This window comes from Desulfopila sp. IMCC35006 (genome assembly GCF_005116645.1).
Taxonomy (GTDB): domain Bacteria; phylum Desulfobacterota; class Desulfobulbia; order Desulfobulbales; family Desulfocapsaceae; genus Desulforhopalus_A.
Genome location: NZ_SWCM01000004.1, coordinates 173,015 through 230,685 on the forward strand (window position 1 = coordinate 173,015; position 57,671 = coordinate 230,685).

50 protein-coding genes and 1 pseudogene (2 of these 51 running past the window's edge) are annotated in these 57,671 nt (G+C 51.5%); 35 read left to right on the forward strand and 16 right to left on the reverse strand.

Going from position 1 to position 57,671, the window contains the following annotated elements:
* Window positions 1–1,099, reverse strand: the 5' portion of a protein-coding gene (locus FCL47_RS09110) for an acyl--CoA ligase family protein (protein ID WP_136813189.1). It extends 503 nt beyond the left edge of the window; 1,099 of the gene's 1,602 nt are visible here — the first part of the coding sequence; it begins with the start codon at window positions 1,097–1,099; its stop codon lies off the left edge, out of view.
* A 128-nt stretch (window positions 1,100–1,227) separates the two neighbouring features.
* The gene (locus tag FCL47_RS09115) at window positions 1,228–2,463 is read right to left on the reverse strand and encodes a hypothetical protein (RefSeq protein ID WP_136813190.1); all 1,236 of its coding nucleotides are present in this window, start codon (window positions 2,461–2,463) and stop codon (window positions 1,228–1,230) included.
* 422 nt (window positions 2,464–2,885) lie between these two features.
* On the opposite strand from FCL47_RS09115, the gene FCL47_RS09120 reads away from it, so the two are divergent.
* From FCL47_RS09120 to FCL47_RS09145, 6 genes are all read left to right on the forward strand, one after another.
* Window positions 2,886–3,428 carry an XRE family transcriptional regulator gene (locus FCL47_RS09120; protein WP_136813191.1) on the forward strand — a complete coding sequence of 181 codons (543 nt, stop codon included), beginning with the start codon at window positions 2,886–2,888 and terminating at the stop codon, window positions 3,426–3,428.
* Between the two features lie 42 nt (window positions 3,429–3,470).
* Window positions 3,471–4,907, forward strand: coding sequence for a thiolase domain-containing protein (locus FCL47_RS09125; RefSeq protein ID WP_136813192.1), 1,437 nt, complete (start codon window positions 3,471–3,473; stop codon window positions 4,905–4,907).
* 26 nt (window positions 4,908–4,933) lie between these two features.
* Complete coding sequence (locus FCL47_RS09130; protein ID WP_136813193.1) at window positions 4,934–5,524, forward strand: Zn-ribbon domain-containing OB-fold protein; 591 nt, start codon at window positions 4,934–4,936, stop codon at window positions 5,522–5,524.
* Window positions 5,525–5,592: 68 nt separating this feature from the next.
* Window positions 5,593–7,242: an AMP-binding protein gene (locus tag FCL47_RS09135; RefSeq protein WP_136813194.1), complete on the forward strand. Its 1,650-nt coding sequence runs from the start codon at window positions 5,593–5,595 to the stop codon at window positions 7,240–7,242.
* 22 nt (window positions 7,243–7,264) lie between these two features.
* The gene (locus tag FCL47_RS09140) at window positions 7,265–9,217 is read left to right on the forward strand and encodes an acetoacetate--CoA ligase (RefSeq protein ID WP_136813195.1); all 1,953 of its coding nucleotides are present in this window, start codon (window positions 7,265–7,267) and stop codon (window positions 9,215–9,217) included.
* A gap of 12 nt (window positions 9,218–9,229) precedes the next feature.
* Entirely contained in the window at window positions 9,230–10,399 is a 1,170-nt protein-coding gene (locus tag FCL47_RS09145) for an isovaleryl-CoA dehydrogenase (protein WP_136813196.1), read from the forward strand.
* 220 nt (window positions 10,400–10,619) lie between these two features.
* Here the strand turns inward: FCL47_RS09145 and FCL47_RS09150 are convergent, their stop codons facing one another.
* Complete coding sequence (locus FCL47_RS09150) at window positions 10,620–12,140, reverse strand: AMP-binding protein (protein WP_136813197.1); 1,521 nt, start codon at window positions 12,138–12,140, stop codon at window positions 10,620–10,622.
* 439 nt (window positions 12,141–12,579) lie between these two features.
* On the opposite strand from FCL47_RS09150, the gene FCL47_RS09155 reads away from it, so the two are divergent.
* The 4 genes from FCL47_RS09155 (at window position 12,580) to FCL47_RS09170 (ending at window position 15,365) form a co-directional block, all read left to right on the forward strand.
* Window positions 12,580–12,855, forward strand: a complete 276-nt coding sequence (locus FCL47_RS09155) for a DUF4242 domain-containing protein (protein ID WP_136813198.1) — start codon at window positions 12,580–12,582, stop codon at window positions 12,853–12,855.
* Window positions 12,856–13,181: 326 nt separating this feature from the next.
* Window positions 13,182–13,589 carry a bacteriohemerythrin gene (locus tag FCL47_RS09160; RefSeq protein WP_136813199.1) on the forward strand — a complete coding sequence of 136 codons (408 nt, stop codon included), beginning with the start codon at window positions 13,182–13,184 and terminating at the stop codon, window positions 13,587–13,589.
* Window positions 13,590–13,768: 179 nt separating this feature from the next.
* Window positions 13,769–14,782 (forward strand): HDOD domain-containing protein, encoded by a 1,014-nt coding sequence (locus tag FCL47_RS09165; protein ID WP_136813200.1) that lies wholly within the window; start codon window positions 13,769–13,771, stop codon window positions 14,780–14,782.
* A 142-nt stretch (window positions 14,783–14,924) separates the two neighbouring features.
* Complete coding sequence (locus tag FCL47_RS09170) at window positions 14,925–15,365, forward strand: YHS domain-containing (seleno)protein (protein ID WP_136813201.1); 441 nt, start codon at window positions 14,925–14,927, stop codon at window positions 15,363–15,365.
* A gap of 165 nt (window positions 15,366–15,530) precedes the next feature.
* On the opposite strand, the gene FCL47_RS09175 is transcribed toward FCL47_RS09170, so the two are convergent.
* Both FCL47_RS09175 and cobO read right to left on the reverse strand, forming a co-directional pair.
* Entirely contained in the window at window positions 15,531–16,679 is a 1,149-nt protein-coding gene (locus FCL47_RS09175; RefSeq protein ID WP_136813202.1) for a CaiB/BaiF CoA-transferase family protein, read from the reverse strand.
* 29 nt (window positions 16,680–16,708) lie between these two features.
* Window positions 16,709–17,230: a cob(I)yrinic acid a,c-diamide adenosyltransferase gene (gene cobO, locus FCL47_RS09180; RefSeq protein WP_240744182.1), complete on the reverse strand. Its 522-nt coding sequence runs from the start codon at window positions 17,228–17,230 to the stop codon at window positions 16,709–16,711.
* 507 nt (window positions 17,231–17,737) lie between these two features.
* On the opposite strand from cobO, the gene FCL47_RS09185 reads away from it, so the two are divergent.
* The 10 genes from FCL47_RS09185 (at window position 17,738) to FCL47_RS09230 (ending at window position 28,628) form a co-directional block, all read left to right on the forward strand.
* Window positions 17,738–18,754 carry a glyceraldehyde 3-phosphate dehydrogenase NAD-binding domain-containing protein gene (locus FCL47_RS09185; RefSeq protein ID WP_136813204.1) on the forward strand — a complete coding sequence of 339 codons (1,017 nt, stop codon included), beginning with the start codon at window positions 17,738–17,740 and terminating at the stop codon, window positions 18,752–18,754.
* Window positions 18,755–18,777: 23 nt separating this feature from the next.
* The gene (locus tag FCL47_RS09190; RefSeq protein ID WP_136813205.1) at window positions 18,778–19,404 is read left to right on the forward strand and encodes a hypothetical protein; all 627 of its coding nucleotides are present in this window, start codon (window positions 18,778–18,780) and stop codon (window positions 19,402–19,404) included.
* 604 nt (window positions 19,405–20,008) lie between these two features.
* Window positions 20,009–20,722, forward strand: coding sequence for a VWA domain-containing protein (locus FCL47_RS09195; protein ID WP_136813206.1), 714 nt, complete (start codon window positions 20,009–20,011; stop codon window positions 20,720–20,722).
* A gap of 32 nt (window positions 20,723–20,754) precedes the next feature.
* The gene (locus FCL47_RS09200; RefSeq protein WP_136813207.1) at window positions 20,755–21,435 is read left to right on the forward strand and encodes a DnaJ domain-containing protein; all 681 of its coding nucleotides are present in this window, start codon (window positions 20,755–20,757) and stop codon (window positions 21,433–21,435) included.
* Between the two features lie 613 nt (window positions 21,436–22,048).
* Window positions 22,049–24,304, forward strand: a complete 2,256-nt coding sequence (locus FCL47_RS09205) for a hypothetical protein (RefSeq protein WP_136813208.1) — start codon at window positions 22,049–22,051, stop codon at window positions 24,302–24,304.
* Between the two features lie 92 nt (window positions 24,305–24,396).
* Complete coding sequence (locus FCL47_RS09210) at window positions 24,397–25,554, forward strand: ABC transporter permease (protein ID WP_136813209.1); 1,158 nt, start codon at window positions 24,397–24,399, stop codon at window positions 25,552–25,554.
* Window positions 25,551–26,318 (forward strand): ABC transporter ATP-binding protein, encoded by a 768-nt coding sequence (locus tag FCL47_RS09215; RefSeq protein ID WP_136813210.1) that lies wholly within the window; start codon window positions 25,551–25,553, stop codon window positions 26,316–26,318. The genes FCL47_RS09210 and FCL47_RS09215 overlap by 4 nt, the downstream gene beginning before the upstream one ends.
* Window positions 26,308–27,204, forward strand: a complete 897-nt coding sequence (locus FCL47_RS09220) for an MlaD family protein (protein WP_167496435.1) — start codon at window positions 26,308–26,310, stop codon at window positions 27,202–27,204. The genes FCL47_RS09215 and FCL47_RS09220 overlap by 11 nt, the downstream gene beginning before the upstream one ends.
* A complete protein-coding gene (locus FCL47_RS09225) occupies window positions 27,194–27,802 on the forward strand; it encodes an ABC-type transport auxiliary lipoprotein family protein (protein WP_136813212.1) in 609 nt (202 codons plus the stop codon). Before FCL47_RS09220 ends, FCL47_RS09225 begins: the two co-directional genes overlap by 11 nt.
* A gap of 37 nt (window positions 27,803–27,839) precedes the next feature.
* Window positions 27,840–28,628, forward strand: a complete 789-nt coding sequence (locus FCL47_RS09230; protein ID WP_136813213.1) for a hypothetical protein — start codon at window positions 27,840–27,842, stop codon at window positions 28,626–28,628.
* An 11-nt stretch (window positions 28,629–28,639) separates the two neighbouring features.
* Here FCL47_RS09230 and FCL47_RS09235 read toward each other — a convergent pair whose 3' ends face one another.
* The 3 genes from FCL47_RS09235 to FCL47_RS09245 are packed head-to-tail and all read right to left on the reverse strand — an operon-like array spanning window position 28,640 to window position 30,547.
* Window positions 28,640–29,104, reverse strand: coding sequence for a YbaK/EbsC family protein (locus tag FCL47_RS09235; protein WP_136813214.1), 465 nt, complete (start codon window positions 29,102–29,104; stop codon window positions 28,640–28,642).
* Window positions 29,105–29,117: 13 nt separating this feature from the next.
* Window positions 29,118–30,164 carry a carboxy terminal-processing peptidase gene (locus FCL47_RS09240; protein ID WP_370459547.1) on the reverse strand — a complete coding sequence of 349 codons (1,047 nt, stop codon included), beginning with the start codon at window positions 30,162–30,164 and terminating at the stop codon, window positions 29,118–29,120.
* Window positions 30,083–30,547: a hypothetical protein gene (locus FCL47_RS09245; protein WP_136813216.1), complete on the reverse strand. Its 465-nt coding sequence runs from the start codon at window positions 30,545–30,547 to the stop codon at window positions 30,083–30,085. Before FCL47_RS09245 ends, FCL47_RS09240 begins: the two co-directional genes overlap by 82 nt.
* A 378-nt stretch (window positions 30,548–30,925) precedes the next feature.
* Here FCL47_RS09245 and FCL47_RS09250 point away from each other — a divergent pair, with 378 nt between their 5' ends.
* The 7 genes from FCL47_RS09250 to FCL47_RS09280 all read left to right on the forward strand — a co-directional run bounded on the left by FCL47_RS09250 (window position 30,926) and on the right by FCL47_RS09280 (window position 39,527).
* Complete coding sequence (locus FCL47_RS09250) at window positions 30,926–31,531, forward strand: TetR/AcrR family transcriptional regulator (protein ID WP_136813217.1); 606 nt, start codon at window positions 30,926–30,928, stop codon at window positions 31,529–31,531.
* A 19-nt stretch (window positions 31,532–31,550) separates the two neighbouring features.
* Window positions 31,551–32,663 (forward strand): efflux RND transporter periplasmic adaptor subunit, encoded by a 1,113-nt coding sequence (locus tag FCL47_RS09255; RefSeq protein WP_136813218.1) that lies wholly within the window; start codon window positions 31,551–31,553, stop codon window positions 32,661–32,663.
* The gene (locus FCL47_RS09260) at window positions 32,650–35,721 is read left to right on the forward strand and encodes an efflux RND transporter permease subunit (RefSeq protein WP_136813219.1); all 3,072 of its coding nucleotides are present in this window, start codon (window positions 32,650–32,652) and stop codon (window positions 35,719–35,721) included. Before FCL47_RS09255 ends, FCL47_RS09260 begins: the two co-directional genes overlap by 14 nt.
* Window positions 35,718–37,142, forward strand: a complete 1,425-nt coding sequence (locus FCL47_RS09265; RefSeq protein WP_167496436.1) for an efflux transporter outer membrane subunit — start codon at window positions 35,718–35,720, stop codon at window positions 37,140–37,142. The genes FCL47_RS09260 and FCL47_RS09265 overlap by 4 nt, the downstream gene beginning before the upstream one ends.
* Before the next feature lie 126 nt (window positions 37,143–37,268).
* Entirely contained in the window at window positions 37,269–38,501 is a 1,233-nt protein-coding gene (locus FCL47_RS09270; RefSeq protein WP_205747266.1) for a sensor domain-containing diguanylate cyclase, read from the forward strand.
* Window positions 38,502–38,725: 224 nt separating this feature from the next.
* The gene (locus FCL47_RS09275; protein ID WP_136813222.1) at window positions 38,726–38,989 is read left to right on the forward strand and encodes a hypothetical protein; all 264 of its coding nucleotides are present in this window, start codon (window positions 38,726–38,728) and stop codon (window positions 38,987–38,989) included.
* Window positions 38,990–39,146: 157 nt separating this feature from the next.
* A complete protein-coding gene (locus FCL47_RS09280) occupies window positions 39,147–39,527 on the forward strand; it encodes a VOC family protein (RefSeq protein ID WP_136813223.1) in 381 nt (126 codons plus the stop codon).
* Between the two features lie 40 nt (window positions 39,528–39,567).
* Here FCL47_RS09280 and FCL47_RS25605 read toward each other — a convergent pair.
* The 3 genes and pseudogenes from FCL47_RS25605 to FCL47_RS09300 form a co-directional block, all read right to left on the reverse strand.
* Window positions 39,568–40,019, reverse strand: a pseudogene (locus FCL47_RS25605) (GGDEF domain-containing protein).
* A 23-nt stretch (window positions 40,020–40,042) separates the two neighbouring features.
* Window positions 40,043–40,306: a hypothetical protein gene (locus FCL47_RS09295; protein WP_136813226.1), complete on the reverse strand. Its 264-nt coding sequence runs from the start codon at window positions 40,304–40,306 to the stop codon at window positions 40,043–40,045.
* Window positions 40,307–40,358: 52 nt separating this feature from the next.
* Window positions 40,359–41,960, reverse strand: a complete 1,602-nt coding sequence (locus tag FCL47_RS09300) for a R3H domain-containing nucleic acid-binding protein (RefSeq protein ID WP_136813227.1) — start codon at window positions 41,958–41,960, stop codon at window positions 40,359–40,361.
* 618 nt (window positions 41,961–42,578) lie between these two features.
* On the opposite strand from FCL47_RS09300, the gene FCL47_RS25305 reads away from it, so the two are divergent.
* From FCL47_RS25305 to FCL47_RS09310, 3 genes are all read left to right on the forward strand, one after another.
* Window positions 42,579–42,707 carry a hypothetical protein gene (locus FCL47_RS25305; protein WP_255580664.1) on the forward strand — a complete coding sequence of 43 codons (129 nt, stop codon included), beginning with the start codon at window positions 42,579–42,581 and terminating at the stop codon, window positions 42,705–42,707.
* A 552-nt stretch (window positions 42,708–43,259) separates the two neighbouring features.
* Window positions 43,260–43,868 carry a TerC family protein gene (locus FCL47_RS09305; RefSeq protein ID WP_136813228.1) on the forward strand — a complete coding sequence of 203 codons (609 nt, stop codon included), beginning with the start codon at window positions 43,260–43,262 and terminating at the stop codon, window positions 43,866–43,868.
* A 91-nt stretch (window positions 43,869–43,959) separates the two neighbouring features.
* A complete protein-coding gene (locus tag FCL47_RS09310; protein ID WP_136813229.1) occupies window positions 43,960–44,256 on the forward strand; it encodes a hypothetical protein in 297 nt (98 codons plus the stop codon).
* Between the two features lie 231 nt (window positions 44,257–44,487).
* Here the strand turns inward: FCL47_RS09310 and FCL47_RS09315 are convergent, their stop codons facing one another.
* Window positions 44,488–45,105 (reverse strand): LysE/ArgO family amino acid transporter, encoded by a 618-nt coding sequence (locus FCL47_RS09315; protein ID WP_167496437.1) that lies wholly within the window; start codon window positions 45,103–45,105, stop codon window positions 44,488–44,490.
* Window positions 45,106–45,213: 108 nt separating this feature from the next.
* Between FCL47_RS09315 and FCL47_RS09320 the strand changes: the two genes are divergently transcribed.
* Both FCL47_RS09320 and FCL47_RS09325 read left to right on the forward strand, forming a co-directional pair.
* Window positions 45,214–46,104: a LysR family transcriptional regulator ArgP gene (locus FCL47_RS09320; protein WP_136813230.1), complete on the forward strand. Its 891-nt coding sequence runs from the start codon at window positions 45,214–45,216 to the stop codon at window positions 46,102–46,104.
* Window positions 46,105–46,803: 699 nt separating this feature from the next.
* The gene (locus tag FCL47_RS09325; RefSeq protein WP_240744183.1) at window positions 46,804–48,807 is read left to right on the forward strand and encodes an acyl CoA:acetate/3-ketoacid CoA transferase; all 2,004 of its coding nucleotides are present in this window, start codon (window positions 46,804–46,806) and stop codon (window positions 48,805–48,807) included.
* Between the two features lie 366 nt (window positions 48,808–49,173).
* Here the strand turns inward: FCL47_RS09325 and FCL47_RS09330 are convergent, their stop codons facing one another.
* Window positions 49,174–50,313, reverse strand: coding sequence for a PQQ-dependent sugar dehydrogenase (locus FCL47_RS09330; protein WP_136813231.1), 1,140 nt, complete (start codon window positions 50,311–50,313; stop codon window positions 49,174–49,176).
* Between the two features lie 266 nt (window positions 50,314–50,579).
* Window positions 50,580–52,421 (reverse strand): glutamine--fructose-6-phosphate transaminase (isomerizing), encoded by a 1,842-nt coding sequence (gene glmS / locus FCL47_RS09335; protein ID WP_136813232.1) that lies wholly within the window; start codon window positions 52,419–52,421, stop codon window positions 50,580–50,582.
* Window positions 52,422–52,927: 506 nt separating this feature from the next.
* On the opposite strand from glmS, the gene pyrE reads away from it, so the two are divergent.
* The 3 genes from pyrE (at window position 52,928) to FCL47_RS09345 (ending at window position 54,307) form a co-directional block, all read left to right on the forward strand.
* Window positions 52,928–53,479, forward strand: coding sequence for an orotate phosphoribosyltransferase (gene pyrE / locus FCL47_RS09340; protein ID WP_136813233.1), 552 nt, complete (start codon window positions 52,928–52,930; stop codon window positions 53,477–53,479).
* Between the two features lie 42 nt (window positions 53,480–53,521).
* Window positions 53,522–53,692, forward strand: coding sequence for a dual CXXC motif small (seleno)protein (locus FCL47_RS25420; protein WP_304992072.1), 171 nt, complete (start codon window positions 53,522–53,524; stop codon window positions 53,690–53,692).
* 135 nt (window positions 53,693–53,827) lie between these two features.
* On the forward strand, window positions 53,828–54,307 hold the full coding sequence (locus FCL47_RS09345; protein ID WP_136813234.1) for a PilZ domain-containing protein: 480 nt from the start codon (window positions 53,828–53,830) through the stop codon (window positions 54,305–54,307).
* Between the two features lie 144 nt (window positions 54,308–54,451).
* On the opposite strand, the gene hflX is transcribed toward FCL47_RS09345, so the two are convergent.
* Both hflX and FCL47_RS09355 read right to left on the reverse strand, forming a co-directional pair.
* Window positions 54,452–55,999 (reverse strand): GTPase HflX, encoded by a 1,548-nt coding sequence (hflX, locus tag FCL47_RS09350; protein WP_240744184.1) that lies wholly within the window; start codon window positions 55,997–55,999, stop codon window positions 54,452–54,454.
* Window positions 56,000–56,103: 104 nt separating this feature from the next.
* Window positions 56,104–57,671, reverse strand: partial view of an amino acid ABC transporter substrate-binding protein gene (locus FCL47_RS09355; RefSeq protein WP_136813236.1) — the 3' portion only. Its footprint extends 256 nt past the window's final position; 1,568 of the gene's 1,824 nt are visible here — the last part of the coding sequence; the start codon falls outside the window, past its right edge — the gene reads right to left on this strand; the stop codon is at window positions 56,104–56,106.

Below are 57,671 nucleotides of genomic sequence, written 5' to 3' on the forward strand. Positions count from 1 at the left end.
CCATGGTAACGGGATCGACCACATCCATAAAATGGGTCAGAACGTAGGGGACGCCCTGCCGGGATTTGACAACTGCCATCTGGTCGGCAGATAGATTTTCCCAGGATGGTTGCCAGGCACAGACACTGTGGGGACCGTACACCTCGGTCAGGCCGTAGGTATGGGTAATATGCGCACCGATCGCTTCCATATTCCGGATCACAGCCGGTGGCGGCGGGGCCCCGGCAGTCATGATCTGCAGTTTACGCTTCATTTTCACATCGGCTGCCCCCGGCCAGGTGGACATGGTAATAAGTATCGTCGGCGCTGCACAGAGGTGGGTAACATTTTCTTTTTCGATCAAACGGTAAATATCAGCTGCAACCACCGCCCGGAGGCAGACATGGGTCGCACCGACGGCGGTAACGCCCCAGGTGAAACACCAGCCGTTGCAATGGAACATGGGCAGGGTCCAGAGATACGCCGACGACGCAGTCAGGCCGGACTCAACCACCTCGCCAATGGCATTCAGGTATGCCCCCCGATGCGTGTACATGACCCCTTTGGGACGGCCAGTCGTACCGCTGGTATAATTGAGGGCCAGCAGCTGATCTTCAGAATCGATATTGGCCGGCACCGGCTCGGGGGAACCGGTCGCCAGAAAGGCCTCATACTCAAGACCATCAAGGGTGATGGTGTCATTTGCATCGCAGACGGTAACATAGGTTTTTACTTTTGGTAAATCCCCAGGCTGGACCAGGTGGGCAAATTCGCTGTCAGCAACAACCACTTTGGCATCCGAGTGATCAATGATGTAGGAGACCTCGCCGGGGGAAAGACGAATATTGACACTGACGAGGACGGCCCCGAGCAGAGGCACCGCATAATGTGCTTCGAGCATTGCCGGGATATTCGGACAAATAAAAGCGACCTTGTCATCTTTGCCGATACCCTTTTGCTGCAAGGCACTGGCCAGACGATAAATTCTGTCGGAAAACTGCTGGTATGTATAACGTTTTTCACCATGGATAACGGCGACCTTATCCGGGTAGACAAGGACACTTCTTGTCAGGAATTCAATGGGTGTCAGGATGCTTTTATTTACACTTGGTGGATACATGCAATCACTCCTTTCAGGCAAGTTGGCAAAAACGTCCGTGCGTACGGAGGCTGTCTTAAAAGGTAACGGTGGTTGCTGCTTGAAAAAGCAGCAACCACCGTTACTTACACAATCAACTTAAGGTCAAATCAGTCTTCATGGACGTAGAACGGCCATTTATGGAAGAACCACTCATTCCACAACAGAGGTATTATCCACCAGAAATTCCAGACAAGCGATTCTCCGTGCGGGAACCGGTGTGCCAGTTCATCCATATGATGATTCCCCAGTGCCCAGTGGCCAAAATTGGCATAATAAAACACCCAGTAGCTGCAGGCAGCAAACACGCACACCCCAATGGTCCTGAGCAGGAACGCCGACCAGCCATCCTTGTCCAAACCAAAGGCGATATCGTCAAAGTAATGATGCCAGATCAAAAACGGGATCAAGGTGAAACCGGCAATTTCTGCTGAATGCAGCCAGAGAAAACGTTGCACTTCAGCAAGACCCTTTTCTTCTTCAAGGAGATGAAATGTTTCCACCGGCACCCACATAGGGATAATTTTCCTGCAGAGGATGGCCAAACCATAGGCTATAACAAACGAGAGAATAACGGAAATAAGACCTTTCCAGGGCTGCGGAAGGGTAATGACAGACCAGGGCTTCATCCGCCAGACATTAACCGTCATAAACAGAACAATAATTGCCCATTCCCACCAACCAAAAACCCAGTGTACATGGCCAGTTCCGCCAATACCTGCCCACCAGGACGAGTTAAGCGCGGCGACCACGGGCGGGTCGACGACAGGGACTTTGAACAGTATTCCAAAAAATGGAACTATCAGAATGACATAGGCAAATAATGTTATGAGAGATCCCCAACCAAATTCGGCAAACCCGGCGGCAGGCTGCTGAATGTTACTTGGCTGCACAGGCCACTTACCAAAGAAAATTGTCGCAACCGGATAGGTATAAAAACCAATCAAGACAAAACAGACTACGGCGACCTGCGCGTATATCGGTTTTCCGCCTGCGGCCTCAAGACCATAGTAGCTTAAGAAATTGAAGCCTAACCCCAGGATTCGATAAAAGACGACATCTATCACAAACCAGACCAACAGGAGGTTGGCGATAGTCATAATGATTCCCCGCAACGGCTGTCCGATTTTCTGAAACGGCCAGTCTGCAAGGAACATATGTTGCCAGATTCCCACCAGAATCATCATTGCCAGATACATGACGAAGGGATAAGGAAACCACTTTATCGGCCCTCTCGGATCACTGAAAATGAACCAGGTCACCAAAGCAATAGCCAAAAACACGAAGAACGAGATAATTCCCGTGAGAGGCTGTCCCCATCGCGGTTTTAATGCTCCTGCTGACATACGATCCTCCTTAAAAAATAATTGGTAAGTACCACTTATATAGACCGGAGGAATAATCGAGGGATCATCTTCCCGATCAATCTTCCAGACTGCCAACTTTAGGAATCTTTTAATAGGCCAACACCAGCTTGATGGAGCGACCGCTCGCCGAACTGACCAAGCGCTCAATCGCAATGACGATCATTATGCAGTACAGGATTTTTGTCAATATTTTTCGTGCTCCTATTCATTATATTTGAACTATTTGCCTCGTTTCCTCCTCTCAACCACGGATTTTTCGCTGACAATAAAAAAACTTTCCGGCATTTTCTCTCTTGACAAACACCCACGTATCAATATAGCTTAACATTAACTAAAGCAAAATATTAATATGCAGCCTGTTCAATGATGCCTCTTCCCCTTCAACCCTGAGTGGAGGCTGTATGAATATTGGTACCTTGATCAGAAGGGCTCGAAAAGAACAGAGATTGACCCTGAAAGTCGTCGCCGAAAAAGCTTCCATCTCCGAAGGCTTTCTCAGTCAGGTTGAAAATGATGTCAACTCTCCTTCGGTGGATACCCTTATCCGCATCTGCAACGCTCTGGCCATCGATGCCGGTGATCTTCTTACCCAGGCCGGCAACCGGGACAAAATAATCATCATCCGCAAATCGGAATGGAATGACATCGATCTCTCCCATACCGGTTTCGTCACCCGCCGTTTTTTCGCTCCGGAAGACCGGATTGTCATTGACTCGTCTATCCTGGCCATCGAACCCGGGAAATCTATTCCGGTACGAAAAAACATCAAAAACGGCCAGGAAGTGCTCTGCGTTCTGAAAGGGGCGGTCCAGCTGATGCTCAGTGACGAGATACATGCTCTTGTTCAAGGGGATTCCGTCCATTTCTGGTCGAATCCCGTCAGTCAGAAGATCAGCAATACCAGCGACAACATCAGTTTTGTTTTATGGGTGGGAACACTTTAAACGCTCATGGCACGAAACCATAACCGACAAGGAGACTGAGGTATGATCACTTTCAGCAGACAACAGTTGAAAATTCCCAGATTGCAGCGACCGGTGTACCTGGTGACGGCAGGCCAGTCCAAGTTTGATCGTGCCTTTCCGGACAAACGGACGGAAGAACTGTGCATTGACGCCTTCACCATGGCCGCGGGGCTCCTCGACATCTCCCCGGCAGAGCTGAAGCAATATATCCACAGCTGTTACTACGGGCATTTTGCCGATCATTTCGGCGACCAGCTTTTAGGCGAGTCGGTTATCCATGATCGGCTGGGCCTGGATCCGCTCGGCAACGTCGGTGTGAAAACAGGCGGTGCCACGGGAGGGTCAACTCTGTGGGAAGGTATGAAGGCCGTAGCCTCAGGCTACTCCGATTGCGTGCTGGTCATGGGCTGGGAACGGATGGACGAAGTCCCCACCGATGAAGGCAACTTCCTTATCTCATGCGCCGCCGACAAAGACTGGGAATCGCCTCTCGGTCATATCTATACCGGCTATTATGCGGTTATGGCCCAGCGCTACTGGCAGATCTTCGGCAAATCGGAGGAGTCCTTCCGAAGGACTCTGGCGGAAATATCGGTAAAACATCATGGCTACGCCCGGTTCAACCCGTTTGCCCAGTCGCCGATGAAGATCACCGTCGACGATGTCTTGAATTCACCGGTGGTCGCCTATCCACTGCGGGCCCTCGACTGCTGTCTGATGAGTGTGGGCGCCGCCTGCGCTATTCTCTGCGATGAAGATACCGCCACGCAACTGACCAAAAACTCAAAAAACAAACCCTTGCGCATCTATGTTGCCGCCGGGTCTCATACCCTTCGCCCGGCCGACCGGCTGGATATGGCGATTCCGCTTTTGCCGAACGAGACCGCCGACCAGTATAAAGACCTGGGCGAGCGTTTTCCCGGGGGTGACAGATATCCCGGATTCACCGGTTTTCTCGCCGCGAGGATAGCCGCCTACTACGGATACGGCATGGCCGGGATCACCGATCCGACCACGGATCTCGATCTGGTCGAACTCCATGACGCCTTCACCATCAGCGATGTCCAGACCTATGAGGACATCGGCATACGCCCCTATGGGTACGGCCGCGACTATGTGGAATCAGGCGACTGCTATCACACCAATCCCCATACCGGACAACCCGGCAAACTCCCCTCCAATCTGTCCGGCGGCCTCATCGGCTGCATGCATTCGGTGGGTGCGACCGGCATCATGCAGACTTTTGAAGTGGCGACACATATCTGGCACAGATGGGAAGAACTGCACGGCGATGCACAACTCTGGCAGAAATTTAACCGGGTAAAGCCCGACGACTGGACCAGCCTGCAGGTAGAGGGCGCGAAAAGAGGCATGGCCATCAGCCATGCCGGAGTCGGCTCGCATGTCACGTCCACCATCCTGATGGATCCCGATCATTTACTGGCCAAAGATGCCTAACTACATAGCTTTTAAGGAGAAACACTATGAGCATGTTCGGACAGGTCTTTGTCAAAGACAATAAATATAAAATAAAAGGCGACTTTCACCATCTGACCCCCAACACCCCGATACGCGATGCCGATGATGGCTGGAAGCTGCTCGGGGTAACCAACCCCAGGGACATGACCTATATGCATTCCTATGGCGGCGAAGCGATATTTTTCGAATCGCTCAGCCAGGGGAAACTGCTGGCGACCCGCTGCGACAACAGTGGCTGCGGCACCAGAGGCACGACCTACATCCCTTTCAGGATTCATTGCCCGGATTGTCTCGGTAAAAACAGTATCATCGACCTGACGGCTGTCGCCCGGAAGAGTGCCCGTATTCATACCTTCATGGTCTGTGAACGATCGGGTGCTTTCAACCTGCTGGATAAACCGATTAAGTTCATCAATATTGAATTCGATGGCGTCGCCACCATTTTAATGAGTTACCTCAGCCTTGGTGAGCCGAAGTTCGGCATGAGGGTGCTGCCGATCTTTAAAACAAGCGGACCGACCTTTACTATTCTCGATCTGTCGTGGGTTCCGGAAGGAACGCCCCAAGAACAACTGCCCGAGGGGTTTACTTTTTGAGCTGGTCACAGCTCGTGAAGAAAAATAGCGCAGCGAATGACTATCACATCATGGCAAAGGAGAATCGGATGAACAAGCCTGACATCAAAGTGGGCCGGACGACCATCGGTAATCTAGTCGATATTCTGGCCGACAATTTCGGTGACAATATTGGTCTTGAATACCATACCCTGGACATCAGAAAGAATTTCAGAGAACTGCGGGAGACATTCGACGAAGTCGCCAAGGGGCTCATGGCGCTCGGTATTCGCCAGGACGACAAGGTCGCCATCTGGGCGAACAATCTTCCCGAGTGGGTATACACCCAGTATGGCAGTGCCAGGATGGGGGCGGTCCTGGTGACGGTCAATACCAATTACCGCAGCAAGGAACTGGAATTTCTTCTCCGCCAGTCTGATGCCACGACCCTGATCCTCACCGGCGGAGTACGAGAGCCCGATGAATACCTGAAGGTTCTCAACGAGGTCTGTCCGATCATAAAAGACAGCCAGCCCGGCAAACTCCACTGTGAAAAACTGCCCTTTTTGAAAAACATCATCTATCTCGGCAAAGAGAAAATCGCCGGGATGTACAACTGGCAGGACGTCCTGGCGATGGGTAAAGAGGTTTCAGACCAGGAACTGAAGACGAGGCTCGACTCGCTTGACCCCGACGATGTCATAAATATGCAGTATACCTCCGGCACGACAGGAACGCCGAAGGGTGTCATGCTTTCGCACACCAATCTGATCGGCAATGCGCTGAGCATGGCCGAGTGCATGAAGCTGACCCCGGACGATGCGATGTGCATCCCGGTGCCCTTCTTTCACTGTTTCGGCTGTGTTATCGGAACCCTGTGCTGCATGGTTTCCGGGACGACCATGGCCCCGGTCGTCTCGTTTACCGCCGCGGGCGTTTTGCAGACGGTTCAAGCCTCCAGGTGCACGGCCCTTCTGGGGGTGCCGACGATGTTTATTGCCGAGTTTGAGGAGATGGATAAAAACAGCTACGACACCTCCACTCTGCGTACCGGTGTTATGGCCGGCTCCACCTGTCCGATCGAGGTGATGAAGCGAGTGATTAAGGATATGGGCGCAGACGAGATGACTATTGTCTATGGCCAGACGGAAGCGTCGCCGGGCATCACCCAGACGAGGGACCACGACTCCCTCGAGCTGAAAACCTCCACTGTCGGCAAGGCATTACCCAATGTTGAAGTGAAAATCGTCGACCCCATGACCGATGAGGAGGTCCCCTTTGGTACCCAGGGTGAGCTCTGCACCAGAGGCTATCACGTGATGAAGGGCTACTATAAGATGGATGAAGCAACGGCGATGGCGATAAGCGAGGATAACTGGCTGCACACCGGAGATCTGGCCGTGATGGATGAAAACGGCTACTGCAAGATCACCGGCAGAATCAAAGACATGATAATCAGAGGCGGCGAAAACATTTCTCCGCGGGAGATAGAAGAATTCCTGTACACCAATCCGAAGGTTAAAGATGTGGCAGTCGTTGGCGTTCAGAGTGAAAAATACGGCGAGGAAGTCGCCGCCTTCATCCAGCTGAAGATGGGAACGGAAGCGACGGATAAAGAAGTAACCGCTTTTTGTAAGGATAAGATATCCTATCACAAAATTCCCAAATATATCTTTTTTGTAGACGAATTCCCGGCAACTGCCAGCGGCAAAATCCAGAAATACAAACTGAGGGAAATGGCGCAGCATGCTATATCCTGAAGATTACCAGGAGAGAAAGGATATGCCGAAACCATTATGGGTGCCGTCAGAGCAGCGAATCAAGGCTTCCAATATGTACCGGTTCATGCGGGAAGTGAACCGCAGGTGTGGAACTGATTTTGCCGATTACGAGGAGCTGTACCAGTGGTCGGTAGACAATATTGCCGACTTCTGGGCCGAGATGTACCGTTTTGCCGATATTAAGGCGACAAAACCTTATGAGCAGGTGATCGATGATCCGCACAAGATGCCGGGGGCACACTGGTTTGCCGGCAGCCGGCTGAACTTTGCCGAAAACCTGCTCCGTTACCGGGACGAGAAGACGGCCCTTATTTTCAGGGGCGAAGATGCTGTCCGCAGGAGCCTGAGCTACAAAGACCTCTTTGCGGCAACGGCAAAGGTCGCTGCGGCGCTCCGTCACGCAGGAGTCGTCGCCGGGGACCGCGTTGTCGGATTTATGCCGAATATGCCTGAATCGATCATCGCCATGCTTGCGGCAACAAGTATTGGCGCCGCCTGGTCGTCGTGCTCGCCCGATTTTGGCAGTAAAGGGGTGCTGGACAGATTCGGCCAGACCAGACCAAAGATCCTCTTCACCGCCGAGGGGTATTTCTTTAAAGGCAAGCCCCTGGACAGCCTGGCCAAAATCGCTGCCATCATCGAACAAATACCCTCCATAGAAAGGATCATCGTTGTCCCGTACACCAGGGAAAGGCCCGATCTGACCAACCTGCCGGGGGCGGTGCATTACGCCGATTTCTGCCGCAATGACGCCGATGCAATAGATTTTGCCCAGCTCCCCTTCGAGCATCCTCTCTATATCATGTACTCCTCCGGCACCACCGGCCTGCCCAAATGCATGGTCCAGAGTGCCGGCGGGGTGCTGCTCCACCAGTTGAAAGAACTGCTGCTGCATACCGATCTGCACCGCGAAGACACCATTTTCTATTTCACGACCTGCGGCTGGATGATGTGGAACTGGCTGACCACATCCCTTGCGGTTGGCGCCACCCTGGTGCTGTATGACGGCAATCCCTTTTATCCCGGTCCGGACGCCCTGTGGCGGATGGCCCAGGAGGAGCGGATCAGTGTCTTCGGCACCAGTGCCGGATATATCGCCGCTTTGAAGAACGCAGGAGTCAAACCAGGCAAACAGTTTGACCTGAGCCCGCTGAAGGCAGTGCTCTCCACCGGCTCGCCTCTTTCCAAAGAAGATTTTCATTTCATCTATAAGGACATAAAAGCAGATCTACAGCTGGCCTCCATCTCGGGCGGCTCCGATCTGAACGGCTGCTTTGCCCTCGGCAACCCGATGGGCCCGGTGTACGAGGGCGAACTCCAGTGCCGCGGGCTGGGAATGAAGGTGTTTGCCTATGATGAGAACGGCTCACCGGTGATCGGCCAGCAAGGGGAGCTGGTCTGCACCGCCCCCTTCCCGTCCATGCCCATCTATTTCTGGGATGATCCTGATGGGAAAAAATATCAGGCAGCCTATTTTGACAGGTATCCCGGCGTCTGGACCCATGGCGACTTTATCGAGGTTACCGAGCGGGGCGGGCTGATCTTCTACGGCAGATCCGATGCCACCTTGAACCCGGGCGGCGTCAGGATCGGCACGGCGGAAATCTACCGGATCATCGAACAGATGGCGGAGATTGAAGACAGCGTCGTCGTCGCACAGCGGTGGCAGAACGACAGTCGGGTCATCCTCTTTGTCAAGATGCAGGCCGGGTACGAGCTGACCGATGCGCTCCGGCAGAAAATCAGCAGCACTATCCGCCAGCAGGCATCGCCCCGGCATGTTCCGGCAAAAATAATCGCGACGCCGGATATTCCCTATACCCTGAACATGAAGAAGGTTGAACTGGCCGTTCAGAAAATGATCCATGGACAAGAGGTGAAAAACAAGGACGCCCTGAAAAATCCGCAAGCCCTGGATTTTTTTGCCGACATCAAAGAGCTGAACTTTTCATAACCGGGAGCAACCATGAAGACATTTCCGCAGTTGAATTTTGGCCTCGGGGATACCGCGAACCTGCTGCGCGAGTCGGTGCAGGGGTTTGCCAGTACTGAGATTGCCCCATTGGCAGCGGATATTGATCGGGAGGATCATTTCCCCGAAGAACTCTGGCAAAAGATGGGCGCCTTAGGTCTTTTAGGCATCACGGTCGCCGAACAATACGGCGGTGCAGACATGGGCTACCTCGAGCATGTTATCGCCCTGGAAGAAATCAGCCGGGGATCGGCCTCAGTCGGCCTCGCCTATGGCGCCCACTCCAACCTCTGTGTCAATCAAATTCACCGCAACGGCACAAAAGAGCAGAAACAGCGCTACCTGCCGAAACTTATAAGCGGGGAATTTATCGGGGCCTTGGCCATGAGCGAGGCAGGGGCAGGCTCTGATGTGGTCGGCATGCGGCTGCGGGCCGTCAGGAAGGGGGATCAATACATTCTCAACGGCACAAAAATGTGGATCACCAACGGTCCCAACGCCGATGTTCTGGTGGTCTACGCCAAGACCGCGCCAGAAAAAATGCACCAGGGCATTACCGCCTTTCTGGTGGAAAAAACCATGAAGGGATTTTCCACCAGCCCCAAACTGGACAAGCTCGGCATGCGCGGTTCCCCCACCTGCGAGCTGGTCTTTACCGATTGCGCCGTGCCGGAGGAGAATATCCTCGGCAAGCTGGATCGAGGCGTCGAAGTGCTGATGAGCGGCCTCGACTATGAGCGGCTGGTGTTGTCCGGCGGCCCTTTGGGCATTATGACCGCCTGCATGGATGTCGTTTTACCCTATGTCCATCAGCGTCATCAATTCGGCCGGGCGATCGGGGAATTCGAGCTGATGCAGGGAAAACTTGCCGATATGTATGCAACATGGAACGCCTGCAGGTCGTATGTCTACACCGTCGCCAAGGCGGCGGATACCGGCAGCAATATCCGCAAGGATGCCGCCGCCGTTATCCTGTATTCCGCCGAACGGGCAACCTGGATGGCCCTCGAGGCCATCCAGTGTCTCGGCGGCAACGGCTATATCAACGAATTCCCTGCCGGCCGCCTGCTGCGTGACGCCAAACTCTATGAGATCGGCGCCGGCACCAGCGAAATACGCCGGATGTTGATCGGGCGGGAGCTCTTTCGCGATACCGAAGACTGATGGTGTCGTAAAAACTCTTCATCCGAAGTTTTCACTTATCTGCTTCGTTGTTGCGAATTTCCCTATCATTACGACGTACTTTAGTACGCCGAAATAATAGGAAATTTCACACGCCTCGAATATGAAGTTTTTTACTTAACCATTTCAAAGCTGAGGTTTTCGATCTTTTCTAGCTGGTTCCCATGCGGCGCATGGGAACCAGCTTGCATGGGATCCAGCTTTAGACTTTGCCGTATAAAGACTTCACCGCCGCCCGGTCCGGGGAACCGTCCTTGTTCACCGGCAACGCATCAACAAATTCAACATATTGCGGCTTTTTGAAGCGGGCGATGCGTTCCCCGACGAAAGCGATCAATTCGGTGGCCGTCACAGTTTTTCCGGCATGGAGTTGACAAACCGCCTTAATTCCCTCTTTCCATTTCGGGTCCGGGACTCCGATAACCACGGTTTTGGCCACGGCCGGATGCTGCAGGATGACTTTTTCAACCTCCGCCGGATAGACGTTTTCGCCGCCTGGTTTGATAAGTTCCTTCTCTGCCTTTCTGCCGGCGTAAAATAAAAAGCCGTCCTCGTCAAAACGTCCCAGATCGCCGGTGTGATGCCAGCCCCCACGAAAAGTGTAGGCATTGTCATCGGCCAATCCCCAGTAACCCTTGAAAACCATAGGACCTTTAACGGTAATTTCCCCCACCTCGCCGGCGGCAACAACCTGCTCATGTTCATCCACCAGCTGCACATCGCCAAGCATGATAATTCTTCCAGCCGACCCGGGCCGGTCGTCATATCTGCCGATGGTTGCAAGACACGAAGTCTCGGTCTGACCATACATGGCATAGTAACTGCCGCCACTCATCGATTGAAATTGATTAATCGTCTCCGGGGTGCCCAGGCCGACTACCGCCCGCAGGGAGCTGATGTCGGAATTGTCCTCGGCTGCAGCCTTGACTATGGAATCGAGAATCGGCGGGAAATCAAAAAAGTGGGTCGCCCCCTTTTCCTGGATCAGGCGGACCGCTTCTTTGGCCTCAAACTTACTGATATTCAGACTTGCCCCCCCGGCATGAAAGGTGCTTGTGGCCATAAAAAGCCCGGCTACATGAAACAGGGGCAACAGGTTCAGATTGACATGCTGCTCGGTAAAGCCCATGCAGCTGATAAAATGCATATCGGCACAGACAATATTGTTATGGCTGAGCAGAGCACCCCGTGGACGCCCGGCCACAGCGGCGGTATGGATAATGACAAACCCGTCGGTGCCGGCCACATCCGTGGGCGGCAGCAGACTGCCCGCCTCCATCAGGGAACTGAATTTCAGGGCATCGCCAAGATCGGCCTTTAAATTATACCAGGCGGTAACGGTTGGCAGCAGATCCTTTTTGGTTTGCATGATGGGCTGAAACTCCGCATCGGCAAAAACAATTTTTGCCTGGCAATCATCCAAATTAAAGCAGACCTCATCGGCCGACAGCCGCCAGTTGATCGGCAGCACAATGGCGCCCAGGCGGGCTGCCGCACCATAAATCAGAAAAAATTCGAGACTGTTTTTGCCAAGCACCCCAATCCGATCGCCCTTTTCGATCCCAGCGTGCAAAAGCCCGCTCGCCAGACGATCCACCTGCATCTTGTAGTCCGTAAAGCTCAATTGCCGACCGTCGTCGATCTCATGCCAACAGAGACGACTGCCGCAGGCAACCGCATTTCTCTTGATCAGATCATAAAAAGTAAAGTCATAAAGTCCCATGGAAATCCCCCTTTATCTTTTTGATGAAGCTTCAGGTTCACTCGGTGATTAAACAATACTGGTTTAAAATGATTTGCGTGCAGTAAAAGACGCTGACCCGGAAAATGTCTGACGGTAACGACCGGACAGGACGTTCTCATGATTATATACTGCACATTGGATCCGACAATGATTTTTTTTGTTGCATTCTCGATTCTTCTCTACCCCTATTCATATTTCTTTGATACCTTTTTAATGTTCCCCTCACTGTAACCGTTTCGAGGCTGAACCTGTCGGGAATATTATAACGAATAATACCGACGAAGAGGCATGCACCGGGTGGCAAGGAACACGGCGGTGTTGATCCGGCAGGAGCGTGGTGCCTCATTCATCAGACACTGCAATGAAATTGAAATAACGCGCAATAGCAATTGCGTTAACAGAAAAGAAGAGGACGACTATGCCGAAATATGTAATCGAGAGAGAAATTCCAGAAGCTGGAAAACTATCCGCTGAAGAATTGCAGGGTATTGCCAAGAAGTCGTGTGCAGTGCTTTACGAGATGGGGCCACAGATTCAGTGGGTGGAGAGTTTTGTCACAGAAGACAAAATATATTGCGTCTATATTGCGCCGAATGAGGAGATGGTGCGGGAACACGCGCAAAAAGGCGGGTTTCCTGCGAACAGTATCTGTCAGGTCAAGTCGATAATCGACCCAACCACCGGGGAAAGCTGATACTCCATCAACAGTTGCAGGGCTCGAACACCTGAAGTACACGGCAAGATATATGGGGAAGGGCCATTTCTCTGCATGATTGAAAAGAGCATACGGCAAAAAAAGGCCAGGTTCTTCGCCGATACAGCTGCGCCTTCATGCGTCCTGCAGACCTGTATCCAGGAGGCCGCTCTTGCCTTTGGCTGGCATATATGTTCCTGATTACCCCTAATGTTCAGCTCCTGAACCAGGGGGTGAGCTTGAGGGGTAATCAGATATATGTTTTGGTAATTTAAGTAAAAAAGAATCGATCCCCAGTAAAAGTACACACACCAAGGAGAACCGGTATGGACCTAATAAAATGGCGAGGGTCGTACGAAACAGGTATTCGCTCAATGGATACACAGCACCAGAAACTTATTGAGCTCATTAATAAACTGTACAAGGTGCTCCGTGAGCAAGAACCCTCCTCATCAATTGAAGGTGTGCTCCTTGAAATGACAACTTATGCCGACGAGCACCTGCAAATCGAGGAGGGGCTCCTGACAACCAATGGGTATCCAGACCTTGCCAATCATATTGCCATCCATCAGACGTATCGGGATAGATTGACGGCGCTTACGGAGGAATCTGCCAGGAAGAGTGCAACAGCAGCGCAAGATACGTACGCCTTTCTTCGCCAGTGGTGGATGGAACACATCGTTACAGAAGATAAGAAATACGGAGAATTCCTCAAGTCTAAAGGAGTTGAATAACACAGCAGCCTTAAATGTCGTCGGATTTCTTGCGATCCAGCCGATATCAATTATGTAATTGAATCCGCTTACCACGCAACAGCAGCGCAATGGGGATTCGGGACAACCTTTTCAGGGGACGCCATAAGCGGAATTATTTCTCTGAATAAAATAAACCGATCAGATATCGAAGGAATAGTATGATCAGATATACAGCGAAACGCATTGCGCTTGAAGTGATGGAATCTGATGACGCCTTGCCGCCCTTACCTGCAGCCAGCCAACGCTTACTCCTTATGGCGAGGCAACCTGTTGACCAGATCGATATCCCCTCCTTTAGCAAGATCGTCGAAGGGGACCCTGCTCTAACGGCGAAACTTCTTCAACTTGCCAACTCATCCTATTTTGGCACCTTGAAAGAAATAATGAGCGTTCGCCAGGCCATAATGCACATGGGTCTGGAGGAAACCATTACTTCTGTCTATAGTATTTTTTTCAGAGAGGCCTTGCCGGAATTTCCAAAACTTGAGGGGTTTTCCGGAAAGGATTACTGGGATCATTGCTGGGCCTGTGCGACGGCAAACAGAATGCTTGGGCATCCGGTACATCAGCAGATGGCTCAGGCTATTCCCTGTGAGTTATACATCGCCGGCTTATTGCACGGAGTTGGCAAGATCTTTCTGGCGATCAACCGTACCGAACAGTTCCAACAGTGCCTTCACGACTCAAGAGAACATAAACAGCCTCTTGCGCAAAGCGAAGTGAATATCATCGGAACCACAGACACCGAGATTGCTTACTATGTGCTGAAAAATTGGAATTTACCTGAACATATCTGCCAGACCATCAGGCATTATCAGGCACCTTCCGAGGCAGCTAAAGAGTACCGCGGGGCGGCTGCGCTTACCCAGTTGGCGTATTATATTACCAGCACCTCAGGAATTGGCAATAATGGTGATGGATGCGAATATGATGTGAAACAAAGCTATGTTGCGGAAAACTGGGCTCTGCTGCGGACAGAAAAAAAGCACCAGGAACTGCTCATCAAAGATATCTTTGCCACGCTGAAAAAGAAATTTGCACTGCTTAATCCCGAAACGGAGAAGGATGACAACCAAACGGATGCCATGATGGATGGTACAGAGGCTGCAAAGATAGAAACTCCGAAGCCAAAAAAGGAGAAAGGGCTGCTGGGCCGCCTGTTCTCCTGGTAGAAAAATCTACAACAATACAGTTGCGTTTTAAAATATATCGAAGCAGTTCTTGCACAATCACTTCGCGTGATTAGTTGTAAATTGTGTAAAGTCGTATTCGCGACCAATCAACAAAAGCCACTGACTGAAAGAGAATATTACCATGAAAATTTCAATTATTTTCGCCTTCTTCTTACTTCTCTCTGCAGCATCTGACGGCATTGCCGCCGAAAAATCGCCCGAGGGTGATGTCGCTATAAAGGGATACGATCCCGTCGCATATTTCCTCGTCGGCAAGGCAGTAAAAGGCCATCAGTCTTTAACCACGGCCTGGCATAACCTCACCTGGCATTTCCAGAATAAAAAACACCTGGAACTTTTCAAAACAAATCCGGAAAAATACGCCCCGCAATATGATGGATTCTGCGCCTGGGCCATGACGGAAAAGCGAAAAGCCGTTACCGACCCGGAAGTCTGGAAAATTGTTAACGAAAAACTGTATTTGAATTGCAGCCAGGCAGCATACGAAAAATGGAGCAAAGATATACCCGGCAACATAAAAAAAGCCGATGCCAACTGGATACAATTTACGAGTGGCAAGTAACTGGCATCGGGGGGCATCTTATGTCGGGAAAATATAAGCAACGTATTTTTCCTCAATCTCAGCCTGTACGCACCAGATTGCACCCTGACGCCCTGCATATTTTCCCCGGCAACGAATGAACATACTGAAGCATGTTGGTGCCCTCTGCAGCTTCAGGGGAAAACGCTACAACACGCCGCGCGCCAAAAATGCTTCAATCTGCTCGGTCGCATAACCGAGTTCCGCAACAATTTCACGGGTATGTTCGCCAAATTTTCCGGGTATCGTCCTGATGCTACCGGGCGTTTCGCTCAATTTGACCGGAATGCCGAAACCGTGTTTGACCTCGCCGTTTTCTCCCGTATAGCTGTGCACCATCTCCCGCTGGCGCAAATGCGGATCGGTCATGATCTCTTCCATATTTTTGACGACCGCAAAACATATCTCCATCTCCGCTAACTCTGCATCCCATTCGGCCATCGACTTCGCACGAAAAATCCGGCGAAAATCCTCGATAATTTCGTCCCGTTTCTGTTCGTCGTAATGCAGCGGGATATACTGTGGACGGTGCAGATGCTCACACAACCGCCGCCAGAATCTGCCTTCCAGGGCGCCAAGAGAAATATATCGTCCATCTGCTGTCATATAGGTGTTATAGCACGCGTAGCGATGGGATAACAAGCCGTCGGAGGCCTGCTGCTTCTGTCCCCTCGACTGAGAAAGAAATGAGGGGAGCGTGAGCAGACCGAGCACCCCGTCGGTCATGGAGATATCGATGTATTGCCCTTTTCCCGTTTTTTCCCTGGCAAAAAGAGCCAGCAGGATGCCGACGGCGGCGTTCATCGTGCCCCCGGCGATATCGGCTATCTGCACCCCCGGAATAACAGGGGCCCCGCCTTTCTCGCCGACGAGATCGAGAATTCCGGCATTGCTGATATAGTTGACATCGTGGCCTACCCTGTCACGCATCGGACCGGTCTGCCCATACCCGCTTATTGAACAGTAGATTATTCCGGGATTCCCCTTCCTGACAGCGTCATAATCAACGCCGAGGCGCTGCACGACACCTGGCCGAAAGCCCTCGATAACAACATCGGCCTTCTCCACCAGTTTGAAGAATATTTCCAGCCCTTCAACTGTTTTGAGATTAAGGGACATATGTCTTTTATTCCGGTTCAGATCGTTAAAAAACAAACCGTCACTCGCAAATTTTCGATCTTCAACGGCAATCACCTCGGCACCATGATCGGCCAGAATCATCGAACAGTATGGTCCCGGCAACATCCGCGACAAGTCCACAACCCGAATTCCATGCAAAGCACCCTGCTGTATCATGTTATCCTCATAGTATTTTTATGACGCCATCAAAATTCAATGCCTTTCTGGGCCTTAATCCCTTGCTCATAGGCGTGTTTAACCGGCTCCATAGCGGTAACGGTATCGGCAATCTCAACGAGTCGGGGATGGGCATCTCTTCCGGTCATGATGATTGACAGCCGTTCCGGTTTGTTCCGGACCAGCTCGACTATTTTCTCGACATCAAGAAAGTTATAGAGGGGCAGATAGGTAATTTCATCGAGAATGATCAGATCGTAGCGGTCGCTTTCCACCTGTTTTTTGGCCAGTTCAAATCCCTCCAGGGCAACGCGACGATCTTCTTCAATGTTTTCCTTGGTAAAGACAAACCCTTTGCCGCAGATAAACCAGTCCAGATTTGCCAGTTTCTCGGCCATTAACCGCTCGCCGTACTTGCCCTTGCCTTTCAGAAACTGAATGACACAGACCTTCTTGCCATAGCCAAGCGCCCGGAAGGCGGTGCCGAGTGCAGCCGTTGTTTTACCTTTGCCGTTGCCGGTATTAACAATTACTCGTCCCCTGTCAGTCAAAGCAATCTCCTTATGCGTAATTTGTGTCTTGCGATCCTCACCCCGCAAAGGGCATACAGAACTGATTGCCCGACAAGCGAGTAATAAAAAGAGTCCCTGCTTTCTTCCCGTTTGTCTAGAGCAACACTCCATGGCACCAATGGAACCGATCGAAATCTTACCAGACTATGCTAAAAACTGAACGTCTATTCCCCTCTATCCATGCACTTTTATCATACATTCAAACCATAAGCCCCCTGCGCCATGATGATTTGTCATAAAATCTTTCCGACAAGACGCCGGACGGGCCATGCTGTACAAAAACAAGTCATGGCAAAGCCTGTACAGTTATGAGTCAAATAACATAATAGACTGATTATAGGGTTGTTATTGTAAACAAATCGAAGTAATGATAGAGACCATCTGTGGATGAATCAGATACATTGAGATACAGCCGAAGCCGGCCTCCCCAAAAGAGAAAAACGGCCCCCGGCACACACTGTCGAGTAGAGAAATACCTTTTATAAAATGCATTTTAAAGTTGCCATAAACGGTTACGGCCGGATCGGTCAGTCAGTGCTACGGGCGATCTATTCTACACCGTTCAGATCGAAGTTTACCATAGTCGCCATAAATGAGCTGGCCGACATCGAAACACTGACCTACCTTACCCGCTACGACACGACCCATGGACGTTTCCCCTATCCTCTCCGTTTTGAGAACGATTGTCTCTATATTGGGGAGGATAAAATCAGAATCCTCAATGAACCGGATCCGGCGAGACTCCCCTGGAAAGAGCTCGACATCGACCTGCTCTTTGAATGTTCGGGATCATTCAGTCAGCGGAAAATTGCCGAAAAGCACCTGCACAGCGGGGCCAGGCGCCTGCTGCTGTCCCACCCGGCCACCCCGGAAGTGGATGCGACCATTGTCTTCGGCTACAACCAGTCGATGTTGCGGCCTGAGCACCGGATCGTCTCCACGGCATCCTGTACCACAAATTGTGTAGTTCCTGTCCTCAACCTGCTGGATCGGGAACTGGGAATTGAAAACGGTGTCTCGACAACCATTCACTCCGTCATGAACGATCAACCGGTGATAGACAGATACCATAACACCAACCTGCGTCTCACCCGCAGTGCCCTCCATTCGATAATCCCTGTCGACACCGGCCTGGCCAAAGGCATTGACCGGTTGATGCCCCATCTGGCCAATCGTTTCGAATGCCTCCACGTGCGGGTGCCAACCATTAACGTGTCGTTGATGGATCTCTCTATCAACGTCAAAACGCCAACAACCGCTGACAAGGTCAACCAGATTATGCGGGAGGAATCCCAGGGACCGCTCCTTGGCCTTGTGGGATATACCGAAGAGCCGCATGCCTCGGTTGATTTCAACACTGATCCCCGTTCATCTATTGTTGATGGGACCCAGACAAGGGTCTCGGGCGGCAAACTGGTCAAAATGCTCTGCTGGTTTGACAATGAATGGGGATTTGCCAATCGGATGCTCGATGTGGCCAACAAATGGCTTGAGCTCAAATGATAATCTATCAACGAGGCAGAAATATGCAGTGGAATCTGGACAAAATTCGTTTTCTTTACCCGCCCGATGACTTTACCGGGTCCTTCACCAACGAGAAAATGCAGGCTCGACATAAAGCGCTGCAGGACCAGAAAATAAAAGAAATCCTCACCCAGCTCGAGAGTGCAGCGAATCCGCTCCAGGCCATGCGTGTACTGAATCCGCGCGAACATATCCAGTTTCTGCTCAACAATATTGAGACGTTCAAACAGCAGCAATGTTTAGAGAAAGCGGTATTGTGGCTTTATTATCAAAAAAACACCCCTTTTGCCGCCGCCGGTGACTTCAACACCTGGAAATTTCTGCTGAATGAATGCGATGCCGACCGACTCTACCAGGAGGGAAGCCCATTTCCCTTCGAAAAAGTTACCGCCTACCGGGGGTCAGCGACCGGAATCAGGAAAGGTTTAAGCTGGACCGTCAGCCGGGAAAAAGCGGCCTGGATCCTCGACCGGTGGGAGGATAAAGAGTTAGGCGGGGGAACTGTCTTTGCGTTGGAAATAACAAGGGCTGATATTTTAGTCTATATTGAGGACGAGATGAAGCAGGAAGTCATCCTTCTCCCGGAAGTAGCCGAGACTGCCCAGGTTCGAGCAATAACCAGCCTCTAAAACAGACGTCTGAGCCTGCAGGGAAGTGCTGCTATTTGCACCACTGCCACTCATCTGTCATCGCAAAATCAGGCATTATGCGCAACTCCCCATAGTGCCTGACTCCAGATTCGGTCAACCTGGCCGTTCACCTATAAAGCACCAATGTAAATGATTGCATGATGGTGCTTTGTTGCATATTTTCAGGAAAATTCTCCGCTTTCGACCCATGTTCTCCTGCAAGCCGGATGAAGTCAAAGCGGCAGCCGACAACCAAGACCGCCTGTCCCTCTCCTGTTTACACCGCCCCCCTGAACCTTCAGGCTGAACTTTAGTGGCAATAAGACACATCTTTAATTATATTACCGTTGAAATAAAGATTATGAGACAATACTTTTTTGTGATTACCACTAAAGTTCAGCTTAGAAGGTGTCCAGAGGGATATGAGGTGCCCTTTGCACGGGTGTTCCGCAGCCTGGATGGCTGCGGTCAAGCCCCCAGGGATGGGTTTATGGCGTCCCGTGCAGAGGGCATCTCATATCCCTATAGAGCTGAGGTTTAGTCGTAATCACATACTTTTTTGATTGCCCCCAGCCTCATCCTGTCGGAATGAAAGGAACGGGTTATGAAAGACAAAGAAATTACTTCCCGGGAAAACGAGCCAGCCGCGCTTGGCAAACGCTCCTCTTCCCGGGAGATTGCCGCTTTTCTGAAAGCTGCCGACAAGGTAGACATGGCCCATAGCGGAAAACTGATTTTTTCACTGGATGCGACCATAAGTCGGCAGCCGACCTGGACCAGGGCTATGACTATCCAGTCTTCGATGTTTGATGCTGTGGGCAAGACGGGTGGATTGTCGGTTCAACTGGTTTATTACCGTGGCTTTGATGAATGCCGCGCTTCGAAATGGGTCATTAATGCTGCAGCCCTGCGTGGCTTGATGCAAGGTATCCAATGTCGCGGAGGACAGACCCAGATAGCCAAAGTGCTCAACCATGCCAATCAGGAGGCAACCAAAGCAAAAGTCTCGGCCCTGATCTTCATCGGTGATGCAATGGAAGAGAGTATCGACTATCTCTGTCAACTCGCCGGAGAGCTTGGTTTGAAAGGAGTGCGCTGTTTTTTCTTTCAGGAGGGAAACGACGAGACAGCGGAAAGGGGCTTTCGTGAAATGGCCCGGCTTACAGGTGGCGCCTATTTTCGACTTGGCCCTGATTCGGCGAAAGAACTGGCTGAACTACTCGGGGCGGTGGCCATTTACGCAAGAGGAGGAATAAAGGCCCTCTCAAACAGCGGCAGGCGCGAAGCCCATCTGCTCCTGGATCAAATAAAAAAATGAATTGTGCTTCCCTTTGTGGCATGAGGAGCTAAATGGTATTTCTTTTTTTTCTCCTGTTATTCTTCGTTCTTGTCGCCTTCTGGCTGATTCTCAATTCGCCGGCGCAAAAAAGTGCGGTATTTCTGACCAATACCGGACCAATTATTGTCATGGCGCTCGGAGTTCTGCTGACCATTTTCCGACGCGGCGTGATCGGTGTACCTTTGCTGTTTCTCGGTCTTTCGTGGTGGCGCCGCATGCGTTCGATGCGACCGCTCCCCTCTTCCAGCGGACGAAAATCAACGGTCCGCTCCGCAAGCCTTGAAATGGAGCTTGATCATGATACCGGGGAAATCGACGGCCGGGTGCTGTCCGGCAGCATGGAAGGGGCCCGACTGTCTTCGCTGAGCGAGGAGGAGGTTTTGTCGCTCTATCGGGAAATTCGTATCGATGCCGACAGTGCCGCCCTGCTTGAATCTTTTCTCAACCGCTACCACCCCGCCTGGCAGGAACATTATGACCACGACTCTTTCAATGCGCAGAGCGGCACATCTGGTTTTGATTCTATGACTCCTAAAGAGGCCTATCAGATACTGGGGCTGGAACCAGGTGCCTCACGGGAGGACATCCATCAGGCCTGGCGGCGGCTAGTGAAAGCGGTACATCCAGACAGCGGAGGCTCTGCATTTCTGACGGCCAAGATAAATGCCGCACGAGATCTTCTTCTGGGGTAACCGATCCACATCCCTGCGTGTCTCGCTTGCTCCGTTGTACAGTAGACCCCAAAAATCTCCTCAGGAAAATACAGCGGAGATTTGCTATCTCTGCCCCCGCATTGCCGCAACCTTGATCCAGTGAGCACCCTCCCCCGCAAGCCTGTTTATGATGTGCGAAATACACGCCCTGCATTGCTTGTCAATCCATGTATGACTTTTAAATTTCTCACCATATCGGTTGATCAGGAATTAATTGTTTCAACACCACCAAAAGGCTAGAAATACCAACAAAGAATGATTACTATTTTTTCGCTTTGTGTCGTATCTTGTTTTATGCTTACCGGTACACCTCAGCTCAATGGAGAGATGCGACAACCTTTTCACGGGATGCCATAAACCCATCCCTGAAAGCTTGATCGCAGCCATCCAGACTGCGGAACACCCGCTAAAATTTCGCTTCATACCCCTCTGGACCTCCAGGGTTGAACTATAGCGGTCATCCGGATTTGTGTTATCTGATAAACAGCAGTTCCTTGCGGTGGTCACGCATCCTTGCTGGATTTATGACCTCGGCCAAATGCAGAGAAATCGGCTTCGTCGCCTATAACCTTTACATAAAGGAGACCTTTACATGGAAAATACCCCCAATACAGCACATCGCTGGCGATTCTGTCGGCTCGGTGGATTTGATCAGGTGCGCCTGGAACGAGCGGAAGACCTTCAGCATCTGTCAGAGCTCGATCAGAAACTATGGGCTGCACTCAGTTGCCCGGTGAATGGGCTGGAATTCGATTCCAGGACACTGGCCATGCTCGACAGCGATTCCGATGGGCGGGTGCGTGTTCAGGAGGTTCTGGCTGCAGTAAACTGGACCTGTTCGGTACTCAACAGTCTGGATTCGCTCATGGCTGGTTCCAGCGAACTGCCACTGCAGGCAATTGACGACAGCACCACGGAGGGACAGCAACTGCTCGCCTCAGCCAGGCAACTTCTTAGCTTTCGAGGCAAGCCGGAGGCTGACATTCTCACCATTGAAGATGTTGCCGACACTTCCCTGCTGCTTCAGGATTCGGCTTTCAACGGCGATGGCATCATCCCGGTCCACGCGGCCGAAGACGAAGAAATCAGAACTCTTATCGAAGAAATCATGGCCTGTGTCGGCAGTGACGAAGACCGCAGTGGTCTCCCAGGTATTTCCCGGGAACGGATCGAACTCTTTTTTGAATCAGCGCGATTATATACAGAGTGGTGGGCGAAAGCGACCGGCAACGCAGACATCCTGCCATTTGGCGAGACCACCATGGATGCCGCCGCCGTTTTCAGCACCCTGAAGAACAAAATTGACGATTTCTTTGTACGGTGCAGCCTGGCGGCATTTGACGCGAAAGCCGAAGATCCGCTCAATCCATCGATTGTCACATATGAAGCGATCGCCGGCCAGGATCTGCATGCTGCAACCGAAGAACTGGAACGTTTTCCTTTAGCACATATTCAGGCTGCACGCCCCCTGCCCCTCAAGGAGGGATTGAATCCGGCCTGGGCTGGCCCCATGAAACAGTTTGTCACGATGATTGTCGCTCCATCGTTCGGGTCACTCGATCAACTTGAAGAGGAGCAATGGCAGCAGATCAAAGCCAATTTTGCCGCCTACGAGTCCTGGAGCGCCGAGAAAGCAGGCGCGGAAGTCGAGCCGCTGGGTCTTGAGCGGATACAGGCAATCCTGCAGAGCTCCCAGCAGGAACGACTGGAACAACTTATCGAACGTGACCTGCTGTTGACAGAACAGGTTGATACCATTGTTAAGGTTGAAAAACTGGTGCACTTTAACCGGGATCTTTACCGTTTGCTCAATAACTTTGTCGCTTTTCGCGATTTTTATGCCCAGGGCAGCAAGGCCATTTTCCAGTCCGGTACGCTGTTTATAGATGGCCGGGCCTGCGAACTTTGCGTCAAGGTGGCAGGTATCGACACCCATAGCCCGCTCGCCAGTCTGAGCAGGACATACCTGGCATACTGCAACTGTAAGCGTCGCAACAGCAGTGAGACTATGATCATCGCCGCTGCTTTTACCGGCGGTGATTCCGACAACCTGATGGTCGGTCGAAACGGTGTTTTTTACGATGCCAAAGGTGATGACTGGGATGCAACGATCGTCAAGATCATCGACCATCCGATCAGTGTCTCCCAGGCGTTTTGGTCCCCTTACAAACGCATTGGCCGGATGATTGGCGAGCAGATTGAAAAATTTGCCGCCGCGAAAGATAAAGCGGTGGACAGCAGCGCCAGTGCCGGAATTGCCGACGTGGGAGGTAAGGCGGCCGCCGGTGCAAAACCAGCTCCGCCTTTTGATGTGGGCAAATTTGCTGGTATCTTTGCCGCCATCGGGTTGGCCTTGGGTGCTATCGGCACCGCAATCGCCGCGATCATCGGCGGTTTCATGGGGTTGCCGCTCTGGCAGATGCCCCTGGCTTTTGGTGGCATAATCCTTGCCATTTCAGGTCCATCCATGCTGATCGCCTTTCTCAAGCTGCGGCAGCGCAACCTTGGGCCCATTCTTGACGCCAACGGCTGGGCAGTCAATACCAAGGCAAGCATCAACATCCCGTTCGGCGCCACGCTGACCAAGATGGCGGCTTTACCCAAAGGCGCCGAACGGACCATGGTCGATCCCTTTGCCGAGAAGAAAACGCCCTGGAAACGCTGGGTATTTCTCCTGGTGCTGCTGACAGCCCTCGGTTATGCCTGGAATAAGGGGTATATAGAGCAGATCAGCCATAAAATTACCGCCAGAATGGCAGGCCAGACAAGCGACAGTCAAACCAAGCCTGCTCCCGCTCCTGCTCCTGCTCCATCCCAGGAACAGAAACCTGAACCTAAAGCGAAATAATTCGCTGAAAATATTGTAAAGTACCCGCCGGATCACTACTGATCCGGCGCAACTATGCTTCAACCGCTGACAGGATCACGGACAGGCAGATAATGCAATCGACTCGACTACAGAAAGCCACGATTGAAAGTCTTCAAAGCAAAGATGAAGCTGAAACACTGCGGCTCAGGTGCTCGGGAGACTGGACGATTGACACCCTTCACGATGCTCCCGACGCCCTGAATAAAATTGCCAATACAAGCCGGAATATCTCGATCGTTTGGGATGTATCCGATACAGGTCGTGTTGATTCGGCAGGTATGCTGCTTTTTATCCGCACCTCTGCTTTGCTCAAAAAAAACAATTGCTCCCTTCAGGTAGTCGGTACCACCAGTGAACAGGAAAAATTATATGCACTGCTGCAGAAATATTCCCCCGAACACTCCGAGCTCAAACCGGCGTTTTTCTCCCGCCTGGTCACCCCCTTCGACAGAATAGGCCGGAACTTTATTGCATTTTTGGCTAATTTACGCGACTTTCTCGCCTTTACCGGGGAAAATTTTGTCAACCTGCTGCACGCGATCGTGCAGCCCCGCTCCATCCGGTACAACGCGATAGTAAAAAATATAGAAGAAGCCGGGGTGCGGGCGCTCCCCATCGTGACCCTGACCAGTTTTCTCATAGGCGTGGTCATCGCCTACCAGGGCGCAGTGCAGCTGGAAAAATTCGGCGCCAATATTTTTATCGTCGATATGATCGCGCTTTCGGTCACCAGAGAACTTTCCCCGCTGATCACGGCCATAGTTGTCGCCGGCCGAACCGGCTCTTCCTATACGGCCCAGCTGGGGGTGATGAAAATAACCGAAGAGATAGATGCCATGCGCACCATGGGCTTTGATCCCCATCGTTTTCTCGTCCTGCCCCGTATCATAGCCCTGATAATAGCCCTGCCGCTGATGATTTTCTTTGCCGATATAATTGGCATTGGTGCCGGCATGTTCATCTCGCACGTCCACCTCAACCTCTCCTATCCGGAGTTTATCCACCGCCTGCAAAACGTGCTGACGGTAAAACATGTCTGGGTCGGTATCGGTAAAGGACCTTTTTTTGCCTGGCTGATTGCGACGGTGGGATGTTTTCACGGATTTCAAGTTTCAAAAAACACCGAAAGCATAGGACGCTACACCACGATTAGCGTGGTCAACGCAATTTTTCTGGTTATTGCCTGTGACGCACTTTTCTCTGTCTTCTTTACGGAGCTTGGCATTTGAACGACACCATTATCACAGTATCGGACCTCGTTACCCGTTTTGGCGACAATGTGATCCATGAGGGCGTCAACCTGACTGTGCGCCGGGGTGAAATATACGGCCTCTTAGGCGGCAGCGGTTCCGGCAAATCGACCCTGCTCAAACAGATAATAATGCTGCTGCGCCCTGCGTCCGGCAAGATTACCCTTCTTGGTCACGATCTCATGACCATCAGCCGCAAAGACGCCGCTTCCCTGCGTCATCATTGGGGCGTGCTTTTTCAGGGGGGTGCCCTCTATTCTTCACTCACGGTTGCCCAAAATGTCGGTATCAAGCTGCGGGAATACACTGATCTGCCGGAAGATATGATTGAGGATCTCATCCAGATGAAAATCAGCATGGTGGGTCTTCCTCCAACTGCGGCGGCGCTCTATCCCGCTGAACTCAGCGGCGGTATGACCAAGCGGGCGGCGCTGGCGCGGGCGCTGGCCATGGACCCTCAGCTACTGTTTCTTGATGAACCCACCTCCGGACTCGATCCTATCGGCGCCGAAGCCTTTGACAAACTACTCATTGAACTTCGGGACATTCTCAGTTTAACTGTGGTGATGGTCACCCACGATCTCGATACCATCTGGACTATTGTCGATCGCTTTGCCGTCTTGGGTGATAAAAAAGTCATTGCAGAAGGCACGCTTCATGAAGTTCTGCAAACCCCCCACCCTATTGTCGGACAATTCTTTGGCGGTCCCCGGGGACAAATACGGAGCAGGGATGGAAAGTAAAATCAATTATACCCTTGTCGGCCTGTTCGTGGTTCTCCTGACGGCAGGGCTGATAAGCTTTGCCTACTGGTTGGGAAAACATGGAGGCAGACAGGAATATGACGCCTATCTTGTCTATATGTCGGAATCTGTCGCCGGGTTAAGCACCGATGCTTCGGTTAAATACAGAGGGGTAAATGTGGGCACGGTCGAGCGGCTGGGGATAAATCCTCACAATGCAAAAGAGGTGGAAATCCTTCTCAAAATCGAGCACGGAACCCCCATCAAGACCGACACCACGGCCACACTGAAGTCTTTTGGCATAACCGGTCTGGCCTTTATCGAACTGAGCGGAGGCAGCAACGATGCCCCACCGCTGCAAAAAACGGGTGACTCGATCCCGATCATCCCGGCAACCCCGTCAACCTTTACTCAGATATATGGCTCCCTGGAACAGCTCATCCAGCAATCTGCTTCTACCCTGATCAAATTTGACCAGATACTCAGCAAAGAGAACCTGGAGAATATTACCGCCATCCTTGGGGAAACAAAGCTGCTGGTCAAAGATATCAGGGGCCAAATGGCGGGATTACAGAATTTGGTTGAGAGCGGTGTGGTCATGGAAAAGCAGGTCTCCAGCGCCTTTGAAAAAGTCGCACACGCCTCCGACAGCGTTAAAAAAATGGCCGACAGCCTGGAGCATAACTATGCAAATGTTGGTCACGAAATGCAACAAGACGTCCGGCAGAGCCTTGAGCTCTTCAATCAGCTGCTGTACGACCTGGATATTCTGACCGGAGATCTCCAGCATGCGACCCAGGCCATACAAGCCAGCCCAAGTGATCTGCTGTTTAAACACAGGCCTCTAAAACCTGGACCTGGAGAAAGGGAATATAATGAAAAATAGACGTCTTCTCCTCGCACTCCTGTGCTGTGTACTCGCGAGTTGCAGCTTCAACAAGATCCCTGCAGGCGATTTGTATACCATTTCACCCGGTGGAGAACAAGGCAGCAGCTCCACCGCCGCCCGAATAAAAAACCAGCCCATAATTAAACTGGCTCCGATGCGTGCATCGAGAGCGTTCAGCGGTACCGACATTGTGTACTCCACCACCCGGTATGAACAAAACAGCTATGCATACAGCCGCTGGAGTGACGCACCGGTTAAATTACTGCCTCTGCTCTTGCAAAATGCCCTTGAGGCAACCGGAGGTTTTGGTGCCGTCATCAATTCCCCATCAAAAGCAACTGCCGATTTTCTGCTGGAAAGCACGCTCTACGATTTCAGCCACCATGTCCACAACGAGAGCACCTCAGACGGGGTTATCGATATACGTTTCCACCTGATAGACACAGCCACAAACCTGGTAATCGCGACAAGGGAATTTCACAGCCAAGTTCCCGCCTCCTCTGTCAATGCCAGGGATGCGGCCGCCGCACTCAATAAGGCGGCAGAAAATGTTGCCCATGAGCTTGCAGTCTGGCTTGTCGGCATGCACCTCTAAGCAGGCTTTTGTAGAGATTCTTATTTAAGGAAAAGATATGAGACCACAGCACATGCATCGATTCACCACCACCCTTTTTATATCTCTCGTCCTGCTGGTATGGGGATGTTCGGAAAATACTCTCACCTTCCAGGTACGTTTTCCTGAAGTATCGGGCTTAAAAAAGCATGATCTTGTTTATTTTGGCAAAAATGAAATAGGCCAGGTTGCCAAGGTCCTCTACACCGAGCAGGGCGACTTCCTGGTTGAAGTGGTGATCGCCCCCGAATTTAAGCATACGGCGACGGAAAACTCGAAATTTTACATCGGACACGCCCCGGTGAAAGAACTGAAGATGGCAGTGATTGTCGAACAGGAACATCCGGGTGGCGTCGTCCTGAAAAACGGCAGCGTTGTCCAGGGAAGTGCAAGAGACGGATATTTTGCAGAGATGCTCAGCGACCTGCAGCAAAAAGCGGGCGCAGCCCAGAAAGAGTGGAACAAGACTTTGCAGGAACTCAAAAAGTCTCTCGACACCTCTGCCGGACAGCTGGACCGCCAGCTGGGAGCAACGCTTGATGAGCTCTCCGCGCAGTTCAATGCATTTGCCGATGAACTTGGCAAGGTTCCGGACAGGCAGGAGGTAAAGCGGCTGGAAGAGAGTCTAAAGCAGTTTGCCGACGAATTTCAAAAAGCTCAGAAAGGTATTCAGGATCAGCTCCGCAATGAGATAATCCCCCAGTTTCGCATGGAACTTGAGTTGCTCCGCAAACAATTAAAAAAAGAGGGCCGTGAAGAAGAACTCAAAGAACTCGACAAGCAGGTGCAGGAACTCGACACCGTCTAGCGACCAGATTTTCAAGTCACCTCAACCTTCACGCCACCGGTGATGCGCAGCAGGTAATCAGGACTCAAAGGGACGCCGGTGGCATCTGTACCAGCCGCCGGGTAGACAGTATCATATGCATCGAGTGATACATCAAGCAAAATTGCGACAGGCGTATCTTCCAAGCCGAATGGGCACACCCCGCCTGGAAGGAATCCTGTCATCTCTTTTGTCTCCGCCGCACTTGCCATCCGGTGCTTGGCGCCTGTTGCACGTTTCAGCGCGCCGTTGTTAATTTTCTTGTCACCGGCAGCCACCACCAGTCGATATGTATCATCTTTTCCTTTGAACAGGATCGATTTTGCTATCTGGCCAACCGGCACTCCTATCCGGTGGGCTGCTGTTTCTGCTGTCGGTGTTGAACCAGGCTCAAACTCAAGGGCGGCAAGGTCATGACTCTTTAAAAACGCTTGCACTTTTGCAGGAATATTGCTCATTTTCCAGATGTAATTACGGGTTGATAAGATCAGGATGCACTACTGCCGCCTCAGAATTACCAGAGTTCTCAGAGTAAGGCAAGAGTCGGTAAGAAAATACAGAAAAACACCCAAGTCCGCGCAAGGCGATTGATAATTGCGTATCATGGTCTTTGCATATCGACAATGATATTTTTGCCTCTTGTACGTAGAGATCCTGGTCGAGTTCTTCTCTCCAGGTGAGGACAGCATCTTTTTCCATATCCGGTCCATCCGAAGCCGACAATGCCTCGTCATCATATGGCCCGGTTTGGGGGCTTCGAGACTGGCCTCTGAGGCTTTTTCTTTCTGCGCGAGCCTCTGCCATCCTTTGACGCATATCTGCCAGCTTCAAGGAGACGGCGGTCTGCCTGCCTCGCTTATCTGCCATTTTTGCCACTTTCGCGATGGTCTGCCACTCTGGTTCAAGCTTTACCCTCTGTTGGCTCATTGCCTGAATCTTGTCCAGCTTAACCGACTTGCCGTAGAATGAGGTATACGCAACCGGCCCGATCTGATCCCAGGGAAGAGAGTGATCGAGATATTTCTCACCTGATCGCAGATGTTGCGATAACCTCGGCAAGACAATATCGGGTGTAACGCCCTTGTACTGCGTGGAACCACCGGTTATTCGGTAGAACTTCTCAAGGGTCAACTGTAATCCTCCGAGATCGCCAAGCTCCCTGACCACGGAGGCCCGTAGGTTTTTCGTCAGATTTATGCCGATCTGCACCGTCCCCTTCCCATAGGTATGTTCGCCACCGACGATAATTGCCCGCTTGTAGTCCTGCAGAGCTGCGGCCACAATCTCCGAGGCCGACGCGGAAAACCTGTTAACTAAAACAACAAGTGGACCGCTGTATTCGATGTGGGTGTCATCATCTTCCAGAACCTGAATCTTTCCATTGCTCGCCTTGACTTGAACCACAGGGCCAGACTTGATGAACAGCCCGGCGATATTCACAGCATCGACCAGCGAACCGCCGCCATCGTTGCGCAGATCGAGAATAATCCCTGCCAGTCTGTTAAACCTGCGGACAATATCCGGGCCACCATATTTTCAACCTGACCTATCCTCTTTCGCATAATACCGTATCCGGTTGTCGGCAAAACATTGGTTCCATGTTCCAGATTGTCCGCTCTCTTGCGCGCAAAAGAGTGCAGCACCGTTACATCACGGCGCAGCAGAAACCTTTTCTGGTAATCCAATTGCTTCAGATAGAGGTTGCAGATCTCTGTCGACTGGGATTCGTTCATCTCCCTATGGTTGAAATGAATGGCGGGCAGCTCTTTATTCAGCATATCGCCGATAAGTTGATTCCTCTTCTGATCAAGTTCCTGGATATCTTTCGCAATTTCGGAACCGGCAGAAAAGGAAAGAAGCACCAGAAAAACTGCCAATGTGCGTTGAATACGATTTTTCATCTAATTTCCAACCTTAAAAAATGTGATTACCACTAAAGTTCAGCTTGGAAGGTCCAGAGAGATATGAGGTGCCCTTTGCACGGGTGTTCCGCAGCCTGGATGGCTGCGGTCAAGCCCCCAGGGATGGGTTTATGGCGTCCCGTGCACAGGGCACCTCATATCCCCATATAGCTAAGGTTTAGTGGTAATCACATAAAAAATAACCCCCAAGGTTTTCTCTTGTGCTGTAAACACTCATACCATCACAATGTGGAAGAAATGTGAAAAAACAATGATAAAAATCCTGCCGACAAAGGCCCGCCACGCCACTGCACGACACTTAGATATCAATTGACATTCAAATATCGCTCGATATATTGAGTCAAAAACAGGTGTGTCATGCCACGATTAACTCGACAGGAAAGCCAACAGATTACCCGACAAAAGCTCATTGATGCCGCCGCCCGGGAAATCATCCAGACAGGTATCCACAAAGCATCAATCCGCCGGATATGCGATGCGGCAGGTTTTACCCTCGGCGCCTTCTATTCCAATTTCACCAATAAAGACGAGTTGCTGCTGGAGGTTGTCGAGCTCCACACAAAAAGGGAATTCCAGGCTATCAGCAACCTGGTGACCACCGCATCAAAACTCGAGAAAAACGAGGTCCTGGCAAAAATTTCCGAATGGCTGGGGGCTTTGAAAAACAATAAGATCTTCTCCGACCTGCTCCTCGAGTTCAGGGTATACGCCAACCACAATGCCCACTTCAAGACCCATTATGACGACAACAAAAGGCGCTGGCACGTCGAACTGGCAAACGCCCTAGAGGCCTTATTCAAGGGTCAGGGACTCACCCCCAGAATCGCCCCATCACTGATGGCGGTTGGGCTCTCAGCGCTCTGGTGCGGGTTTGCCATCGAAGGTACGGCGTCGGGGGTGGACGCCGTCGACAAGGTCATCCCGGTCTTTCTCGAGACCATGCTGGAAAGCTCAAAACACTAACCCCGGCAAAAGGTATCTTATGCAAATCATTGATCTTCCGGTTGCAATAAAACCTGTTCCCCTGCTTACCCTCTCGCTTCTCGTCCTCCTTTTGCTCTCAGGCTACGAAACGGTTGTAGAGGCGGAGGAGATACGGCCCGTCCGCGCCATCACCGTTGCGTACAAGATGCGCGAGGACGTTCAGGTTCTCCCTGGGCTGGTGACGGCACACAGGTATGTCAACGCCTCTTTCAAGATATCCGGGAGACTGACGCAAAGGTATGTCTCTGTCGGCAGCACCGTTGTGGCCGGCCAGCTGCTGGCCCGGGTGAACGATGACATCGAAAAGAACACCTTCACCGCCGCCGATGCCGAACAGACGGCTGCCAAGGCCGCGCTTGAGCAGGCGGAGAGCGTTGAAAAGCGGGCGGCACTGCTCTTTAAAACCAGGGCAGTATCCCAAAACGAATATGAAGAAGCGAGCCGACAGCTGAAATCGGCGCGCGCCATGGTGCAAGCGAGCGAGGCGAAGCTGCGCAGCGCCAGAGAACAACTTGGCTATACTGCCCTTTATGCGCCGACAGCCGGCATCGTAACCGATACCTTCGCCGAACCCGGCGAGATGGCTGCCGCCGGACACCCGGTCCTGCGCCTGGCAGACAACAGAACCCTTGACACACTCTTCGACATGCCTGCGGATATTCTCATAAAAGGGCTGACCCCCGGGCGGACCATCCAGGTATGCCTCGATGAGGGCCGGAATGAATGCACAGAGGCGACAGTCTATGAGATCGCCCCCGACACGGATCCGACCACCCGGACATACCTGACAAAGGCAAGAATTGACCAGCCACTGAAGCAGATGCTGCTCGGTGCCACCGTTTTCGGACATATTTCTCTTGCCAGCGCTGAGACAATTCAGATCCCGGCCGCAGCCCTGACTGCATCAGCGGACAAAGCCGCAGTCTGGGTCGTGTCCAGCCAGGACAGTACAGTAGAGCTCAGGCCGATAGAAACAGCCGGCTACACCACAGACGGGGTGCTCGTGTCAGACGGCCTCCAGCCGGGCGAGATGGTGGTGACAGCCGGTGTCCAGGCCCTGCACCAGGGTCAGAAAGTTGCAATTCTGGTTGAGGGGCATGAAAAGCATTAATCTCTCCGAGTGGGCTATCAAGCATCGCGCCCTCGTCACTTTTTTCATGATCCTCGTTATGGTCCTCGGAGTCGACGCCTATATCCATCTCGGCCGTAATGAAGACCCGGAATTCACCATCAAGACCATGGTGGTACAGGCATACCTTCCCGGGGCAACGGTTGCTGAAACCATCCATCAGCTAACCGACCGTCTGGAGAAAAAATTGCAGGAAACGCCGTCCCTTGACTACATCAAGAGCTATACCCTGGCCGGCGAAACAACCATCTTTGTCGACCTGAAGACCAGTACCGATAAAAAGCAGGTCCCTGATATCTGGTACCAGGTGCGTAAAAAGATAGGCGACATCCGGCACGAGTTGCCCAGCGGCACCATCGGTCCCTTCTTCGACGACGAGTTCGGTGAAACCTTCGGAATCATCTATGGTTTTACCGCCAATGGCTCCACCCACCGGGAACTGAAAGACATCGTTGAGACGGTGCGCGACGAGCTGCTGCACGTGCCCGATGTTGCCAAAATCGAGACGCTCGGGGCTCAGGACGAGAAAATCTTTGTCGAATTTTCCTCGCAGCAGCTGGCCAAACTCGGCATCGATCACCGGGCCATTGTCGCAGCCCTGCAGAGCCGGAATAATATTACGCCATCCGGCATAGTCGATACCGGCAGGGAACGGCTTGTCGTCGAACCTACCGGCAAGTTTCTGTCGGCCGGGGATCTCGCGGAAGTTACCATCTACGCCCGCGACAAAAATATCCGCCTTGGTGATATCACCACTATCCGCCACGGCTATGCAGATCCACCGCAGCCGATCTTTCGGGTCAACGGCCAGGACGCCGTCGGTCTTGCCATCGCCATGAGCAAGGGCGGCGATGTCCTGGCCCTCGAAAAAAATATCGCAGCGAAAATGGCGAGCCTGCAGGCGGGTCTGCCAATCGGGGTCGAAGCGCACCTGGTTGCCAACCAACCACAGGTGGTGCGCGAGGCGGTCAACGATTTCATGCACGCCCTGGTCGAGGCGATTGCGATCGTGCTCGGTATCAGTTTCATCAGCCTCGGCCTGCGCGCCGGCACTGTCGTCGCACTTTCCATACCGCTGGTTCTCGCCGTGGTGTTTATCGCCATGCGTTATTGGGGTATCGATCTGCAGCGCGTCTCGCTCGGTGCGTTGATCATCGCTCTGGGGCTCCTTGTCGACGATGCGATGATAACAGTAGAAAGCATGGTAACTAAACTTGAAGAGGGGTGGACAAAAGTCAACGCGGCGACCTTCGCCTATACCTCCACCGCCTTCCCGATGCTGACGGGGACGCTTGCCACCATCCTCGGCTTCGTGCCGATCGGCTTTGCCAAAAGCGACGCAGGAGAATACACTTTTTCCCTGTTCGCGGTGGTCGCAATGGCCCTCATTGTCTCATGGCTGGTGGCGGTGATCTTTGCGCCACTGATAGGCGTCAAGATGCTTAAAGAAAACGGTCATCATGCCCACGGGAAAAAACCGGTCGGCAGGATTGCCGCAGCCTTTCACTCTCTTCTTCTTTTTTCCATGCGCCATGCAAAAGTCACCATCCTGCTCACCGTTGCGGCCTTTCTTCTCGCCCTTGCCGCTCTGCCCCTGGTACCCGAGCAGTTCTTCCCCTCCTCGGAACGTCCAGAGCTCCTCGTGAATATGACCCTGCGGCAGAGCTCATCCATCGAGGCGACGAACGTGGTTTCCAGAAAACTCGACGCCCTGCTGCAAAACGACCCCGACATCCTGCAGTGGAGTTCCTACATCGGCCGAGGGGCGATCCGTTTCTATCTGCCCCTTGATGAACAGCTGAAAAACAAGTTTTTCACCCAGACGGTGGTGGTAACCAAAGGCATTGCCGCCCGGGAGCGGGTGCGCCGGAGCCTTGAGGAAAAGCTTGCCAACCAGGTGCCAGAGGTCGTCGCGGGACTGTTTGCGCTGGAACTTGGCCCGCCGGTCGGCTGGCCAGTACAATATCGGGTAAGCGGTGTCGATCCGGTCATCGTCAAACAACAGGCACAAAAACTGGCAAATATTATGGGGAACTCGCCCCATCTGCGCAAGATCAACTTTAACTGGGGGGAATCGAATCGCGCCCTGCGGATTCACATCATGCAGGAGGAGGCCAAACGGCTTGGCCTGACCACCGCGGCTATTGCCCAGGCGATATATACCAGCGTATCCGGGGTGGCAGCGACACAGATTCGCGACGACATCTACCTGGTGGACGTGGTGCTGCGGGGCAAGACCGCGGAGAGGACATCGATTGACGACCTGCGGTCCCTGAGCATCCAACTGCCGTCCGGAAAATCGGTGCCTTTAAATGTCGTGGCGAAAATTGAGTATGGTCAGGATTTTCCTCTGATCTGGCGCCGGGACCGGGTTCCGACCCTTACCGTCCAGGCCGATGTCACCAATAATATCCTGCCGGCGACCGTCGTCAACGAACTGCAAGTGAAGGTGGAGCAACTGAACCGGGCCCTGCCGCCCGGCTACCGGATAGTGGTCGGCGGCACTGTTGAGGAAAGTGCTGAGTCCCAGACCTCGGTCATGGTCATCATGCCGGTGATGCTGCTTCTCATGATGGCGATCCTGATGATCCAGCTGGAAAATTTCAAGCACCTGGTGCTGGTGTTGAGTGTCGCACCGCTCGGTGTGATCGGGGTGGTACTCGCGTTGCTGATAACCCGCCAGCCGCTCGGTTTTGTAGCCCTGCTGGGTGTCGTGGCGCTCATCGGCATGATCATCAGGAACTCGGTTATCCTCGTCCACCAGATAGAAATGGAGAAACAGGCAGGGCAAACGGACTGGGATGCGGTTGCCGATGCGACCTGCCTGCGATTTCGCCCGATCATGCTGACGGCATTTGCTGCGATTTTCGGCATGGTGCCCATTGCCCCAACCGTTTTCTGGGGGCCTATGGCCTATGCCATCATGGGCGGGCTCGCGGTTGCCACCGTGCTTACGCTGATTTTCCTGCCTTCACTCTATGTTTTATGGTTCAAAATCAAGGAAACACCCATAGCTGGTACTTCCGGGAGCAGCCAATGAAATCCCTGCCTTTCTGCATTCTCATCCTGTCCCTCGGTCTTTCTGGCTGCACCTGGCTTGCGCCGGAATACCACCGACCGGCCTTTGCGATGCCCGACAGATGGCCGTCCTCCGAGGCAGCACAACGTGAAAAAGAGACCGCAACACAACAGTGGTGGCAAAGCTATCAGGACCCGACACTCATAAAATTAATCAATGAAGCGCTCGACGGCAACAGTGACGTCGCCGTTGCCTCGGCAAGACTCATGCAGACGAAGGCTCAGTATGACTACGCCACCGCCAACCGCCTGCCGTTGGTCGGTCTTCTCGGCCTGCACACACGTTCACAGATCGATTTTGGCGAAAATCCACTCTTCTCGAATACCCCCGGCAACAACGGTTTTACCGGCGGTCTCCTGACCTATGAAATCGATCTCTGGGGCAAACAGGCCAGTGCACAACAAGCCGCCTCGGCACTCTATCGCGGCCAGTCATACTATCGGGATGCCGTACGGCTCTCCGTCAGTGCGGCAACCGCGCAGCTCTACTTCAATATTCTTGCCCTTGAGAACAGTCTTCGCGTCATGCAGGAGCTGGTTGACACCGAGGAGGAAATGCACCAGCTGGCGGCACAGCAATTCGAGGCGGGGGCGACACCGGAGATTTCCCTCCGGATTGCAGAGGCACAACTGGCGGCGCGAACGGCGGAACTGCCCAAAATATCCGACCAGCTGGAAAGGGCTGAGGGCGCACTTGCAACCCTTCTTGGCCGATCACCGCAACAGATATTGGCGGCAACACAGGGCCGGGGAAAAAATCTAGATTCTCTGCCAATACCGCCGATTACGCCAGGCGATCTTCCTTCAGACCTGCTCCTGCGTCGTCCCGATCTTGCCGCCCTGGAACAGATGCTTATCGCCAGTAATTTCAATGTCGGCTACGCCCGTGCCGCCTATTTCCCGACCATTTCTCTTGTCGGGCTGCTCGGAGTAACCAGCCTTGATATCGACAACATCTACAAAGGCTCGGTCCGCACCTGGGCGCTGGGAGGAAGTATCGTCGGGCCTCTCGCCGATTTCGGCCGGACCGGAAGCGGCGTTGACCTCGCCCTTGCCAAAAACCAGGAACAGCTTGCCCGCTACAAGGCAGGCGTGCAGACGGCCTTTAAAGAAGTGCGCGACGCCCTCTCTTCCCAGAGAAACCTGCAGATATTTGAGACGGAACTTCACAAAAAAGAAGGGGCAACGACCGCGGCCTTGAATCTTATCAGCCAGCGGTTTTCTTTGGGATTTGCAAACTATGGCGAGATCCTCTCCATGCGGAGATCCTGCCAGGAGGCAAGACTTGCAATGGTTACGGCCAAGCTCTATCGCCTGAATGGTTCTGTCGATCTTTTTAAAGCACTTGGCGGCGGATGGAGGATGCCGGACGAGAAGAGGTGAGCAGTTTACGACCTTCGGGACATCCTTGATCGTTCATGGCTACCAATATCAATTGAACATTTCCAATTCCACCACCCAGCAAACAACACATCGATGCAGATTATGAACTCGTTCTTTTAACAATCTTTGGCTGAAATTCACCTCGATTGTAAAGCAAACAGAAAAAGAATTCTTATTATTTGCCAGATAAAGAAACAATGGCTGTCAACTACGCAAGGAACACGTCATCCCAGCGGATCGCGCTTACCAGCTTCATGTGGAGGTTTAACGTTCGACGAAAAGGATCTTAAAAATATGAAGAAAGCACCCCTCCCAGAAAACGAGGCAGAACGCTTGAAGGTATTGCATAGCTACAATATCCTCGACACTCTCCCAGAGCTTTCGTTTGACGACATTACCCGGTTGGCATCCCAGATAAGCGGTACGCCTATTGCCCTGATCAGTCTGGTCGACAGTGAACGTCAGTGGTTCAAATCAAAATTCGGCCTTAGCGCTACAGAAACTCCGCGTAACATCTCTTTTTGTGCTCATGCAATCCTCGAGAAGGATGTTCTCGTCGTGCCGGACACCCTTGAGGATGCTCGCTTTTTCGATAATCCACTGGTCACTGGGGAAGAGAAGATAAGATTCTATGCAGGTTCGCCCCTTGTCACCGCAAAAGGTGCGGCACTGGGGACCCTTTGCGTTATTGACCAGACCCCCCGTAGTTTAAATGAACTGCAGGTAGAATCTCTTCGTGCTCTGGCGCGCCAGGTGATGAATCAGTTGGAACTTCGTATGTATATAGAGGAACAGGAGCAACTAAAAAGTGATCTGGTTGCATACCAGAAAATCCTGGAAGAAGCGAATTCCCGTTTGGAGACTGCAAGCCTTTCAGATGATGTTTCAGGCTTTCACAATACCCGTTTTCTGCACAGCTTCCTCGAGCGCTTTCTGGAACCGGCACAACACGAAGAAAGGGAGTTGTCGCTGGTTTTTTTCGACATGGACAACTTTAAGAACGTAGTTGATACCCACGGCCATTTAGTCGGCACCGAAGTGTTGCGAGAAATCGCCCAGGCGGTTTATCAGCAACTTGGGCCGGAGGATCGCATTGTCCGCTATGGTGGAGATGAATACGTGATCATCCTCCCTGGTCAAGGCAAGGATGTTGCACACATCAAAGCAAAGCAAATGTGCCTGGGCATTCGCAATACTATTTTTATGCAAGGAAAAGGTCTCAACCTAAAGCTCACCGCCTCTTTCGGTCTTGCCACATATCCTGATGATGCAAGCGACATGCACCATCTCTTGGCGGAGGCTGACAAGTGCCTGTTTACGAGTAAAGAAAACGGTAAGAATCGGCTTACGGTAAAATAACTGTCATCTTATGCCATCGACTGACGGAGCAAAAAAGCAATCATCATTTTCCCTCAATAATATCCTCCCAAGGGATAGCAAGTATCTTGAGACTGATTATCATTTTACCAAAGGCAGAGAAAATTGTCCGTAAGGTACTGCACTGGAGATAGTTCACTGCCGTTGACCAGTGCAGTGCAGGCACGTATGCGAGATAATCAATTTTTCGAGATGAGGAGCCTGTCATGAAATACCAACTGTTACTTGGGGCGGCCCTGGCAGCCGTGTTGTACCTGCAGAGCGATTTTGTGTGGGCAGCCAATCCCCCGCAGCCAGACCAGAACAAAGCCCGAATTCACGATCAGCAACTACTCCCTGGCGGTCCAGCAGAAAAAAGTGAGAATCAGAATGGAAATGACGCCAAAGTACGTACAGCCGACACGGTGAAAGTGCAGGGGCCGGCCCCGGTCATACTGCAGATAAGATTAGTCGACAAGACTGCCGACTGATCTGCCTGCCTTCAGTACATCCGTTTATTACAGCTGTTATTTTCAGGTTTTGAGACCAGGTTGCTCCCACAGAGTGGGTGAAAAGTTTTCGCCAGATGGGGTTGAAAAAACAAGAAGTGAAGCACCGAACCTGCGTTAGGTTGGGAGGATACAGCATATGAGCAATCCAGCAGGCTGGTTTGAAATTTACGTTCAGGATATGCATCGCGCCAAAGCGTTCTATCAGGAGGTTTTTGGCATTGAGCTGGCAAAGCTTGAAAATCCGGGGTTGGAGCCCGGGATGGAGTTATGGGCTTTTCCTATGGATTTTGAAAGTTACGGTGCTTCAGGCGCACTGGTCAGCATGCCGGGATTCACCTCAGGCAGCAACAGCGTACTGGTCTACTTCAGCTGCACCGATTGTGCCGTCGAGGCAGCAAAAGCAGTCAAGGCCGGCGGCCAGATGCAGAGGGAGAAAATATCTATCGGCCAGTATGGCTTTATAGCCTTGGTCATTGACACAGAAGGAAATATGATTGGCCTGCATTCGTTGCAATAAAAAGGATATCAAGCCAATCGGCCATTCCTGACGTCTTCGTTTATCGAATCGACAGGGAGCCGACCTGGTTTTTACCTTGTCTTTTCGCGTGATAAAGACTCGAATCAACACGAGAGATAAGATCATCAAGAGACTCGCCCGGATGGTACAGGGCAACACCAAGGCTGATGGTCGCCCCTATCGTCACCGTTTTATACTGCAAAGGATGCTGTTCTATGATCAACCTCAGCCTTTCTGCGCTGCGAAAACCCCCCTCCCGGCTGTTACCAGGCTGGATGAGCATGAACTCCTCGCCCCCCAGCGCCCAAAAGTGTCTTCCTGACGAAGAACTTCCAGCAATAAGCTTGTGCCATACTGCAGAATCAAGTCGCCGGCCTCATGCCCATGGGTATCGTTGATGCTCTTGAAGTTATCATAATCAAACATGATCAGCGAAAGATTGCCTCCATACCGGCTGACCCTGGCGATTTCCGCCTGCATCACTCGATACATTTCCCGTCGATTTGCAAGTCCGGTCAGATAATCAATTTTTGATCGAGAAGATCAAAAATGATAAATTTCTTTTCATCACCGCGAACCTTGCTGTTGTGAATCACATAGTTCCGATCCTTGTGCCCTTCAATATTGCCATTACTGCTGAACAAAATTGTTTCAATGCCGGGTTCGTCAATATCGACAACCTGACTGATAAAACTGGTTATATCGAGGCCACTGCCCCCAAGACCGATCTTTTTATCTGCAGGGTCACGGATAATATATACAGGGTCCAGGTCTTCCATAAGCGAACTTTGTTGTTCAATGCACGCAGGAAGGACCCAGCTTACTCCTGTCTCAACCTTCCCGGCGGGGGCCCTTTTTATCGAAAAAATTTCCTGACCTGTGGGAAGGTTCCTGGGGTGGCGGGTACACGACCAGATGACGCGTGGGCTCCATCCCGACGCTGGTCGATTCAAGTCCACAGCTTGAAATCAGACGGTGCTGAACCTTGCGCAGTGCCGGGCGCCGGGGGGTAAGAGCGACCTCAAGGCCCTCGTCCATGACGCGCTGCATTGCCGCCCTGGTTTCCTGGAGTGCCTGCTCTATATCCTGTTGATCGATTCCGGGCACGAAGTTGAACAGTCGCACCAGCAGGCGCCGGATCTCGGACGTGGTATTTCTCTTCAGCAGATGGACCGATGCCGCCGTCGACTGCGAGAGACGCTTGAAAGCTGGATCGTGATTGCGGGAACGTAAAGCGAGAATCAAATCGGCCTTTTCCGCCTTGACGCCTATGCGCAGGTTCAGGCCAAGGTCTCGGGTCACCCGCTCGACCAGATCCCGGTTGACTCGGTGGAGGTGAATCCGGGGAGGCCCGGCGGTAAGAGCATTCCTGTTTTTTACCACAGGCGGCTGTATGGTCGAGGGGGCTGGTTCTTCTTGGTGTTCTACAATTTCTATGTCGCCTTTTTCACCACATTTTCGAGATTCGCAGTGCGGCAGGAGGCCGCGCAGGATGGTATCAACAGCCTGTGCTGTATCCCTGTGTACCAGAACTTCGTTGCGATCCACCATCTCGATCAGGATTTCAAACGTCGGCGGAGCCCTGCGTTCATTCACGGTCTTGGTGGTTCCGCGTCGCCGAGCTTCCTCGTCGCCTAAAATAACCGTCTGCACCCCACCGACCAGATCGGCAAGAATCGGGTTCATCACCAGGTTTTCCAGGCTATTGCCATGGGCGGTACCGATGAGCTGCACCCCACGCTCGGCTATGGTGCGAGCGGCGGCCGCCTCTGATTCGGTCCCTATCTCGTCAACAATAATGACTTCCGGCATATGATTTTCCACCGCCTCGATCATTACCGCATGCTGGTGGTCGGGACGTGGCACCTGCATACGCCTGGCCTTGCCGATGCCCGGATGCGGGATATCTCCATCCCCAGCAATCTCATTGGATGTGTCGATGACAATAACACGCTTGGCGAAATCGTCGGCCAGTACCCGGGCCATTTCCCGCAATTTGGTTGTCTTGCCAACTCCCGGCCTGCCGAGAAGCAGAAGGTTCTTGCCCGTTTCGAGCAGGTCACGGAGAATCTCTATGGTTCCATAAATAGCCCGCCCCACGCGCAGGGTCAGACCGATAATCTGCCCCTTACGGTTCCTGATCGCCGAGATCCGATGCAGGGTCCGTTCAATTCCGGCCCGGTTGTCATCGGTAAAGTCGCCAATAAGGCCGAGGGTATGCGTAAGATCATCATGATTGACCGGATACTCGCTCAGCCGGACAACCTGATCGGGGAAACGTGCTTCCGCGGGTCTCCCCAGATCCATGATGACTTCAAGGAGCATGTCCACCCGCATGGCAAGCAGGGCAGCCTGGAGATTGGCGGGGAGGACGGCAACCAGCAGGTGGGCGTCCTCAACGGTCGCGGGATTAATGGTTTTTCGGTGCGTCATGATTGGCTCCTTGTCGGACCCTTCGATTTTATAAAGTACCTTCAGCAGGAGATCCCTTTGTTTCGTGACTGTTTTCAGTAATCTCTTCGACAAAAGATAAGACATCTTGATTGCTCATGCCTGTCCCCACTCACCGTCGGAGGATCTTCATGCCCGAAGGCCTCCAATTCGTTCCGTCTCAGCCTGGTAATATCTCCTGACTTCCGGTTTTTGAGGTTTCTGCTGTTCAGCAACAGGGAAATCGAGCCATAATCGCCATTTTTTTGTGTCAGCCTGCCGGAATGGAAGGGTGTGAGCTGTTCGTTTTTCGGGTCTCTGCAGCCATGGACGGCTGCAGCGAAGCCCCCAGGGATGGGTTTACGGCGTCCCGGGAAACGAACAGCTCACATCCTGGTTCAGTAGCTGAACATTAAGGGTAATCAGATTTTTTTTTTGTGACTAATTGATAACGAAAACGGCGGTGATTACTCTATCATCGTTCCCGAGACCATCATATTCTTTTAATGTTATCTCAGGGTGTTGTTAAGCTGATTCGGTTCAGAATCGATTGTATTCAGGCACCCCGAACCGGCATGATCGATCTCCACGGAACACACATCAATACAGGGAGTAAACACCATGCACAAAGAACAAAGAAGCAACAGGGAAGGAAAGAAAAAAGCGGCGATGTCAATAAAAGAAAAAAGAGCTGCTAAAAAATTAAAAAAAGAGCATAAAAATATCCTGGATATCGACAAATCCCATTAAAATCAGCACAGGTCGATCGCCAAGGAGAAAAGTACTATGTAATATCCAGATCTGCCAATATCTGCCCCGCTCAATCCCGATCTGAGCTGTACGCTTTCGTTTTGGGGTTAAGTCATGGGGCATTGCGCTCCCCCTTCTCCGACCAACTGGCTGTGCCAACGTGGAAAAAGGATCTTCCAGATTGCAGTTTATGGCCAGAACATCCAAGGAGGAGCCTCCTTAAGCTTCAATGGCGGAATGAATAATTGTATCGCGCGTGAGAACGAAAACCTGTAATAAGCAGAGGCTGTAGTTTTGATCGTTTATAGCGTGCTCATGCCTGCAGGCAAAATGCATTTCGCCATGGAGCTCCTCCTCTTCCAGACACAGAAGCTTGGCTTCAATAAGCGCCTCTCAGAGGGATACAAGATGCTCGTTGCATGAGTGTTCCGCACCCGGATGGCTGCGGTCAAGCCCCCAGGGATGGGTTTATGGCGTCCCGTGCAAAGCTCACCTCTTCTCCCCCTATAGCTGAGGTTTTGTGGTAATCATAATCAGGAAATAAATTACACTATGTTTTCACCGTCTGAAATGTATGCACTGCTGCAGGTGCTGATGGCCGATCTCGCTCTGGCTGGAGATAATGCAATAGTCGTTGGATTGGTTGCGGCATCTGTGCCAAGGCATTCACGAAAAAAAGTTATTATCATGGGCATAGTTCTGGCCGCTGTGCTGCGGATAATATTTTCTTTTGGCGCAGTTGAATTACTTCAGATAATTGGTCTGATGCTGGCAGGCGGGCTGCTTCTGCTCTGGGTAGGATGGAAATTATGGCGTGAAATCAGATGTTTCAGCGAAGAACCGGGACAGGAAACTCTATCCGACAGTGCAGATACTCCTTCCAAAACCTTTGGTGCGGCAGTGTCTCAGATAGTGGTAGCCGACCTGTCAATGTCTTTAGATAATGTGCTTGCTGTCGCAGGCGCGGCCCGGCATCACCTCTGGGTGTTGGTGGTGGGCCTGGCGCTGTCGGTTGCTCTTATGGGGCTGGCATCAACCCTTATAGCTGATCTGCTGAAGCGATACCATTGGATCGCTTACATCGGAATAGTCGTTATATTTTATATAGCGGGAACTATGATCTGGGAAGGTGCACATCAGGTCTATGCACATGTCATATGATTCGTTAGTCACGACTCGCCGGAAAAACTCAGTAACAGCAATCACAACGCCTGCTGCCTGCAGCAGGCAAGAACGATATTTGAGGTCTCGTATGAATTCGTATTATTTTCGTCTTGAAGTCGAACCGCAGGTTGAAAATCCTGTTATTGCCCACGTTTCAAGGGCAGTCGCTCATGCATGGGTTTTGTCAGCCGATATAGATGAAGCAAGAAATGTCGCATTTCGATTTCTTAAGTCTGATCATTGGGAGGTCACAGAGGAAAAGGATGCTTATTTACTCACTCCGGAGCGGATAGATGAACTAAAAACTGAAGAATTGTCGCATTATCAAGCAGCTCAATCAGAAGGAATACACGTGAAGTTTTATTACTGGCATAGGTCTGAATGATAAAGTGTCACGTGTTTCGGCGTAACAAACCAAAGATCGGGTCAGACTGAGGGAGGCACTCGCCCCCACCGCAGGTCATTTTTTGATCTGATCTGGCAATCATAAGCGCCCCTGGTTGCCCTCCCAATGTATCAGTATTCGGATATTCCGGCGCATCTGCTTTTATCGCGAAATATAAAAAGCTGACAGGAGGAACCCGCAAGTAACAAGGGATTGCTCAACCATTTCTTTTCAACCAGGCATCCCCGGTATGATTAAGGACGCCGCAATCATCCACATGGTGCCCCAGACCAACGTATCGAGAATCCGCCATGATATTGGTTTTCTAAAGAAGGGTGCAAGCATCTGTCCGCCAAGACTGAGACAGATAAACCACAGTGTCGAAGCAGAGACAGCCCCGGCCAGGAACAATACGCGATTTTCGCCATGAAACCGGCTGCTGATGCTCCCGAGAAGAATAACCGTATCCAAATAAAAATGCGGGTTAAGGAGTGTCACTGCCAGGGTTGCCAGGACGGCAGCGCCCAAAGAATGCACAGTCGAATCACTTGCCTCAAGACTCCCGCCCTTTATGGCAGAGCGAAGAGAGCTACAGCCATAGACAAAGAGAAATCCTGCCCCACCCCATGCGACCCACTGCGCTAAAACCGGATTGGCGGACACCTTTCCACCGATGCCGGCAACTCCAGCGGTTATAAAGATGGCATCGCAAAGAATGCATATAAGGGCAACAATGACGTGGTGATTGCCACGAACTCCCTGAGATAAGACAAAGGCGTTCTGCGCACCTATGGCCACAATCAGTCCTCCACCTGCCCCAAACCCCTGGATAAAAGGTGCTATCATCATTCGTTTTATTTCCCCCAATAGTGTTTACTTGAGAAAATAGGCGAGATAGCTTACAAAGTAAAATTAATTGTTTTCATATCACATTAATATCTCTAATAGCAGAGGGTCATGTTTGATTATAAGCTCCTCGAAGCATTGGCCCTTGTGGCCGAGGGTGGCGGATTTGACAAAGCGGCGCAGACACTGAATATCACTCAATCAGCAGTCTCTCAACGGGTAAAACTGCTGGAAGAGCAGATGGGGCAGATCCTGGTTGCGCGCACCACACCCCCCCGGCTTACCCCGGCTGGTCGTAATCTCTCCAAACACTATCTGCAGGTCAAGCGGCTGGAGGACGATCTACTCGGAGAAATGACCCTGCAGGTCGACAAAAGCTACACATCGATAGCAGTGGCTCTCAATGCTGACAGTCTTGCCACCTGGTTTCTTGATGCAATCCAATCTTTTGTCAAAGAGAATGGTGTCTTGCTGGATATTAGAGTCGATGATCAGGAACAGACCCACCAGCTGCTCAAAGACGGTGATGTTGTGGGATGCATCAGCACCAAGGAGCAGCCCCTGCAGGGTTGCAGAATCGACTACCTGGGGCAGATGCAATACCATATGTTTGCCACTCCGGAATTTGCAGATAAATGGTTTCCATCTGGACTCACCATTGCTGATGTTTGCGGTGCCCCTGCTATTATTTTTAACCGCAAGGACGAATTACACAATAAACTCTTCCAGCTTGTCCTCGGACAAACACCTGACTCCATACGAACCAATTATGTGCCATCGGCTGAAAAATTCGTCGATTTCATTGCCATGGGCCTTGGTTACGGAATGTTACCACGGCAGCAGAGCAAGCCTTTTACTGGCAACGGTCGGTTTGTCGATTTGGCCCCGGGTCACAGTATCCCCGTGAAACTCTATTGGCATTGCTGGAACTTGAAATCAAAGCTGCTGGTCAAGTTTACCAAGCAACTCATCCTCGGCGCCAAAGCGCTGCTGGATGCGTAGGTGTTGCAATTGGACAGCGTGTTAATCCAGCGCAAGTGTCATTTCGCCCCCGTCGCCAAAGTTTCGCTATGTTGCTGGTACCAACGTCGCATCTCCTCACAATATTAGCTCGCTGAAAGATGCAAAAAGATTCGCCGTCCACGAACCTTTTTGCCATGTCGCCGGCTGTGTCGTTTTCATGCAGTATCACCATCAATTGTGATCGGGATGTGCAGAATTTTCCAGGCTATTTTCAGCCCATTTCTTTAATATCCACCTTTTCAACCGACCCCAGTGTCTGCCCACGTCACCTCAAAGGGATGTCAATCTTGCAGATAAAGAGTTTTTCCATTCCATACATGGTATCTTCAGGTTAAAAGGGTTGACCCAATCCTTTCAACCTGATTTGATTTTTCAGAGAAGTGCGTCTACATCAAAGAAATTGCTTACTCTTGTAATATGGATGAGGTTATTGGGCTTTTTATTATGTGATTACCACTAAAGTTCAGCTTGGAAGGTCCAGAGGGATATGAGGTGCCCTTTGCACGGGTGTTCCGCAGCCTGGATGGCTGCGGTCAAGCCCCCAGGGATGGGTTTATGGCGTCCCGTGCAAAGAGCACCTCATATCCCCCTCTAGCTGAGGTTTAGTGGTAATCACATTTTATTATGGCAATATGCCACAACACCTCATTTCCTATACAGTCACAAAGGAGAACAGTTATGACAGAAAAAGAAAATAAACAGAGCATGCAACATCCCATGCTTTCTTCCCTGACTCCTATGCGGATGAAAAAAGGCAAAGTGGTTTCCGCGGAAGAGGCCGTCAGGGTAATACGGGACGGCGATACGGTGGCTACCGGCGGCTTTGTAGGGATCGGTTTTGCCGAAGAAATCGCGATCCGATTGGAAGAATATTTTCTGGAAAACGGGCACCCCAGGGATCTGACCCTGATGTACGCTGCCGGGCAGGGAGACGGTGGAGCAAGAGGCCTGAATCATCTGGGACATGAGGGACTGGTCCGCCGGGTGATCGGAGGCCACTGGGGATTGGTTCCCAAATTACAGAAACTGGCCATAGAGAATAAAATAGAAGCCTACAATCTGCCCCAGGGCGTGATTTCCCATATGTTCCGGGATATTGCCGCACATAGACCCAGAACTATTACAGCTGTCGGCCTGGGTACATTTGTCGACCCCAGAAAAGACGGTGGTAAAATCAATGATATTACCCATGATGAGATTGTCGAACTCATCCGTTTTGACGATCAGGACTATCTGGCCTATAAAACCCTGCCCATCAATGTGGCTATCCTTCGAGGAACCACTGCGGATACGGATGGGAATATCACCATGGAAAAAGAAGCCTTGATTCTGGAAGCCCTGGCCATTGCCACAGCCGCCAAAAATTCGGGCGGTTTTGTCATTGTGCAGGTGGAACGTATTGCCGACCGGGGTAGCCTCAACCCCCGGCTGGTTAAAATTCCGGGTATATTAGTGGACTGTATTGTGCTGTCCAGACCGGAAAATCACTGGCAGACCTTTGGCGAAGCCTATAGCCCCGCCTTCAGCAGTGAAATCCGCGTTCCCATGCAATCTGTTGCCCTGATGAAAATGACCGATAGAAAAATTATCGCCCGCCGGGCCGCCTTTGAGTTACGGCCCAACAGTGTGGTCAACCTGGGCATCGGTATGCCCGAAGGCATTGCCAGCGTGGCCAATGAAGAGAAAATCCTGGAGTTCCTGACCCTGACGGCAGAGCCCGGAGTTATTGGCGGACTGCCTGCGGGCGGACTTAATTTCGGGGCCGCCAGCAATACGGAGGCAATCATCGATCAACCCAGCCAGTTTGATTTATATGACGGAGGGGGACTGGATCTGGCTTTTCTGGGACTTGCCCAGACAGATAAACAAGGGAACCTCAATGTTAGCAAGTTCGGTCCCCGACTCGCCGGGGCCGGGGGCTTTATCAATATCAGCCAGAATGCCAAAAAGGTGATTTTTGTCGGCACCTTTACCGCCGGCGGGCTGAAGGTTTCCGTCAAAGAAAATAAACTCTGCATAGAACAGGAAGGCAAAGTAAGAAAATTTGTCGATCAGGTGGAGCATGTCACTTTCAGCGGAGAATATGCGGTACAAAAAGGCCAGGAGGTGCTGTACATCACCGAAAGGGCTGTGTTCCGACTGACCGGAGCCGGCATGGAACTGCTGGAAATCGCTCCAGGAATAGATCTGGAAAAAGATATTCTTGCGCAGATGGATTTTCCCCCGGTCATGCGAAAAAAACCCCGTATCATGGATGAAAGAATTTTCCGGGACGATCCGATGGGACTGAAGGAAGATCTGTTGAATCTGACCCTTGAAGAACGGATCACCTATCATCCGGCAGAAAATATTTTTTATGTCAATTTTGAAAATTACCTGGTGAAAAACAGTGACGACGTAAGGGACATTGAGGATGCTGTGGGCAATATCCTCCGACCTCTTGGCAAAAAGGTTTTTACCATCGTCAATTACGACAATTTCACCATTTACCCTGAAATCATTGACGAATATACGACCATGGTCCGCCGGCTGATGGATAACTATTATACCGGTGTCACCCGTTACACCACCAGCACCTTTCTGCGGATGAAGCTGGGGGATGCCTTACAGAAACGAAATGTCGCACCCCATATCTATGAGACAAGAGACGAGGCGCAGAAAGCTCTGGGAAAAACGGTTTAAAGAGTACTACGCCCGAACCGTTGAAATGTTATCGGGTACTTTAAAGCAGTTCCATGACACAACGGGCATAATTGATCGGAAAGTTGCATTTGGGGGCGCAACGCCCCCTTGGCACCTGGGATCCCATGTTATTGCAGCAAGTGTCGTCCATAATGTTCATGTGGGTCTGGCATGGAACCATGCAGCCGCAGGATGACAAGCAACAACCCCGAATTTTGACACAATATTTTTATGTTGCGTCTCATGTTCGGGGTTTTGGTATTTTGGTTTTTTCAGCACACGGCTATTCTGGTTTACTCTTTTAATCAAAGGATTTGATCTGCCGGACCGTAGTATTCGCGAGATACATGCTTCCCAGCGCATTGCTTACTCGTGCGGAGTGAGCCGAAGCAGGCGACCACCTTCTTCATCCTCCAGAACCCATATTGCACCATCCGGTCCCTGCTCAACCTCTCTTATACGTTTGCCCATGGCAAAACGTTCGACCTCCTCGGCCCGGTCACCCTCTATCCTGATCCGTACCAGTGATTGTGATCTGAGCCCGCCGACAAAGGCATTACCCTGCCACGCTGGGAACATGGAGCCGTCGTATATGATCAGACCTGAGGGTGCAACCGTTGGCACCCAGTAGACCTCCGGTGCATTGAATTCTGGTCGCGTATCATGATCCGGAATTGGCATACCGGAGTATTGATCGCCCCAGGATACGATTGGCCAGCCGTAATTGTCTCCACCAAGAGTCAGGTTGAATTCATCACCGTGCCTGGGGCCCATTTCGTGTGTCCACAGTCTGCCCTGTTGGTCAAAAGCAATGCCAAGCAGATTGCGATGACCGAGAGACCAGAAGGTTTTTGCCAGTTCTCCCCTGTCCTGAAACGGATTGTCAGATGGCACCGATCCGTCTGCGTTGAGCCTGATGACCTTGCCGAGATTTTGTTCCCAGCTCTGGGCGGGGCTCTGTTTTTGCCGCTCGCCGGAAGTGATGAATAAATGTCCATCCGGACTGAATGCCAACCGGTGAGAGTAATGGCCGCTACCGGAGACTTTAGGCTGTTGCCGCCAGATGACTTCAAAATTTTTCAATTCTGGTTGGGCAGATGCAGGACGGAATTGAGCCCGGGCAACGGCTGCTCCCCTGTTTCCGGACGCATCCTGCTCGGCATAAGACAGATATATCCAGTTGTTATCCCTGTATTGAGGATGGAGAATGATATCCCCCAGACCTCCCTGACCGCCATACGCTACCTTGGGTACACCTTTGACAGGCACCCTGGAACGGTCATCCAGATGCACCTGAAGTAAAGTACCGGATTTTTCAGTCACCAGGAGGTCTCCATCCGGTAAAAAAGTCATCGCCCAGGGTTCATTGAATGCGCCAAAACTCTCGGAGAGGAGCTTTGAACCTGCGTTACCGGTAATCGTGTTACCAGCGGATCCACCATAAGTGCTGCAGGAAAGCAGGAGCAATAACAGAGACAGATAACTTGTTAAACGTAACGACCGCATAATTCTCTCCACTTTATAGCGGAACTTGACAGAACTCTGCTTTGAAAAAAATACAATACGTATTGTGAATACTGCCTCGGCTCCACCTTATTATTGGCAAAGCTTGAGAGACACATCCAAATGACTTCTGTCAGGGTCGCATAAAAAGGGGATACCCTCACGGCTACCCCCTTTTCATCAATTTTTTCTGAGATTTGACGCAAATACGAACACTCGTTCAAGATGATACTTACTCTAAGGCAATATCTTTTACCCAAAGGTCCACTCTATTCCACCGTGACACTTTTCGCCAGATTTCGAGGCTGATCGACATCGCAACCGCGTCTTGTGGCTATTTCGTAGGCAAGAAGCTGGGCCGGGATGGTATAGAGAATCGGGTTCATCGCATCGTGGACCTGCGGGAGATAAATCACATCATCGCTGATGGTCTTCAGATGGCTGTCCCCTTCGGTACCGATTAGAATAATTCGACCCTGACGGGCTTTGATTTCTTCAACATTCGAAATTGATTTCTGGTAGACTTCATCCTGAGGCACCAGCGCCATCACCGGCATATCCTTATCTATCAAGGCAATCGGCCCGTGTTTCAGTTCCCCTGACGCATAGCCTTCAGCATGAATATAGGAAATTTCCTTGAGTTTCAACGCCCCTTCCAGGGCAATGGGATAGTTGAGTCCTCTTCCGACAAACAGAAAGTCACGGCAGCTGTAATAGTTTTCAATAAGTATCTGCAATTCATTTTGAATTCTGGGCAATTCGTTAGCGATGACCCCTGCGACATTTATTAATTCCCGCCCCAGCTCGACACTCTTCTCCAGGCTGACACTCTTTTTGATCTGGCCAAGGTACAGGCTGAAAAGAAAAAGCGCTGCAAGCTGGGAAATAAAGGCTTTGGTCGAGGCAACACCAATTTCCGGTCCGGCATGGGTATAAATTGTGCCATCGGACTCACGGGTCATAGTCGATCCGACCACATTACAGACGGTAATGATTTTTGCGCCCATTTTTTTTGCCTTGCGAATACCGGCAAGGGTATCGGCCGTCTCTCCGGATTGCGAGAGAGCAACCGTCAGCACCCGCTCATTGATCAGCAGATGCCGATAGCGAAACTCTGAAGCGATATCGACCTCCACCGAAATGTTGGCATATTTCTCAATCCAGTATTTGGCCACAAGAGCCGCGTGCCAGGAAGTTCCGCAGGCGACCAGAAAGATGCGGTCAATATTTGCCAGATCGGCCTCGGAGAGTTTAATCTCCGGCAGATCAACCACGCCCGTCTCCAGGTTGATTCTCCCGCTCACCGTATTGGTGATGGCCTGGGGCTGCTCGAAAATCTCTTTGAGCATGAAATGTCTATATCCCCCCTTCTCGGCCATCGCCGCGTTCCAGTCGATCGTTTGAATCTCTTTTTGCAAGGGTTTGCCGGTAACAAGCGAAAAGATCTGGTGACTCTTGGCGGTCAGAATCGCCAGTTCCATATCGTCTAAAAATATTACCTGCCGGGTGTAGGGCAACAGCGCCGGGATATCAGAAGCCATAAAATTACCATCCTTCTCGCTGACACCCAGCACCAAAGGACTCTGATTACGTACAGCAATAAGCGTGTCCGGCATGCCGGCCCAGAGTACCCCTATTGCATAGGAGCCTTCGACCAGGCTGATCGCTTTTTTTACGGCGACAACCAGATCACCATCGAGATTATCTTCAATCAGATGCGCGAGAACCTCGGTATCGGTCTCAGAGGAGAACACATGACCTTTCGCCTTCAGCTCTTCACGCAGTGAGTGGTAGTTTTCGATGATACCGTTGTGGATGACGACGAGATCACCGGTACAGTCACTGTGCGGATGGGCATTCTCGGTGGTCGGCGCCCCGTGGGTTGCCCAGCGGGTATGGCCAAGACCTATATGGGATGGGGCAATGATTGCGTCCCCGATAATTGCTTCAAGATTCGACAATTTGCCTGCCGCGCGATGCTTGATGAGCCGGTCTTTTTCCAGATAAACAATACCAGCTGAATCGTACCCTCGATATTCAAGTCGCCTCAGGCCTTCCAAAACTACCGGCACGACGCGCCGGGGACCGCAATATCCAACAATACCACACATAGCTTCTCCTCATAATATTCATATTGGTTTATCTGATTGCCCCCAATGTTCAGCTACTGAACCAGGGTGTGGGCTGTTCGTTTTACGGGTCTCTGCAGCCAAGGACGGCTGCAGCGAAGCCCCCCAGGGATGGGTTTACGGCGTCCCGGGGAAAAAACAGCACACACCCTTCCTTTTCGACAAGCTGAGCTTGCGGGGTAATCAGATTGGTTTATGCAACGTATCTCGTATCCATCTTGAATTTTGAGTTTTCAGGAAATTACCGAGATGGATCTGTCTTCACCTTTAAGAAACAGCAAAAATCATTCCGTAGATAAGGTAAAATTTTAAAGCCTGCCGGCATCAAGCAAAGAATGAACAGGATAGCCGTCATTGCTAAAAAACCTTACCAGTTTTTTCTTTAAACATGGGAAAAAAAAAGGTAGTATCGACTACAAATTTATTAACGACGATTATTAACAATAGCAATTTATTATAATTTTACTCCGCCGATAGCGCATATTCCCATGGACGACAGACAACGACTGAAAGAAATCCTCCTCGAAAAATCATATCGAAAAGGTTCCTTTACCCTTACTTCCGGAAAAACTTCCGATTTCTATATTGACGGTAAACAGACAACCCTTTCCGCAGAAGGGGCATATCTCTGTGGTAAATTGCTCTTTAGTCTGTTGCAAAAATCACCCACCCCCATCCAGGCAGTTGGCGGTATGACGCTTGGTGCCGATCCTCTGGTTACAGCGGTGTCGATCGCGAGTTTTCTCGCGGAGAAGCCGATTCCTGCCTTTATTGTCCGCAAAGAGGCTAAAGGACACGGAACCGGCAATTATATTGAAGGCTTGAAAAATATGGCCGAAGGTTGCACCGTCGCCCTGCTTGAAGATGTGGTCACCACCGGCGGCACACTGCTTAAAGTAATAGAACGAGTTGAAGCGGCCGGCTTCAAGGTGGGTCTCATTGCAACGATCGTTGAGCGGCAGGAAGGCGGTACCGAGGCTCTGGCAAAAGCGGGCTATACGCTCGAATCAGTCTTCACCAGAGAACAACTACTCAGTTAAAAAGAGTCTCCCGATGTACTCTCCATGTACCGGGAACAGCCTATGAAATGTAAGAAATGCTCCGGAAAACTTAAGGTACATCGCATGTGTCGCAGAGTGCGCATGCGTTGTACTGTCTGCGGCCAGGAATACCAGATCCATGAAGTAGCCAGTGAACTTGATAAAGAGACAGAAGAAATCCTGGAAAAATATACGGCAATTATTTACGATTGACTCCCGCGTAAAAGAGCGATCCGGCCGGGGGTACCGTACTGATACCATCTATGTCCGCTCATATTTTTAAATATGGGGCATTTACTCTTTATAGTTCGCTGTTTGCAATAAACGAGAGGAATTGTATAATAGAGCATGCCAAATACGCCAGAAACCCCAAGATCTTTCGTTAAACCAGACGATGAGGCAATGATCGTATGCCCGGCGTGCGATGCTGCCCGGGCCATCTCCGCTGCCCAGTTTCGACATCGTCTGCATCTCATAAAAGTTAAATGCAAGTGCGGGCATGTCTATAAGGTGCACCTGGAATTCCGCCGAAATGCTCGAAAAAACACCGAACTCGAAGGGATCTACGATTTGATTCCACCGGCGATTGGCGGCGGAAAGATCAAGATCATGAATCTTTCTCTCAATGGGGCATGCTTTGAAGTCCGGGGTATCCACGATATGAAAGTAGGTCAGCGGGGGTCCCTGGTCTTTACTCTCGACAATCGAAAAGAAACGGTTCTCTTTAAAAAAGTCATTATCAAAACGGTCTCCGGCAACCGTATCGGCGCCGAATTTATCGAAGACCGGGCCTACGAAAAAGAACTGGGATTCTATCTGCTCCCCTAGTTTTCATCCTGAAACGAGTCATATCGCTCAACATCCAGGCGTGCGAGACATTTAACCGCAGGCATATAATGGAAATCGGAGTCTACGGTGACCTCCGAGAATTACATTTTGAGAACAACGACGAGTCAGGGGAAAATAGCCGTTTCAGGGTGGCAACTCCCCCGGATTTTGGTCCAGTACCTTGCCGATCATGCGTTCGGCCTGGTTGAGAAACCCGGTAAGAGTTTCCGGTTGCAGCGCGCTGACGATAATGGCGTCCCTGCCGAGTTGTTGTTCGATAGCCTCTTTATCTTCGACCTGATCGATCTTGTTATACAGGGTCAGAACCGGTATTTCATCGAGCTCAAGTTCTCTAAGCAATTGTTCGACCACCGCCATCTGCTCACGAAAGCCGGGATTGGATACATCGACAACGTGGACAAGCAGATCCGCCTCCTGTAATTCCTCCAGGGTTGCCATAAATGCCTGCAGCAGATCTGTCGGCAGATTTCGGATAAAACCCACCGTATCGGTGATGATAACCTCCATCTCTGTAGGAAATCGCAGTCGCCGGCTGGTCGGGTCAAGGGTCGCAAAAAGCTTGTCTTCGGCGACGATATCGCTGTGGGTCAAGGTGTTCAGAAGGGTTGATTTGCCGGCATTGGTGTAGCCGACGAGCGATAAAACCGGCAGTTCTTTTTTTCTTCGCTGCGCCCTGCGCCGGTATCTCTCGGCGCTCACCTGCTTTAATTCGCGGGTCAGCCGGGCCAGGCGGTCGTTAATTCTTCGGCGATCGATCTCCAGCTTGGTTTCGCCCGGGCCACGCGCGCCGATTCCGCCGGTCAGCCGTGACAACGCATCGTCTCGAGACGACAGCCGGGGAAGCATATATTTCAATTGCGCCATCTCCACCTGAAGTCTGCCTTCCCGGCTCATGGCCCGGTGGGCAAAAATATCGAGGATGAGCTGGGTGCGGTCAATAACCCGCAGGTCGCTGAAATTGGTGATGGATCGTATCTGCGAAGGGTTCAGCTCCTGGTTGAAGATCAGGAGATTGGCGTCGAGCTGCAAGGCCCTGATCATGATCTCGGCCAGTTTACCCTTGCCGATGATAAGCCGGGGATTGGCTTTGCTTTTACGCTGCAGCACCGTATCTAAAATAACAATATTATCGGAACGAACCAGTTCGACCAGCTCGGCAAGTGATTCCTCTGCCTGCCTCTTTGCATCGGTAGTCACGCTGACCAGAATAGCGCGATCCTCTCCGCGATCGACCAGACTGGTTTTCCGGCTCAGGCCAAACTCGCCCTCTATTGCACCAATTAACTCCTCAAACGATTCAGTCTGATTAGCGGGATGAACCGGCTTGAGAAATGTCCAGTTTTTTCCTTCGTGGGCGGTAGGCAGCAGATGGGCCGAATACATTTTTTCCGGCAACCCCTCAGCATCGACCTTGATGACGGACAGCAGATCCAGCCGTAAAAAAAGCAGATCCATAAGGTCTTCATCGCTGATATCCTCTCCGGCCAGATGGGTGTGAATCAGTCGCAGGCCGCGCAGCCTGCCGCCGGATGCCCGGACATTGGCCAGTTGCGGCAGCATAATCTGGGAATAAGTGCCAACCACGACAGCTTCAATTTTACCGGACCGATGCACGAGCAGTCCAAGCTGTCGGTTCAGTTCGGCAGAAAGCTGGCAGAGTGTCCGGGCCATCTCCGGATTAATAATCTTATCCCGCTGGACCCTTTTCTGCGCAAGTCGTTCCAGGGCTTTTAATTGATGGGTTTTTAAACCGACGGTGTTACCGCTTAGTATTCCTATCTCTTTTCTCCATTTATCTTGGGAAAATCTTCATCCCGGACCCCGGAAGACAGTTCCGGACGACGGCAGACAGTCTCACTGGTATAATTTTTCCAAACCGGATCGTCGTACCGATTATGGCAGCCGACACAGAGTCCAACCCGCAGAACCGACCGGAGTTCCCCCTTGTTAAAAGGCCGCAAAGTGGACCGGGAACTATGCTGCAGCGGCGTGCCATCCATGGTCACATACGCATCAAAAGGAACAGTTTTACCGGCACTTGTGACAATTCCTTTATCTACACCCTCAAAGGCCAGCTCCCCGTCTCGCAGGAAGATTTTTCCTTCCCCCAGGCCAACGGTCTTCGTAGAGGCATGGCAGTCAATACAGTCCCGGCCTTTCGCCTGGGTGGTGTGGGGATTGATCGCCGCCATGGTAAACCGGTCAAAGCTCTTGTCGATCTCGCCATTTTTATCCACCACCGTGACGATATCCTGGCAGCCGGGAGTGACCACAACAATCTCATCCTGCCAGACCCCGAGCATCGGCCTTTCGTAGCGGATGTAAGAACGGCCCTCCTCCCATAATCCGGCGGTTTTTTCCAGACTCAATTTATCCAGATGGGTATGCGCGGCATCGCGTTTGGCATGGCAGCCATAACATTGGGCTACCCAGGTTGAATGGCAGGCCTCACAGGTCACCCGTTTATGGGCACCAAAATCGCACACTCCTTTTTTTGCCGTCTTGACGGGATGCAGCTTCTCGTCAACCTTGCCCACCAGCACGATCTTGCCGTCCTCGGTGTCAATATTGGTAAGCGTATTGTTTTTTCTTGTGGTTCCAGGATGGTCCGAGTGACAGACCTCGCAGGAAATTTCCACCTGATCTTCATAATGGGCATAACTCGTGCCGTCACCCATGATCTCGTTGCGGGTATGACAGTCGATGCACTCCATCCCTTTTGTATGGTGCACGTCATCGGCAATCTCAAGATAAAATCTCGCCCCCGGCAGCTGCCTGGAATTTAAATGTCCTTCCTCATAGGGCGTGCCATACCCTTCGGATTCGAAAATTCCCATATACGAGATACCAATCCGGCCGGAACGATTATGACACCGGACACAATTGACGCTGTGCACCTTTCGAGTGATGAGAGGATGAATTTTTTTATCCGGGGCACGGGCAATCTGTTTGTTGTCCGAGACTAAGACTTCTTCCATACCGGTTTGTCCTGGTACGTCATAGTGGCATGCCGAGCATCCCCCACCCTTTTCATTAAAAAATTGCGGAACCCCGGGCATATCGTTTTTTTGTTTCCAGAGGTGACAGGTCGCGCAGAGTTTTCGATAGTAATCGAGAGCCAGAGAACTCTTCCCCGTTTTCAGGAGTTCTTCTACCGTGAGTTCGGTACTCTGGCTGTCCGTTTCCCCCCAGTAATACAGCAAGGTGCCGATAATCCCCCGATTCGTTGCCATAAGAGAGTTTTTCACCTTATGCACATCGGTCGGATGACACCCCTCAACGGAACAGGTTTTTTCCACATGGCGAAGATCGCCCGGATTGAGCACCATCCCTTCGTGCCCTT

What these genes read in the sequence shown, in the direction of transcription:
- FCL47_RS09115 (WP_136813190.1), bottom strand. Translation starts at nt 2,463, where the DNA reads ATGTCAGCAGGAGCATTAAAACCGCGATGGGGACAGCCTCTCACGGGA.
- FCL47_RS09120 (WP_136813191.1), top strand. Translation starts at nt 2,886, where the DNA reads ATGAATATTGGTACCTTGATCAGAAGGGCTCGAAAAGAACAGAGATTG.
- FCL47_RS09125 (WP_136813192.1), top strand. Translation starts at nt 3,471, where the DNA reads ATGATCACTTTCAGCAGACAACAGTTGAAAATTCCCAGATTGCAGCGA.
- FCL47_RS09130 (WP_136813193.1), top strand. Translation starts at nt 4,934, where the DNA reads ATGAGCATGTTCGGACAGGTCTTTGTCAAAGACAATAAATATAAAATA.
- FCL47_RS09135 (WP_136813194.1), top strand. Translation starts at nt 5,593, where the DNA reads ATGAACAAGCCTGACATCAAAGTGGGCCGGACGACCATCGGTAATCTA.
- FCL47_RS09140 (WP_136813195.1), top strand. Translation starts at nt 7,265, where the DNA reads ATGCCGAAACCATTATGGGTGCCGTCAGAGCAGCGAATCAAGGCTTCC.
- FCL47_RS09145 (WP_136813196.1), top strand. Translation starts at nt 9,230, where the DNA reads ATGAAGACATTTCCGCAGTTGAATTTTGGCCTCGGGGATACCGCGAAC.
- FCL47_RS09150 (WP_136813197.1), bottom strand. Translation starts at nt 12,140, where the DNA reads ATGGGACTTTATGACTTTACTTTTTATGATCTGATCAAGAGAAATGCG.
- FCL47_RS09155 (WP_136813198.1), top strand. Translation starts at nt 12,580, where the DNA reads ATGCCGAAATATGTAATCGAGAGAGAAATTCCAGAAGCTGGAAAACTA.
- FCL47_RS09160 (WP_136813199.1), top strand. Translation starts at nt 13,182, where the DNA reads ATGGACCTAATAAAATGGCGAGGGTCGTACGAAACAGGTATTCGCTCA.
- FCL47_RS09165 (WP_136813200.1), top strand. Translation starts at nt 13,769, where the DNA reads ATGATCAGATATACAGCGAAACGCATTGCGCTTGAAGTGATGGAATCT.
- FCL47_RS09170 (WP_136813201.1), top strand. Translation starts at nt 14,925, where the DNA reads ATGAAAATTTCAATTATTTTCGCCTTCTTCTTACTTCTCTCTGCAGCA.
- FCL47_RS09175 (WP_136813202.1), bottom strand. Translation starts at nt 16,679, where the DNA reads ATGATACAGCAGGGTGCTTTGCATGGAATTCGGGTTGTGGACTTGTCG.
- FCL47_RS09185 (WP_136813204.1), top strand. Translation starts at nt 17,738, where the DNA reads ATGCATTTTAAAGTTGCCATAAACGGTTACGGCCGGATCGGTCAGTCA.
- FCL47_RS09190 (WP_136813205.1), top strand. Translation starts at nt 18,778, where the DNA reads ATGCAGTGGAATCTGGACAAAATTCGTTTTCTTTACCCGCCCGATGAC.
- FCL47_RS09195 (WP_136813206.1), top strand. Translation starts at nt 20,009, where the DNA reads ATGAAAGACAAAGAAATTACTTCCCGGGAAAACGAGCCAGCCGCGCTT.
- FCL47_RS09200 (WP_136813207.1), top strand. Translation starts at nt 20,755, where the DNA reads ATGGTATTTCTTTTTTTTCTCCTGTTATTCTTCGTTCTTGTCGCCTTC.
- FCL47_RS09205 (WP_136813208.1), top strand. Translation starts at nt 22,049, where the DNA reads ATGGAAAATACCCCCAATACAGCACATCGCTGGCGATTCTGTCGGCTC.
- FCL47_RS09210 (WP_136813209.1), top strand. Translation starts at nt 24,397, where the DNA reads ATGCAATCGACTCGACTACAGAAAGCCACGATTGAAAGTCTTCAAAGC.
- FCL47_RS09220 (WP_167496435.1), top strand. Translation starts at nt 26,308, where the DNA reads ATGGAAAGTAAAATCAATTATACCCTTGTCGGCCTGTTCGTGGTTCTC.
- FCL47_RS09225 (WP_136813212.1), top strand. Translation starts at nt 27,194, where the DNA reads ATGAAAAATAGACGTCTTCTCCTCGCACTCCTGTGCTGTGTACTCGCG.
- FCL47_RS09230 (WP_136813213.1), top strand. Translation starts at nt 27,840, where the DNA reads ATGAGACCACAGCACATGCATCGATTCACCACCACCCTTTTTATATCT.
- FCL47_RS09235 (WP_136813214.1), bottom strand. Translation starts at nt 29,104, where the DNA reads ATGAGCAATATTCCTGCAAAAGTGCAAGCGTTTTTAAAGAGTCATGAC.
- FCL47_RS09245 (WP_136813216.1), bottom strand. Translation starts at nt 30,547, where the DNA reads ATGAAAAATCGTATTCAACGCACATTGGCAGTTTTTCTGGTGCTTCTT.
- FCL47_RS09250 (WP_136813217.1), top strand. Translation starts at nt 30,926, where the DNA reads ATGCCACGATTAACTCGACAGGAAAGCCAACAGATTACCCGACAAAAG.
- FCL47_RS09255 (WP_136813218.1), top strand. Translation starts at nt 31,551, where the DNA reads ATGCAAATCATTGATCTTCCGGTTGCAATAAAACCTGTTCCCCTGCTT.
- FCL47_RS09260 (WP_136813219.1), top strand. Translation starts at nt 32,650, where the DNA reads ATGAAAAGCATTAATCTCTCCGAGTGGGCTATCAAGCATCGCGCCCTC.
- FCL47_RS09265 (WP_167496436.1), top strand. Translation starts at nt 35,718, where the DNA reads ATGAAATCCCTGCCTTTCTGCATTCTCATCCTGTCCCTCGGTCTTTCT.
- FCL47_RS09275 (WP_136813222.1), top strand. Translation starts at nt 38,726, where the DNA reads ATGAAATACCAACTGTTACTTGGGGCGGCCCTGGCAGCCGTGTTGTAC.
- FCL47_RS09280 (WP_136813223.1), top strand. Translation starts at nt 39,147, where the DNA reads ATGAGCAATCCAGCAGGCTGGTTTGAAATTTACGTTCAGGATATGCAT.
- FCL47_RS09295 (WP_136813226.1), bottom strand. Translation starts at nt 40,306, where the DNA reads ATGGAAGACCTGGACCCTGTATATATTATCCGTGACCCTGCAGATAAA.
- FCL47_RS09300 (WP_136813227.1), bottom strand. Translation starts at nt 41,960, where the DNA reads ATGACGCACCGAAAAACCATTAATCCCGCGACCGTTGAGGACGCCCAC.
- FCL47_RS25305 (WP_255580664.1), top strand. Translation starts at nt 42,579, where the DNA reads ATGCACAAAGAACAAAGAAGCAACAGGGAAGGAAAGAAAAAAGCGGCG.
- FCL47_RS09305 (WP_136813228.1), top strand. Translation starts at nt 43,260, where the DNA reads ATGTTTTCACCGTCTGAAATGTATGCACTGCTGCAGGTGCTGATGGCC.
- FCL47_RS09310 (WP_136813229.1), top strand. Translation starts at nt 43,960, where the DNA reads ATGAATTCGTATTATTTTCGTCTTGAAGTCGAACCGCAGGTTGAAAAT.
- FCL47_RS09315 (WP_167496437.1), bottom strand. Translation starts at nt 45,105, where the DNA reads ATGATGATAGCACCTTTTATCCAGGGGTTTGGGGCAGGTGGAGGACTG.
- FCL47_RS09320 (WP_136813230.1), top strand. Translation starts at nt 45,214, where the DNA reads ATGTTTGATTATAAGCTCCTCGAAGCATTGGCCCTTGTGGCCGAGGGT.
- FCL47_RS09325 (WP_240744183.1), top strand. Translation starts at nt 46,804, where the DNA reads ATGACAGAAAAAGAAAATAAACAGAGCATGCAACATCCCATGCTTTCT.
- FCL47_RS09330 (WP_136813231.1), bottom strand. Translation starts at nt 50,313, where the DNA reads ATGCGGTCGTTACGTTTAACAAGTTATCTGTCTCTGTTATTGCTCCTG.
- glmS (WP_136813232.1), bottom strand. Translation starts at nt 52,421, where the DNA reads ATGTGTGGTATTGTTGGATATTGCGGTCCCCGGCGCGTCGTGCCGGTA.
- pyrE (WP_136813233.1), top strand. Translation starts at nt 52,928, where the DNA reads ATGGACGACAGACAACGACTGAAAGAAATCCTCCTCGAAAAATCATAT.
- FCL47_RS25420 (WP_304992072.1), top strand. Translation starts at nt 53,522, where the DNA reads ATGAAATGTAAGAAATGCTCCGGAAAACTTAAGGTACATCGCATGTGT.
- FCL47_RS09345 (WP_136813234.1), top strand. Translation starts at nt 53,828, where the DNA reads ATGCCAAATACGCCAGAAACCCCAAGATCTTTCGTTAAACCAGACGAT.
- hflX (WP_240744184.1), bottom strand. Translation starts at nt 55,999, where the DNA reads ATGGCCCGGACACTCTGCCAGCTTTCTGCCGAACTGAACCGACAGCTT.